Consider the following 57,671-nt stretch of genomic DNA (forward strand, 5'->3'; position numbering starts at 1 on the left):
GAAGGCTTGGAACGCGAAATACATTTTTGTCAATCTCAATACCCGTTACGTTGTATCGCCCTAAGTCTTGGTTTTGATGAGGGGTCTGTTCTATATTGCCAAATTTTTGAAATAAGTTACCGCCAACATTCGTACCTTGATGACATACAATACAGCCCAAGGACTGAAACTTTTGCCAGCCTTTTTCTGCTATCGGTTCGATGGCAATCTTATTGCCTTTTAAATAATGGTCAAACGGGGCATCCGGAGTGCTTAGAGCGCTCATAAAGGTAACGAGAGATGTTTTAATATTGGCTAGGTTTATTTCCCCATTCCAAACAATGTCAAACTGATTACGGTAATGTGGTGTGGATTCGACGTAATCGATGATGTTATCCCAGTTCGTATCCATCTCTAGTGGATTATGAACGGGTCCATCCATTTGATGCTCCAGACTTGACGCTCTGCCATCCCAAAAAAATCGCGTGTTGTTTGTGATGTTAAACACTGTCGGAGAATTCCTAACTCCTGCTCCTTTTACACCCGTTGAGACTTTAGTGTTTTCTGCTCCATTATCGAAGATATGGTGACAAGATTCGCAACTGATTTGACCGTCAGATGACAAATTGGGATCGATAAATAATTGAAGGCCGATCTTAGCAATTTTTTTCTCTCTAATGTTTAGTTGAGTGACTTCAATAGGAGAAATGAGTGGGGTGGGTTGTGTATCCAGTGTATCAGCAAGCGAATGATGTTCATGCCCCTCAAGTTGATGAAGAGTTAAAGGCGAGTTAAAACGGTGCAACATCCATGCTGTAAAAATAATCAGAAAGGTTACAGCGACTATCCACTTAACTAAATAGCTATTCATACAGTGTGTACGATTATTGATTGTACTTATTAGTATGGGACACATATTTTCCGGTTCAATGTAATGTAAAAAAAAACCAAGAATAATGAACTTACGTTAAGAAATAGGTCTTATAGGGGCTATGGGTTGCAATCGGTACTTTTACTCAATTACTGATATTTCAGGTTGAGTTTTTGTGTCCACAATGTTGCTTTTTGCTTGGCTTGATGTAACTTGTACCATTAAGTAGTTATTGATTTTGTTAGCCTATAATAGTCTTAACTTTTATAAATTTTTATGTTGGGTGGTTGTTATGAAAACTCATTTACGTGTTCTTACTCTGACGGCGCTAATTGGCGTTGCATTGACTGGGTGTAGCCCAGAGGCAGAGAAGACAGTTGAAGCTCCAGTTGTACGTCCAGTAAAAACGATAGTTATTGGGTTAGAGAATCAAAGCATGGTTCGTGAATTCCCTGCACGAGTCTTAGCGTCTGATCGTGCAGAGATGGCTTTTAGAGTGTCGGGTAAGATCGATAGTCTTCCAGCAAAGGAAGGCGATGATGTGAAGAAAGGCACCGTCCTTGCCACGTTAGATGATACTCGTTTTAAATTAGCGGTGAGAGACGCCAAAGCGACATTGCAGCGCTTGCAAGCTGACTTTAAGCGAGCGAAAGAGCTAATTAAAGATAACTTTATTTCGAAAAAAGATTACGAACAAATTCGAGCAGACTTAACGAAAGCCCAAGCTGGCTACGATAACGCCAAAACGCAGCTTAGCTATACCAAGCTTGTCGCCCCTTTTGATGGCTTTGTTGCACAACGTAGTATTCAAAACTTTGAAAACGTCGAAGCGAAGCAAGTGGTTTTCTCATTCCAAAATCTTAATACACTTGAGCTAAAATTTGCGGTACCAGAAAAATTGGTGAGAGAAATTCGTGATGAGCAAACAGATGACCCTGTTGAAATTCCGGTTTTTGCCTATTTTGACCTAGCTCGTGAAAAACCGTACCCAGTCGAGATCACAGAGGTGTCCTCTAAAGCAGATTCCGATACCCAGACATTTGAAGTGACGGTAACGCTTGAAGCACCAAGTGATCAAAATATTCTTCCTGGTATGACGGGGTATGTGACCGCAGACTTCTCCAATCTTAATGACACCAAAGGGGCTATTCAGGTTCCAAGTACGGCTGTCGTCAGTGATAACGCTCATAACCCAACGGTCTGGGTAGTAGGCGAGGACAACACGGTTTCCCCTAAGCAAATTGAAGTGTCGACAATGGCAGGTGATCGCATCACGGTCTTATCGGGCTTAGAAATGGGTGAGCGCATTGTAACGGTAGGCGTTCCATTCTTGAATGAAGGAATGGAAGTAAGCCTGATGCCGGAAATCGATCAAGCTCAATAACTGTCGACTCAGCGAGAAGAGATGTTTTATGAATTTAGGTGAGTATTCAGTAAAGAATAAAGTCAATAGCTGGCTATTAGTGCTGCTAATGACGGTTGGTGGTGTTCTGGCATATTTTGAAATGGGGAAGCTGGAAGATCCAGCGTTTACCATTAAAGAAGCCAAGATTATCACGACTTATCCGGGCGCATCGCCACAAGAAGTCTATGACGAGGTCACGTATCATATTGAAGATGCGGTGCGTTTGTTAGGGCAGGTGAAGCGTATCAAACGTTCCGTTACCCGAGAAGGACTGTCTGATATAACGATTGAGTTCAAAGATGAGTACACGTCTGCAGAAATGCCGGGTATTTATGATGAACTTAGACGAAAGATCGCCGACAACAAGCACAAGCTTCCTCCCGGAGCTATATGAGCCACAGATCATTGATGATTTTGCCGATGTATATGGCGGGTTTTTAGCGCTGAACGGTGAAGGCTACAGTTTTCGTGAGCTAAAAGATGTTGCGGACAATCTTAAGAAGCAATTAGTACTCGTTCCAGGGGTGCGTAAAGTATCGATTGATGGCGATCAGCAAGAAGTGGTCTATGTCCAAATGTCTCGCACCAAAATGGCGAAGCTTGGCATTGACATGGCGACCATTGAAAATCTGTTGAGCTCTCAAAACTTAGTGTCAGACTCAGGGCGTTTTCGAGTTGGTCCCGAGTTTATTCGAATTGAACCAACGGGTAGCTTCAAACACGTGAGTGAGATTGAAGATCTGCTGATTGCAAGTGACGACAAGAAGCTTATTCGCTTGGGCGACATCGCTGAAGTAACTCGAGAATATAAAGAAGAGCCGTCGAAGCTCATTTACTTTAATGGTAAGCCTTCACTTACCGTCGGCATCTCAATGCTAAGCGGTAAAAACGTGGTTGAAGTTGGTGGCTTAATTAATGATAAAATTAAGAGCTTAGAGAACCAAATTCCTCTGGGTATGAACCTTGATATTATCTATAACCAGCCGCAAGAAGTGGATGCTTCTGTGGCGGGCTTTGTGACCAACACGGTTGAAGCCCTTATCATCGTGGTCGTGGTGTTACTGGCCTTTATGGGACTGAGAGTTGGCCTGATCATTGGTGCCGTTCTTGTGATCACAGTGGCGGGTACGCTGGCTATTATGCACCTCTATGGAATCGAGCTTCAGAGGATCTCTCTCGGGGCCTTGATCATAGCCCTCGGGATGCTGGTGGATAACGCCATCGTGGTTGCCGAAGGGATGATGATCCGTATTAAACGTGGTGTACCTGCGATGAAAGCGGCGGGAGAAGTCGTTGGAGCCAATGGTTGGGCGCTATTAGGTGGTACCGCTGTAGGTATTCTAGCGTTTGCTGCTATCGGTATGTCTCAAAGTAATACCTAGCGAATTTACTCGCTCACTGTTCTACGTTATTTTGATTTCCCTATCACTGAGTTGGGTGACGGCAGTATCAACAACACCACTACTGTGTGCGTTGCTTCTTAAGAAGGAAGATCGTAAAGAGGGTGAAGAAGAAAAAGACCCATACGCGGGTGCTGGTTTCGTTATTTATAAAAGTGTACTGCAGTTTGCTCTTAAACAGCGTGCGCTGACCATTAGTATTATCCTCGCGATGTTTGTTGCGTCGGTCTGGGGCTTTGGGTTTGTAAAAAGCGCCTTTTTCCCGAATGCGAATACACCGATGTTCTTTGTCGATGTTTGGGAAGTGGAAGGCAGCGATATACGTCAAACGCGTGATGACACCTTAAAAGTCGCGGAGTTTATCCGTGAACAAGAAGGTGTTGAATGGACGGCGACCTTTATTGGTGGCGGGGCATCGCGTTTCTCATTAGTTTATACGCCGCAAGATACAACAAAAGCGTATGGTCAAGTTATCGTTCGTACTGAAAACCGTGAAATGATCGCTGCGTTGCAAGCGGACATTGATAAGTTTATGACGGACAATATCGATAGCATCGAACCAAAAATTAAGAGTTTGCGGATAGGTCCGGGACGAGACTCTAAAATTGAAGCTCGATTTGCGGGACCAGATCCGGCTGTGCTACGTGACCTATCCTCGCAAGCTGAAGCGATTATGCTTGCCGATCCTGAAGCGAAAGAAGTGCGTAATGACTGGAGACAGCCAGTTAAGCTAATTAAGCCTATCTTTAATGAACAGGTGGCTCGTCAACTGGGTATTACGCGCACTGAACTGACCGCCTCTTTACGTGCCGCGAGTGAAGGCTCTCAAGTTGGTATTTATCGTGATGGTGTAAGATTACTGCCGATTTACTTCCGTACGGATGCCAGTGAGCGCCAAAACGTGGCTCAATTGATGGATGCGCAGGTTTATAGTCCAGTACTAGAAAAAACGGTGCCTATTGCGCAGGTGGTTGTGGCATTTGAGACCGTTTGGGAAGATGCGATGATTCGTGGTCGTGATCGACTAACGACGATTATAGCGTCAGCTAACCCAACGGGTGAACTTGCTGCACCGTTATTTGATCGCCTGAAGCCTCAGATTGAAGCGATAGAATTACCACCAGGTTATACGATGGACTGGGGTGGTGAGTACGAAGATTCAGCTGAAGCGCAAGGCGCGTTGTTTAGTGCGATACCAGTGTCTTTTATCATGATGATTATTGTCGTGGTATTACTGTTTGGTAAAGTTAAACAGCCATTGATCATTTGGATCACGGTACCGTTGGCGATTATTGGTATTACCGCAGGCCTACTGCTACTTGATGGCGCGTTTGATTTTATGGCGTTATTGGGCGCACTTAGCTTGATAGGCTTGTTGATCAAGAATGCGATAGTTTTGCTGGAAGAAATTGATATGCAGGCGGAGGAAAAGCCAGTATATGATGCGATTATTGACTCTTCGATCTCTCGGATGAGACCGGTAATGCTAGCAGCGTGTACGACTATTCTAGGTATGATTCCGTTACTTGGAGACGTATTCTTTGTCAATATGTCAATCACTGTGATGTTCGGTTTGGGTTTTGCAACCGTTCTAACACTGGTATTTATCCCGGTAATGTATGCCATTTTATTTAAGGCAAAAAATCCAGCCTAAGTAAAACCTAGGTCTTAAAATAGCCCCTTAAATAAAAGGTCAGACTCCTAATAGCCTGACCTTTTTTCTTTGTTATTTACCCGTTTTCGCGACTAGAAACTCTGAAAACGCCATCCAAGATTTTTTATCTGCGTCTTCTCGATAATTTTTTGAACCAAAGACGGTGAAAGCATGAGGAGCGCCACTGTATGTGATCATTTCGTGTGAGATGTTGTTCTGTTCTAATTCGACCGCTAAATCCGCAAATTGGGACATAGGGATTGCGGCATCTGCCGTACCATGAAGAACCATGATTGGCGCTTTAGTTTGCGCGTAGTTTTGTCCTTTCGGTGTTTGCAGGCCACCATGGAACGTGACAAAGCCTTTTGCTGTCATCCCTGCTCTGGCAGATTCTAAGACCGCAGCACCTCCAAAGCAGTACCCCATGACGACGGTATTATCAAGGTTCCCGCCCAGCTTTCCCGCTTCAGCAAGTCCGGCATTCATCAGAGCCTGAAGCTTTGCTCGGTCTTTATAAAGCTCACCCGTGTGCTGTTTTTTGTCTTCGACTTTTGTCGGTCTAACATCTTGCCCGAAAAGATCAACAGCAAAGACGTTGTAGCCCATGGTGTTGAGCATCTCTGCACGTTCTTCTTCGTATTCAGTAAGCCCATCCCAATCATGTACTAACAGGACGAGAGGTGCAGTATTGTCGGTTTTAGACCAATAACCTTCGTAGGCTTGCCCATCCAGTTCGTAAATGATGTGCTCTCCCGCTAGGGATAGCGATGACATGAATGTGGTTGCAAGTGCCAATCCAATGCGCTTATTTTTCATTGTATTCTTCCTTGTCATAGTAATGTTGCGCCAGTTTATTGAAGCTTAGTACGAATATTTGACTCTGTGGTTCAATGGTTTTTGTAATAGTAAAAACTTACGTCAAAGCCGTTTGTTGAAAAGAGTGGAGATAGCCTCAATACATGCAGAAGTAAGTAGGGTGGAAAGGACTACTTTTTTAATGAGTTATTATGTATAACAACGACAGGATTCAATACATGGATGTAGCCAATGGGCAATAAATTACGCAGTACCTCAATGTCAGTATTGCTGCTGGGCTTGTCATCGTCTGCTTGGGCAGCTGAATATAAAGATCATGTGGATGATAAAAAAGATAAGGTTGAGAGTTCTCGAAAAGCGAGTGGTGAAAAGGAAGGGTTTATTGCTCTTCCTATCCCGATGTCGAACCCGACTTTAGGCACAGGAGTGCAGTTGCTTGGTCTATATATGCATTCGAAGGAGCCCGATGCAAAAGCGCACAATGACACATCAGGCGTTATGGGAATGTACACCTCGACAGAAAGTTGGCTTGTGGGTGCGTTTCATGATGGTGCGTTGAAAGATGATTCCATTCGGTATACGGGCGGGCTGTTCCACGGTAACTTAAACTTAAAGTACTATGGTGACGGAAACGACCCGATTTTTGCTGATGACCCGCTAGAGTATGGGATGGTGATGAGCGCTGTTATGTTGCGCGCATTATTCAAACTTGGACAGTCGAATTGGTACTTTGGGCCACAGTATAATTATATGCAGACTGAAATTAGTTTTGACAAGTTCAATGGCTTTTGGCCGAAACCTGAAGAAGTAAAGTCTGGTGGGTTGGGAGCGGTTTTGCATTTTGACACTAGGGATGACAACTATTATCCGACCACGGGTTGGTTTTCTCAGTTTAGCTATATGGACTATGGGAAACAGTGGGGAGGAGATGGTGATTATGCGATGAGTAAATTGGCAGGCAGTAATTACACCAGTGTGTTAGAAAATGTGGTTATAGCATCGAAAGTGACCATGGAGTTGAGTGGAGGCGACGTGCCATTCTATGAAAAGCCAACGTTAAAAATGAGAGGCTTCAACCATGGGCGCTATCGAAATGACAACATTTTACAAGGTCAGTTTGAAGGTCGCTGGATGTTTAAGCCTAGATTTGGCCTAGTGGCTTTTGTTGGGTTAGGCAAAACGGCGGAATCACAGCAAGATATTTTGCGCCAAAGTACTATTGTGACTAAGGGGTTAGGTTTCAGGTGGCAACCCGTCGAGCAAAAGAAAATGAATATTCGAGTAGATTATGCAAAAGGGCCCGAAGAAAACACGCTTTATCTTTCGGTTGGTGAGGCATTTTAGACGTTGACTCATGTTACAAGTGAAGTCACTACTTAAAAAGGGAAGCGATAGCTTCCCTTTTTTCATTGGTTACGTTGTGCTCGGTATCGTTATGCCGACATAGGCACCAGAATCATTGTACCGATAATCACGGTGATTAATCCCGCAATGACAGGTACAGAAGTACGTTTAACGACCTCAAATGGTGAGATATTACCCATTCCAGATGTTGCCACAATAACGCCAGAAACTGGCGAAATAGTGCGACCAAGGTTAGAGGCTTGTAACATAGGAATGATTAAGAAAGCCGGGTTAAGCCCCATTTTCGCTGCCAGAGAGGGAGCAAGCTCAACGAAGGCGTAAAATGGCGCATTACCAGAGCCTGTTGCGATAGCCGCCGCCACAGTGAGGCCTGTGAGGATAAGCATCAGTGCCACACCGCCAGCGCCAGGCTGAGTCCGCAAGATGCAGCAGGTTATCAATTGCGCCGATAGACATTAAGCCTTGCGCAAAAACACCAGCAGCCACCAACAGCATCACCACGCCTTTAAATGCATCGGCCATCCCTTGATAGCATGACTCTAAGTCTTCTAGCGTCTTTTTACCATTGAACCTTTGCGTGATGAAGTTGATCACGGCACCAATGAAGATTGAGCCGACCACAATAGTATAAATATCGAGTGATAAGCCCGGAATAGTGCGACCATTAAAAAGAAAAACCCCAATAATTGGCAAGAATGGAAGTAAGCAATAAAACGCTGGTGCGTCTACTTTCATCTCAGAAACGTCAACACGCTCCATGGGTGTGTTTTCTTTTTGGTCTAAGTATTTATTCCAAAAGAATGCCGCGGCAGCCATGACAATGATGGCGCAAATAGACATCAAGCAGCACGGTTTGTACGGCAAATACGTCAAGCGCCAGCCCAGACTTTTCGGCAGCAATAACAACATCACCTGATGTCGGGGAAAGAATAATGGCCGCCGGAGAGGCACACACTGCGACTGCTGCGGGACGAGAGATTCCCATTGCTGTCATCATTGGGAATAACGTGGCCATAAGTAATACGCCAAGGCCTGTCGCAGAGCTGACCGCGAGGGACATCAAGCAGGCAACAATATACGCTGCGACCAATAAAACATAGGGAGATTTGATGAATGACAATGGTTTAGAAAATTGTTTAACCACCACGTTATTGGCGCCGATATGAGTCATGTAAGACGCAAAACCACACAGCAACATGATTTGCATACCAAGACCTCCCCCACGATACTGGAGCATATATTTCACGTATTCTAGAGAATCTGTGACCATATTGCCCGTTGAAGCGATTTTGGAAGGTAAGATAGTGTGCCCTAACATGCCAGTAAGTAAGAGCAGTGCAATACCAGCTGTCAATAAAACGCCTGCGGGTTTGTAGCCCTTAACAATGAAATAGCCTACGGCTACTGTCACTATTAAGCCAATAAGTAGTTCTAACATAATTGTCCTTTTATTCAGTTAAAATACGCAACAATTTATTTCTAAATGTGTCAGAAAATGTACAGGAAATTGATTTGTGGCACGACAAATACCTAACGAAGCGATGATCTAAAACAATAAATTAATTTGGATGAAAACTGCAGGTTTTTGGGCTGTACTAATAGTGTTGAGTAGGTGTTAATTTCGTATTAATGTCATCATGCAAAACTATTGCCGCGGTCACGTTAGGTTGGTTTTTGACCAATGTCGTTGGTGAATCCATAACTGGTGATGTTTCGGTTGCAAATCTGTCGAATAACGACAGAATCAAACCATATTTTTTTAGGAATCGTCGATATGTTGCACCCTTCTGTTAACTTACTTGATGTCCGCGCTTTTGTGTTAGTCGCAAACTTGGGTAATTTCACTAAAGCGGCTGAAGCGCTAAAAGTATCGAGATCTCACGTATCAAGGCAAATCCAATCTCTTGAGAAAGAGATGGGGGTAAGCTTGTTGATACGTACCACACGCACAATGAAGCTGACTCAAGCAGGAAAAGCCTTACTGGCAAGCTGTGACAGTGCATTACATAGCATCGATCAGGCGGTTCATGCCGCGATAGATGATATTGATACAGTGAAAGGGCGCATCAATATTAATTGTGTGGGCGGGTATATCGGTGAAGAGCTAGTCGCGAAGTACTTGTCTGAGTTTTCTCTACAGTATCCCGATGTTTCAATAGAGTTGGAGTTTTCTAGCCACCGCGTTGACTTACTGGAAGAAGAATTTGATATTGCCATTCGTATGGGTGAGCTACCTGATGCGAACTATGTCGCTCGACACTTGGTCGATATTGAGATGCTCACATTGGCAAGCCCGAGTTATTTGGCAAAAGCAGACCCTATAGAGCACCCTAAAGACCTTAAGCAGCATAATTGTTTAACGGGCTCGGTAACAAAGTGGCAGTTCATTCATGATAGCGGCAATGAAAAAGCAGAAACTACCATCTACGGGCGCTTAAGTTGCAAGAATGGACGAGTATTGGTGAACAGTGCAAAAGCGGGGCTCGGAATCATTCGCGTGCCAGCCATGTACTGCCAACCAGAGTTAGATTCGAAGCAACTAGTTCCGGTATTTGAAAATTGGGGAATTAAAGCTGTACCATTATCACTTATCTATCATCGAGATCGATACCAACCTAAACGCATTAAAGAATGCGTAGCATTTTTGAAAAAAGGTTTTTCACAAGAGCTTTAGACATCATCTGATTGTATTTTCACAGTGTGCAAGTTATCTTAGTTCAATTAGCCGCATATCACTTTGTTGGTTAACTCGTTCTAGTCTTTTTAATCAAGAGCCACTTTAGCCACGTGTATTCAGTAGATAAAATTAACCAAATTTTAAAGCGAAATCTCAAGGAAGCCGAGGAATTCAGCTTAGACGGACTCAGTAAAAAGTTATATGAGGTCACCGATGTCCTTGATTTTGAGCACTTTTTGTTTGCGGTTTCTGTCCCTGTGACGTTGATGCGCGCTGAAAACGTGGTGTTAACGAATCAGCCAATCAATTGGCGTGACTTTTATGAAAATAATGAGGTGATGTATTTTGATGAAGTTGTCCTTCATTGCCGCAATAGCACCGCCCCCATTTTATGGAATGACATAGTCAAAAATGGACAGCATGAGAGTAAAAATGTCGTTAAATTAGCGTCTGATTTTGGGCTTGGTGATGGTATTACCGTGCCACTTAGAGCCAATTTTGGTTGTTTGGGACTACTTAGTTTTTCAAATCGTAAGAGCTCGGCCATATTGAGCAATGAGTCAACATTATTAGCGACTTACGTCGGTAGCTTAATTGCAGACTACATCAATGACGTCAGGTATGAGGTGTGTAAACAGCAGCCCGGTTTTGTTGAATCAGACTTAACCTTACGAGAGCAAATATGCTTAGCGTGGGTTGCAGAGGGAAAAAGCTCATGGGAGGTCTCACAGATCATTGGTTGCTCGGAAAGAACGGTTAACTTTCATATCCAGAATGCGAGTGAAAAACTTAATGCTTTCTCTCGCACTCAGGCGGTGTCTAAGGCACTGTTAACCTAGCTCTATCGAACCTATGTTGGTGTATCGTAGTGTTGGCAAACCAATGACGTAATGCATTATCGACAGGGACACGCAGTGCAACGCTGCGTGTGGTGTCGAGTAGATGCACCTTACCGTCGCCAATTCGACAACTCGGAATGCCAATTTTTCTCATGATGCGCTCAATCCCCGTCGAAGTTAACGTGACATACTCAGTGTAGCCTTGCTCGATGGCATACTGCACAACGAGATAAAACAGCATAGCGGTAAAGTTAATATGACTTGCGCGTTTAGCTATTTCTCTATCAACGGCAAATCGAGTAAGCTCTACAATCGACTTATCATTGAAAACCTCACCTTGTAATAATTCTGGAAAAGTATTGTTTAGCATGTAAGCGCTGTTGGTATGAAGTAAGCGCCAGCAAGCGGCGACCTTGTTTTCATACTCAATAATAATGTATTTGGAGTCAGGGCGATCATACTCATCGATATCTAGTTGGTCTTGTGTGTTAATAGACCATTGTAATCGCTCTACAAACACTTGGTAGCGTAGCTGATGCATCTCGATCTTTTGTTTATCGGTTAGTTCATTATAAGTACAAATAGTAATGATCGGTTCCATGGGATGTCCTCTTGGTTGTTTAACAATAAGAGGTTATCGCGAGTGAAACATAAGCATAACTGATAGAACGCTCAGCTTGTTTTATTAAAAACAACAGAATGTCAACCTGTCATTTTCTGCAGTTTATTAATCTATTAATAAGTGCAAAAATGTAATCAAGCTCTGTAGACCTTTTAAAACAACGTCAGAACGCAGATTCAATGATTAAAAAAACAGTCACACACGGCTAGGTGACTCTCGGTTTACAGAGCTTTTCCTTTCTTTACCCTTAAGCACCTCTTTTTCGACATTATTCGCGATGTTTGAGTTGTTTGACTTCACTGAAATCGAGATAATACTTAGTTAAGTGCTTTTGACCATTGTCGGTCATTCGCTAGAATTTGAGTTAATTATCGGATGACTATGCGCAAACTGACAAAGAACCACACGACCATTGTCTTGAAGGCGATTTTGCTGTCTCTTGGCATTTATCTGATCGTGTTGTACAAAGCTGCGGATAAACTTGTCGACAATGAAGTCGCGAAATTTCACCTAGTAACGAAATCAATATCGGACTATCAGTCGACGCTCTATTTGCTTGGTGCACTATTTGAAGCAGAGATCGCAGCCAAGCAAAATGACGAATTAATAGGTCCCTATCTGACAAAAGGTAAAGTCTACGCCGCTGCCCAACATAGCGAACTAACAAGAAACGAACGTATTGTGAGCATCACAGCAAAAAATTTGTTTGTTCGTATGCCTGAGATCGTGAGTGCAGAGCAAGTCCTTTATTATTACCGCTCATACGAGGGTAAGAAGATCATGTCAACGCACTCGTTTGAACAAAACTCGTTGGCTTACGAATCTGTGTTTTCTCGAAAAAAGTGTATTGCCTCTTTAACTTGTTCGAAGTATGCCAGTGAACGTGATTTAGAGGACAGGCTCATCGTGTCCAACATTTATCTTGATCGCGTAACCGAGCAGCCGATAATAACAATATCAAGTCCGGTCTATTTTCAAGGTGTGATGGTCGGCGATCTCAATGTTGATGTTTACCTAGATAAATTTCCATTTTTGGTTGATAAAGAATACATATCCCAATTCAGTGCGGTAGGACGGCAAGTCATCGTGGAAGATTTACGTTATCCATTTTCGACTTATGCATACTCTGCCGATTACCGGGCTGATGATGATTTATTGGTTACGTATCGAATACCATACAGTAAGATTATCATCGATTATGGTTGGCTTCTTGTTGGGCTGCTCATCATACTTATCTATGTATTGAATAAACTAGAAGAGCTCCAGATTAAACGAACGAAGTTATCGCTAGCGGAAGTAGCCATTCGCAAGGATGAGCTCACCAGCCTATATAATCGATCCATATTAAAAGATAGCGCCATAAAGTACGCGATGGAAAAGAAGGGCATTGCAGTCATAGCCGTGGATGGCGATAAAATTAAAGCCATTAACGATAATTATGGTCATCATGTTGGTGACGAAGCGATTATTCACATCGCCGAAAGTATGCGGCGGTGTTTTAGAGAGAGTGATTACCTTATTCGAAGTGGCGGTGATGAATTTATTGTCATTTTACCTGGTTGCTCTTTAACAGCAGCAGAAAAGTTAGCAGAGCAGCTCTCATCTGAAGCGTCATCTAAACCATTTGGAGCGGACGGACTTACGCTCAATATAAGCGTTGGGGTTAGTAAGCTTAGAGAAGGCGAGTCGTTACAAAATGTATTGAAACGAGCAGATGCACGACTTTATTTAGCGAAAGAGAACAAATACACATAACACGTGAGTTGCGCTGGGACGAGAAATTCGTCTAAATAGCCGATTCGTTTAAATAACAGGCTCATCAAAAAACAGCAATCAGAGGATACGTTAATTGCACAAAGAACATGATTTTAACCTATTGAAAGTGTTGGTTATGATCTACCAATATCGAAGCTTAACAATAGTAGCTGCTCATTTGGGTAAAACCGAAAGTGCCGTCAGTAAACATTTGTCTAAGTTAAGAGAGCAATTAAAAGATCCCCTTTTTGTACGTACAACAGAAGGCTTTGAGCCGACTCATTACTTGGAGAGAATCATTCCAGGCATCGAGCAGGGGTTAAAGTCGGTAGAGCAAGCTCTATTGCATGGTGAAGAGTTTGATGCAGAAAACTACGATCAACCGATAAGGCTGGCGCTCTATAATGTGTCACTAGAGCATCTTGGTGAACCCTTGTATCGAGAAATTCGACAGGCTTTTCCAAAAGCGATGATTGAGCTGAGTACGTGGAGAGATAGCACCTATCAAGACTTAAGTAGCGGCAAAGTCCATTTAGGGGTGCAGATATTTAACGAAGATTGCCCTAAGTCCATTTATCAAACAAATTTATTCCATATTGAAATGGGTGCCTTGGTTGGACGACAAAGCAGTATTCAAACTTGGTTGGATGTGTTTGAGCATCCGAGTATCTTTTTTGAGGTTAGAGGTTGGAATGATATTCACCAACGGTTGATTAAGCTCATGACACAGAATAATTTCAATCTAGACTATCAGCTAAAACTGGATAACCTGACAGCGACTTATCAAATACTAAGGTCACACAACTATTCGGCGTTATTGGCGAAACATCTGGTGTCTGGCTCAGAATTCCGATTTATTCCCTTCCCAGAAAACATGCAGCCTCATACGCCTTTAGTTGCTTGCATGAAACAAAGCAATAGACAAAGCCCGCTGCATATGATGCTGCATCAGATTATCAAGAAGGTACTAGTTACATCGAGCTAGTGGAGCCGCGATGCTAGAAAGACAAATGCATTGGTAAGTAAATGCATAGAGAACTATACGCATAGAGAAGCAAACGTATAGAGAAGCTATGTATAAAGAATCATAGGTACAGTAGAAGTGAACGCATAGCTACTATAGTGCATCCTTGCACTATAGGGGGCGTGTTGCATCGCTATCGGTTGTTCATTTACATGTTGCAACGGTACGAGTGAAGCTAAGGTTAACTAGCTAAGCGTATTTCGCTTTCGACCACATCGTGAGAGTTGACTAATTCGACGATCGAATTCGCTTCATATTTATCTAAGATACGGGACTTATAAGTGCTAATGGTCTTAGCACTCAAAGATAAAAACTCTGATATTTGTTTGTTGGTGTAGCCTTTTTTCAGATAGTTGAATACCACGGTTTCACGTTGTGATAGGACAATCTTTCTGTTACGGACCTTATAATCCGTTTTGAAGAGGTTATAGCCGCGCATCACGCCGCTAATTGCATCACGGATAAGCGCAGGATCTTCAGATTTACTGATGTATCCATTGACACCCAGCTTATAGGCGGTCTCAGAGTAAATAGGGTAGCCGTAACTCGAAATAAAGATCGCTTTACCTCGATACCCTGCAGCAAATGCGCGGCGCATAAACTCAAATCCATCCGCTTCTGCTAAATTGACGTCAAGTACGATCAAATCAATACTTCCTGCTTTAACCAGATCTAAAGCGACCTGAATGTCAGAAATTTGATGGACTAAGTTGATATCCTCGATGCTAGAGACGATGCGTGAAATAGCCTCTCTTACCAATGGAAAATTATCAATAACGAGGCAGTCTTTTGGTTGTGAGCGGAGCATTAGCATTACCTTGTTGAAAGTGAGAGCTTAAAAAGAGAATCAAATTGGGTCCTTCACTTATGGCGCTGCGTGATAGTTGCAGGGTTATTCTGATATCCATGACAGAAATTCGACGTGAGAAAGTATAGGTAACAATGATGTGAAAGTGTGGAATGGTCGAAATGCCAAAATGGAATGGAGTAAAAAATAACCTTAGTCGTTATATTTCAATAGTTTATCGGATGTGTTTTTGTGATTCTAATCGTTTTAACAAGAATGTTTGATTGACGTGATTACTAGGTTTGGCATATGCCGCCGGGGAGGTGCACTCAAATTTACGCAACGAGGTGTAAGGAAATCAATCAAACGAAAATGGGTATCATGCAAGATAAAAAATACGATTACATTAAAAGTGTGATCTATGTCTTGTGTTTTGTGTGATTATGTATAGAATTCGCGGCGAATTGAAAACTACTGATAAATTAGCGAGAGAAAATCATGGGTTATGAATTAGGTGCCGCATACGTAAGCCAACTTGCCGCCAAAAAAATGATTGATGACATGCTTTATGGCAAACCTCAGCCAAAGAAAAAGTCGTTTCTTAAGCGAATGATGAAAAAGCTACGCAAATAAGAAAAGTGACAAAAGAGAAAGCTCGCAGAATGCGAGCTTTTTAATATCCGGTTTCCGGTATTGTGTACGCGCCTTGTCATCGAATTACGCCTAGCGTAACACAGGCTAAGATGCTGATTTTTCGTTAAATTTAAGAATGTTATTCGTACTAGAAGTGATGGGCTGCTTTGCTAACCATTGTTCTAATTGCTCAGCGCCACCGATGTACTCACCGTCCATCCAAATCTGCGGGACGGTAACGGGGGTTTTCTCTCCGATATGAGCTTTGACTTCAGGAATCATTCGATACAGCGCCGCACTGTCTTTAACCACATCATGGTATTGGAATTCAATTCCAGCCTCATTGAGAAGTTGTTTGGCTCTGACACAGAAAGGGCAGGTTTCTTTACCGAAGACAATAGAGCCTGTTAGGTCATCTTGCTTGGTCCATTCTTGTATAATGGACTGCACCAGTACGCCACGGTTTAACGCTTCTCCTTGGCTAATAACTTTACCTTCAACCATGATAATCGGTGCGTGCCAAGCGCCGACTTTGAGTGGTTCCCACCAGTTAGACAGCCAATCTTTTACTTCCAGCTCTACAGGCACACCATTTAACTCGTGAGAAAATGTATCTTTAAGAATATCTTTGGTTAGCGTGCACTCACCACAGGGAATGGTGACTTTGAACGGTCCCCAGCTCCCAGCCCAGCGATACAGTGTGACTTTGATTGGCTTTGCCATGGTTATCTGCCTCTTAACGGTATTTATATAAGAACAACACTTGTCCATATAAGAATAAGAACGCTCTCATCACCGATTTATTTCACCTGGGGGTGATTATTTTTTGGACTGACTTTTAGATTTTGTTTCCCAGTGAGTAATAAACGCGATGGATGCAATAATAATAGCAGCGCCAATCCATAAGCGCCCAGGCGGAACCCAACTAAATACTAGCCAACCTAGCAAGCACGTTCATCGGTAGTTTTGCGTGGTCAAAAGGTTGAACGAATGAGGCGTCGGCGACGGAGTATGCTTTTACAATCGCCCATTGAGCGAATGCGGTTAACGCGCCAGCCCCAATAAGATAGACCCAAATGAGCCCCGTGGATGGCAGAGACCACGTAGGCAGCGCTAACATGAAATTAAATGGGGTAATGAGCAGCAGTAAATAGATCACCATCGTAGACGGAGAATCATGTGCAGATAGCTTTTTGACCATCAAAGAATAACAAGCCCAGAAAAAAGCGGCCCCAACAGGAAGCAACGTCGCCCAACTAAAAGAATCTGACCAAGGCTCTAGTATTACCAGTGCGCCAATAAAGCCGCATATTGTGGCAAACCAGCGGGCGTATCCTACTTGCTCTTTGAGGATTAGCCCTGAGCCTAATGTCGCAAAGAGCGGGGAGGTCATTAGCAACGCAATCCCTTGCCAAATAGGCACAGGGTAAGCGAGCGCCCACATCCATAATTGGATACCTATGACAGAAAGTAGGATACGGAAAAGGTGTGCGCCAAAATGTTGGGTGCGGAGCGAGCGAAATAGTCCACTTGTGCGGAGAGTAGGGAGAATAACAATAAGTGCAATCGCATATTGAATGAGGGCAATCATGGTCGACGACATGCCGTGATTAATGCTAACAATTTGGGCAATATTATTGACTAGCGCAAAAGCAGCGCCAGCGGATAGCATCCAAACTGCGCCTTGAAGCGGGTGATGTGATTGACTCATAGTATGGGTTCTTAGTGTTGGTTGGCTGATATTACTATGAAATTCGAAACTAACCAATAATTGTCGGCGGAGTCTGGATGATTAGCATGCTAAGCGCGTTGGCACGGCGATAGAATGAGTAAACGAAGGGCTGACTGTATTCGTTAATCAGAAATTATCTGATCAAACGGAAAGAAGCCGAGGAAGTAACCTCGGCTTATGCTATTTACATACTTTGTTTTAATATCAGAATTCGATTAGAAATCGTAGCGAAGACCTAAACGAACCGTGTTCTCAATGTCATAAGTAATCTTAGACGCATCAATGGATGCGTAATCGTCTTTATTACGGTTATCAATCTTGTAAGAGAGGTAGGTACGTAGAGACTTGTTGAAGTGATATTGACCCGTTAGCTCAATAAAATCATCTTTGCTGAACTTGTTTTCGCCAGCACCTTTCCCTTCGATTTCAGCTTTGGCATAAGCGGCCATAAGACGAAATCCATTGTCAAACTTATAAGTACCAGATAGTTCTACCCCACGGTAATCGTAATCAGCAGAAGTATCAAAGTCGTAGGTACCTTGGGTATAAGTACCACCAACGGTCAGACCTGAAATGGCATAACTTAGACCACCAATAACTTGATTTGCCGAACCGTTAGCCGTTGCATTTGAACCACGCAGTTCATCTTTATTGACGTCATTCATGGCATAACCAAGACCGATATCTAAACCAATCGGTGTTGCGTAGATACCCGATAGTCCGTAGCCATTAGTGTTTTTTTCTGAACCTAAAATGGCACTTGCCTTCACATTAACTGCGTCGGCAAAGGTGTTGGCATACGCAATAGTATTGTTGATTTGCTCGTTACCAGCGTTGATGAACGCTTTTTGTCCGCCAGTCCAGATTTGGCCTGCATCTGACATTTGTGAAATTTGTACGCCAGCCGTATCTTGCTTACCAAAAGAGATGTCACCAAATTGAGTGCCGATACCTGCGTACATATAACGTTGTTTTAAATCGGTCTCCGCCGTTTTATCACCAGTTGATGCGACTCCTTGTTCAGCTTCATAGAAACCAAAGCCAGTTAGGTTATCAGTGATCTGCGTTTCCCCACCTACATTGATACGAAAACGAGATTTGTTTGCCATCGTGCCTTCGATTTCTTTGCCGCTGTTGCCAATGAAATCGCCACGAAATTCAGCACGGCCACCGATTTTCAGCGACGTACCTTCAGAATTGTACACTTCTGCTGCGAGGGTTGAACCAGAGGCCATCACTGCCAGTACTGCACTTGCCAAAACTGCTTTTTTCATTTTACTTACCCTATTAAGTCTCTGTAGACACATGTCTTTTTGGAATGCAGGTAGGTTAGGGTTTGGTTGTTACAGTGAAATGTAGGGAATATTGCAGTTTGGTTTCATTGAGTGTGAGAGGGAATGAGTACGGGTGATTGAATCATTGGATGAAAAAAGGGCGAAAAATCGCCCTTTGGATGAGTGGTTTATATCTGGTTAGAAGTCGTAACGTAAACCTAAACGCAGAGAGTTGTCCGCATCTTGCGGGTCACCATTTGTATTACTTGTTTGACCATCTTCCGCCTTTAAGTTGTTTATTTTATAAGTTACATAAGTGCGTATCGATTTGTTGAAGTAGTAAATACTCGGTTAATTCGTAGTAATCACTGACGTTGAACTTTGCACTACCTTCAGGGTCAATTTGTCCTTTTTGGTAGCCAAGAACTGCTTCGAAATTGTTTTCAAATCGATACTGAGCAACAAATTCAACACTATCAAAATCGTTATTGCCCACAACTTTTTTAGAGCCTTCACCTTGAGTGTAAGTTGCGGCTACGTATAGGCCTTCCCAACGATAGTTAAGACCACCAAGGAATTGGTTGGAATCTTGTTTAACACCTGGGTTTTCATTAGCCGCATAGCCTAGACCTAAACCTAAGCCAAACGGTAGGGTGTATATACCAGATAACGCCCAACCGTCTTCGTTTGATTTGTTAGAAGCAAGTAAACTGGCTTTCACAGACAGAGCGTCCATGAAGTAACCCGAGTAATTAATCGCATTGTTTATTTGCTCATCACCTGCCTGTATAAAGGTTTTTTGAATGCCACTATGTGTTGTTACTGTATCCGACATTTGGGAAATTTGAACGGTCGCAGCATCTTGCTTACCAAATGTTACGTCGTTGCCATTTGCGGAAAGACCAGCATACATATAGCGTTGTGTAAATTCGCTGTTTTGAGCATTTTGGCCGTTAGTTGTTCCGCCATCGCCGTTTGCGACAGTCTGTTCGGCTTCGTAAAAAGCTATACCACTTAAACTATCCGTTATTTGTGATTCACCACCTACGTTAATACGAACACGAGATTTGTTATCCATCGTCCCATCGAGTTCGCTACCAGAAGCTTGACCTTGGAAATCGCCACGGAACTCTGCACGTCCACCAATACTAAGTGACGTCCCATCCGAATTATAAACCTCTGCCGCTAATGCTGAACCAGAGACGAGTGTTGTTGTAATCGCTGCTGCGATGGCTGCCATTTTCATAATTATATTCCTTTAATTTGTATCACCACTGCAATGTCGCCATTGCTATTTACCAATGCCTGCATACACATCAGTAACTAAAGGAAGAATAGAACGGCATTGGGAACTTTCCTTATCTGCAAGGGGTAAGTTCACTTTTTGTGCTAATTTTGTGATCTATGGCGCATATATAACGTGCTTCATTGGCATTTTTATAACCAATTTCATGTTTGGGGAGAATACAGAGCCACATACGCCAGTCGATCATTGAACGGGTATGGGGAATTTTACACCTATATAACGAGGTTTGAGTGGTGCTTTCGCACTAGGTTAAAGGACAGGGAAGAGCGTTAAATAATTGAAACTACGCACAAGAAAACAGCAATAAAAAGGTGGGAGAGTGTCAAGTAATGCGCTATAAAAGCTCAATTAGAATAAAAGAGAGTGAAATTCAGGCTTATTTAGGTTGTTTTATGTTTTTTATATTTACCATAAGCCATTGTTTTTTAGTGATTAATAAAAATAGAAAACACTGTTTTTAATCTTTTACGTCTTTTTATGAAAGCTTTGGGAACTTTAGGGTTAGAGTGATTTCCGTCATGTTAATCCAGCGTTACATTAAGTGGGTTACATGCATAGGTGTTATGTCTGTGTACGTAACAGCTTCATGTACGTTATGTCATTCATTATGTAGATGTTTGGCGCACAAAACTTGAAATATGGAAATCCCAATGAACAAAAAATTTATCGCACTAGCAGTGGCAGCTGCAGCATTCGGTACATCTGCACAAGCAGTTGAGCTTTATAACAAAGACGGTTCTACTTTCGCAGTAGGCGGTCACGTTTCTGTAGGCGTTATGGACGCTGAATCAGAAGCAGCTGGCGTAAACTCTGTTTCTCCGCGTATCAACTTTGAAGCAACTCAAGACCTAGGCAACGGCTTTACTGCTGATGCTAAAGGTGAGTGGGCGCTTAACATGCTTAACGGCGGCGACAACTCTTTCACTACTCGTCTTGGTTACATCGGCGTAAGCCATGAAGAGATGGGTCGTGTTGCAGTAGGTACTCAATGGGCACCTTACTACAATGCTGGTGGCGTTGCGGATCTTCCAATCGCTTTCGCGAATGACTTCCTATACGACAACCACGGCGCGCTAGGTACTGGCCGTGCTGAATCTATGGTTGCTTACTCTAACGCATTCGATTTCGCTAATGCTGGCGCATTGAACTTTGGTCTAGGCTGGCAAGGTGCGACTGACGTTCAAAATACATACAACAATGCAGACACTGCTAAGTATAACTTCGGTCAACGTGCACAAGTCGCTCTTGGCTATGATGTTGCTGGCTTTGGTGTTAACTACGCGTACACTGGTGGTGATATCACATCAGCAGCAGCATCTGTTGATGATAAAGCAACGTCTCACCTAGTTTCTGCTAAGTATGGTACTTACGGTAAAGGCATTTATGTAGCTGGTGTTTACGCAATGAACCAATACATGAATAGCTACGAAGGCTACCAATTAGATGACACTAAAGCATACGAAGCGATTCTTGCTTACGGTCTATCTAACAGCTTAAACCTATCGATCAACTACGAATCTGTTAAATATGACGGTGATACAGGTGGTCAAGGTTATAATGGCGAAACTATCTACTCAACTACAGCAATTCAAGCTGAGTACGACGTAACATCTCGCATGCGTGCATACGCAGGCTACGAATTTGACCTAGAAGGTACAGGCAAATTCAAAGAAGAAAACGCACGTGACAACGTATGGATGGCAGGTGTTCGTTTCTTCCTATAAGGAAAAAATGACCATTTAGCTCCAACAGTTTGATGAAAGCCGCTCCCTGTGAGCGGCTTTTTTATGTCTTGCGTTTGTGTGGTAAATGGTAGCGCTGGCGAGTGATTCACAGGACTGATGGGAAAAATAAAAGAAAACCTACGAATAAGTATAAGGTTCTCACTGTTTATAAATCTTTATGTGTAACCTATTGTTTTTAAATGGGTAAATTCCTTGGTTTCGGATCTCTAAAATTTCAGTTTGTTTCACGACACATTCGGGAACTCTCAATTTAAAGTAATTCCATATTTCAAGTTCACGTTTTTAGCGTCTTTAACACCGAGCGGCCTGCCAGCTTCTCTCGTTAAAGAAACACTTTAAACACCTATCGGGCGATATAGCTCGATAACAAGCCGTCAATATGGAAATCGTAATGAACAAAACACTATTAGCACTTGCAGTAACTGCTGCTGCAATCGGTACTCAAGCAAACGCACTAGAAGTTTACAACAAAGAAGGCACGCAGATGAACATCGGCGGTCACGTAACTGTTGGTTTAACTGGCGCGCACAAGGGTCAAGACGCACGTGTAGAAGAGAAATCTCCACGTCTAAACATTGAAGTAATCCAAGACCTTGGTAACGGCTTCAAGGCTGACTTCAAAGCAGAATGGCAAATGAACATGCTTGAAGGTGCTGAAAACACGTTCAAGACTCGTCTAGGCTACATCGGTCTTGGTCACGAGACTTACGGCCGCCTAGCTGCTGGTACACAGTGGTCGCCTTACTACATGGCGGCAGGTGTTGTTGATACGCCAATCGGTTGGTCAAATGACTTCTTATACGACAACCACGGTTTCTTCGGTACAGCTCGTGCTGAGAAGATGGTTGCTTACTCAAACACTATCGATTTTGATACCGCTGGTGCATTGACGCTTGGCGCGGGTTGGCAGGGTGCTAACCAAGTAACGGAAACTGTATCGACTGTTTCAGGAAATGTTGTTTCTACATCAAAAAATGTAGTGCTGCACTCACAAAACCGTGCACAAATCGCTGCTGGTTACTCAATTGAAGGCTTTAACGCAAACTACGCATTCAACTCTGGTAACCTAACAGAGCGTGGCATTGCTCGCACTGCTGAATCTCACCTGGTTTCTGGTAAATACGGTAACTTCGGTGCAGGTCTTTACGTAGCTGCGACTTACGCGTCTAACGAGTACATGAACTCATATAACAACGCTCTACTTAAAGATACTAAAGCGTTCGATTCAATTCTTGCATACGGTCTAGACATGGGTCTAAACCTGATTCTTAAGCATGAAGTGATGAAAGATGACGAGCTAGGTCTAAACGTTAAATCTGGCACATCTGTTCAAGCTGAATACACTATCTCACCTCGTCTACGTGCCTACACGGGTTACAACTACGACAACCAAGGTGAAGGCAAGTACAAGAAACAGCAAGATCACCAATTCATCATCGGTACTCGTTTTTACCTATAAGCGACCATCGATGTTAACAATGCGTTAATCATTGCTTAAAGCGCCCATCTAAGGGCGCTTTTTTTATGGGTAGTACTCCAGTATTTCAAGTCTTACGGGATTATTCATCCACTAAATCCGATTGAATAGTCTTATAGCGGCGGTAATTCACGGCCTTCTTTGGTTAACCTTGCACTTTCAATTAATCCGATCACATGGCTTGAATCCCAAGAACTCGATTCATTGCGCTCTAATTCGCTAGTGAGTGATAAGCGACTCATCTCAGTAAGCTGCACTTGAATTTGTGCCACGGTTGATGCCGACAAACCTTGGTTCGACTTAATCCACATATGGAAGACAGACTGCGCCTCAATGGTTTGGTTATCTTTGATCGCTTGTATTAAACGTTGCTTGATAGGCAAATGACTGTCGCCCGTTTGCAGCGTTTCAACGTTTGAACGTGGTGCGTGTTTGCTTGCCCTGTACCACATGAATGTCGAAAATAGCCAAAGCAGCGCCAAAATGCCACTGAGGTATGGCCAAAGCCCAGCGTCTTTGACCACTTCTGCAGGGGGCGCTACATCTGGTGGCGCAAATGAAATCGGGGCTTCATCGCTTTGTTGCACGCTAACGGTTAATCCGGGCGATGTGGATTGGTCAGCGAGGTTCGTGGTGGTATTCCACCAATTCACTATGATCTTGGGTAACTCATAATTCCCGGCTTGTTTGGCAATTAATACTTGTTTGGTGGTCATGGTGACTGAACCATCACTATTTTCGGTAAAGGTCGGCTTTTCTGGATAGACGCGAAACGCGTCTGGATTTTTTATCGAAAGGTTAGGGAGCTGGTTTGCCGTCAATCCCATCGCAGTTAATGTGATGGTTCGAGTGAGCGCATCGCCTGTCGCCATTTCAGTGTCATTAGACGACACAAGGCTGCCATCAGCACGTTGCCAAGATTGTGTCATTGAAAGTTTGGAAGTGGGGAGCCAAATACCTTGATAGTTCTCAGGAATAGGATGCACTGTTATGGCAAGTGTCGGTGCTTTTGGGTTTAGAGTGAGTATTTTAGTCGACCCACTCCGATTATTTCCATAGAGCACTCCGCCACTGAGTGTTGGGGCCTGAAGAGTAAACTCACCAGCGTCTTTCGCTGTCACTCGATATTGTTGATCAATGATCAATACATCGACACCGTCTAATACGGCTTGGTATTGCTTTGGCTCTCCAATCGCGTCTAACGATACGCCATTGGCGATAGGTTGCACTAGTTCAGGGTTTTGTAACAGGCGAGGGTCTACTTTAACGATAATCCGCACGTCTAATAAGGTACTTTCTTTAGGAAACAGCTGCTGTGTGCCGATTTGTGTTCTGACCTCGATCATGTCGTCGGTGGTAGGCGTTTGTTCATCAATCGTCACAGACAGGGTGATTGGCGCCGTTTTTACCCCATTAACATCAAAGCTTGGAATGACAATTTTACCTATCCGTTGTGGTGCAATGGCAATAGTCCACACACTACTGTCCGTTCGCGAGCCGTTTAAAATGTTAACGGAAGAACTAAAATTGGCGCGACCAGTATAGAAGTCACCGCTCAGCGCATCAAAAGAGACCTTATTCCCATCGAGTTTTTCGTCGGCGACCACTCGCAGTTGAATGACTTCATCTTTACTGACTTTGGTTTTATTAACGCTAGCGGTCACGTTTAAAGCCCAAGAGGGAAAGCTGATAAGCCCACACAAGGTGAGTAATAAGCCTAGGAGCAAAGGATGCAAATTCATGTTTTTCATTACCAGTTTTTCCCTTGAGCAGTAGGTGGTTCTCTATCTCGAGCTTGCAATAACATTTGGGCTTGAATAAGGCGGCTCGGATCTCGCGCTGATTCTACCTGTTCGAGTTGACGTAATTCTGGCTCCAACGCCTCTAATTGATCGTGCTGCGATATGGCATTATTACTTTGTGTGTCGCTGCTGGTGTCCGCTTCTTGGGCATTCTTCCCTGCCTGGACGTCGACTGTTGAGTCTTGCTTATCCGTTAGGTTTTGTTCATCGCTGGGTTGTTGTCCTTGCGTATTGTTAGGCACGTTGTCTTCGCTTGCTTCTTGTGCTGACGACGGCTTTTGTTGACGATCGGCCATGCTATTTTCTTTTGAAGGTTCGGCTTGTGAAGAGTTAGCCGAAGAAGAATCCGCTTGCGACGTGGAACCTTGATTGTTTTGTGATTGTGAAGCGTCGGCGTGGCTTTCTTCATTGTTGGCGCTGTTACTGTTCTGTTCCGGTTGCCCTTGCTGGTCTGGCGAATCAGAATCTTGTTGCTGTTGCTGTTGCTGTTGCTGTTGCTGTTGCTGTTGCTGTTGCGCCTGTTTAACAGTGGCTAAGTCTCGCTGTGCGGCGAGGTTGTTCGGTTCCCGTTCTAGTACGGTTTCATAGCTTGAAATGGCGTGTTCAAAATCCCCATTTTGGGCGTACGCATGAGCCAAGTTGTTAATGTCTTCAGTCGTATTGAGTGATTGCCATGCTTGAATTGCCCCGGCGTAGTCACCCGCTTCATATTTGGCTGCGCCTTGCCATTGCGCATCGGTGAATTCGTTCGCCGCTTGCTCGAAGCGTTTGTCTTGAAAGGCATCATACGCATTCTGGTCACTATTTTTAAACCAACCAGCGATGGGGGAAGCCGCCACTGGGGAGGGGGTGGAAACGAGTACGATAAAGTATAGAGGCAGAGTGAAGATCAATCCTTTTCTAAATAAAGGCAGCATGAGTAACAAGATGAAAGGCAGTAACCAAATCCCGTTGTTAACATGAGTGGTGACCGATTGTTCAGTGGCATCCAGCTGGATTTCGTTATCAAACGAGGGATTTATTGATGTGCGGACTAGCCGCTCAATATCACCATTGTTGCTTTGGTAGGCGCTAAACTGACCAGCGTTTATGTTGGCGACTTGTTTTAGAGCTTGGAAGTTGGTCTTCGCAACCACGGTTGTTCCCGCTTTATTTTTTAATAATGAACCATCTGGAAGCGGAATCGGTGCACCCGCTTTAGACCCGAAAGCTAACACTGATAGGGTCCAAGGACCATCACTTAACAACGCTTCAATATTGGATTGCTCTTGATCGCTTAGGTCATCAGAAAATAGGATGACCTCACCTTGATTGACCCCTCCTTGCTTCATCATGGTGATGGCTTGCGCTACCGCGAGATCAGCGCGAGCTCCTTGAACAGGCATAATGTCAGGCGAAAGATGCTGAATCAGGTTTTTTAATGTCGCGGAGTCGGTCGTGAGAGGGCTCAGGGTGTAGGCGTCACCTGCATAAGCAATAAGCCCCGTTTGTCCTTGTTTTAGTAGCGGTAACAGGTCTTGAGCTTTATATTTAATTTGAGCAAGTCGACTGGGTTTTATGTCATTAGCATAAACAGATTGAGACATATCCAGCACCAACACTCTCGCGTCGTTAGTTTGCGAGGCGGGTACGGCATGTTTTTGAAAACTCGGCCCGGCGATGGCAATGATGACAATAACGATCAGTACCGAAATCGCAGGTAAACGTAAATAGTGCCCTGAGTTCGCTTGAGTAAAATAAGCGGCTAAATGAGGTGCCATCAACGCGTTCGCTTGCCCACTGCGTTTTAACCAACTTAACAAGGCTAAACCTATGATTGCAGGGAGCAGTAACCATAAAGCCTGAGGATAAAGGAACATAAAGTCAGACATCGTCTCTCCTAATGAAAAGTAACGCGCTCAGCAACATCAGTGCGAGTAAAGTCGGTAACCAAAACCATTCGGTTTGAGGTCGCCAACTTTGAGACGCTTGAGTGATCGGTTGCAGTGCGTTAATCGTGTCGTAAATTTTGCTAAGATCTTGTGCGTTTCTGGCTCGAAAATACTCGCCGCCAGTCATGGTTGCGATTTGAGTTAGCGTTTCTTCATCTAAATCTTCGGCGGTATTTACCGTTCGAGTCATGAAAAAGTCTTTCACCTGCATTTCACCTAAGCACCAACACCGATGGTGTAGATCGTTGTCTGGTATTTTTTTGCAATTTCCGCTGCTTTAATGGGGTCGATAACGCCAGCGTTGTTACTGCCGTCGCTGAGTAAGATCATCACACGTTGCGGAGCATTACCGTCGATAAAGGTTTTTGTCGCCAGCCCAATCCCCTCGCCAATTGCGGTTTGTGTACCGATTAACTTCAATACAGTCTGATCCAGTTGACGCTTAATGGTTTCTTTATCAAACGTTAGCGGTGTTTGCAGGTAGGCATGGTCAGCAAAATAAACCAACCCAATACGATCCCCTTTGCGCTTATCGACAAAGTCAGAGACGACGTGTTTTACCGTCGTAAGTCGGTCTATGTATTCACCTTGATAAGCCATGTCTTCTTTACTCATTGAGTAAGAAAGATCGATAACCAACATCATGTCTCGATGTTTGGGCTGGATCTCAATGGGTTCTCCAAACCAAACAGGCCGAGCGCTGGCGATTACGAGCAGTAACCATGCGCTAATTGCCAAAACTTTACTGACAGTTTCCATCCGATTAGCCTGCTCTGGAAGTGCAGTCAAATGCGGAAGGATGACGCGGGTGGAAGCGATATTCGGCGTCAATATTCGATGAGCAACATAGGGCAACGGAGCAAGAAAAAACATCCACCACCATTCAAATGACAGTGACATGACTACCCCCTATTCCAATTGCGATATTTCCGCTTTGGCGGTAGTGCTTGTTGAATCCAACGCTCACAGTCTGCGATTAAAGTATGACCTTCCAAGCTTGGATGCGAGACCGTCGGCAGGGCGTTGTTTTCCTCTTGAACTTGCTCTTTGACATCAGTATTTGCTCCGCCATTGAGCGTTTGAGCGCGAGGGGAGCTATAAGCATGTTGCGAGCAGTAAAGCGCCTGATTCCACAGTGCTTGGTTGGGAGAAAAGATGTCCTCCGCCAATTGTGAATCTAAGAATTGATACCAGCTCTGTCCACTCAACTTCGCAATATCTTGCCTTGGGTAGTAACTCAGCGCCGCTTGTCGGACGACCTCTATGGCGGAAGAAGGGGTTAAATTGTGGCGCTCTATCTTAAATAAATTAAGTGCTGCACGTTTAGCTCGCGTTTTCTGTTTGTTGCGTCGGTACCAAAATAGCGAACAGACGATAATGAAAATGAGGATTAATCCTGATATCCACCATCCCGGCCCAAGTGGCCACCATGATGGCGCCGTCGGTAGGGTAAGGGAGCTTAATTCTAATGGGTGCGATATAGTTTCTTGGGTCATGATTGGCGTTCTAAAATTTGTTGAAGGAGTGGCGCACCACTGGAAATTTGCGATAAATGTATCCCAAACGATGCGAGCTCATATTGCAGGCGGCTGTGATGGTTGAGATACGCTTGTTTGATAGCAGAACGAGTGCGATCGCTACTCATGTTTAGTGTCATTTCATCGGCTTTACCTTGAACGCGTTGTAGCCCTTTGCCGTTGCATTCGGCCATTTCGAGTGGATCATATATTTGAATCGCTCGCACTCGATTGTGCTGAGAAAGGCGTTTAACGGTGTCAAAATCCTGGGTTGTCGCGGTAGAGAAATCACTGATAAGCACAACCTCACTACCTTTTCTGCAAAGATTGCTTAGCGCATCAAACGCCTGCGTTTTTACTTCGCTTGGCTTTTGCTGCGCGAAGGTGAGGTGCTGCTCAGCAGACGTGCTCGTATTAGGCTCTAGCTGGTGGTTGTGCGCAGAAACGATAGCGTTAAGAAGTTGGAAAACCGCGCCTTTTGATGCAGAAGGTCGTAATTCAATAAGCCGATCCTGAGTACGAATTACTGCCCCGACACGGTCTTTATTCGCAACGGCGACCCAACACAAAAGGCTAGCTAAATGGCACAGCTGAACAGATTTAAGGAGCAGTTTGGTGCCACTGAATAGACTCGGTGTGAGATCAAGAAACAAGACAACGGGTCGCTCTCGTTCTTCGGAAAACAGTTTGGTGTGAACCTTGCCTGTGCGCGCTGTAACCCGCCAGTCTATTTGCCTCACATCATCGCCTGCTTGATATTGACGGACTTCAGAAAAAGTCATACCACGCCCTTTGCGGGGGCTTAAATGTGCGCCGTTAAGCTGTGACCATAAACTTTTTGCTTGATGGTTGCCATCGCTTGCCATGAGTTTGGTAAAAGGCAAGTTCGTCTACGGTTAGGCTAACACCGTTACAGGTAGGTAAGTGCCCTTGCTCAATCGCTTGCTGTAAAGGATTTACTTGGTTAGATTGACGTCGAAAAAACATAACTGCATACCGCCTAAATGTTCGTTACGCAGAAGCAACAGTGCTAAGAAGCTCGTCCACCACATCATTGCTTAGTGATCCCTTCTGCTTGTGCGTGATAGCTGAGCAGTAAGCGATGGCGCAGCACAGGGTAAATAACGGCATGCACATCTTCTGGGCTAACGAAGTCTCGCCCGGCTAACCAAGCATGGGCACGGCTTGCTCTATCTAATGCGATTGTGGCTCGTGGGCTCACGCCCATTTCTAGCCATTTTGCTAATTTGTCGCTGTATTGAGCGGGCTGACGAGTCGCGATAATCAGTCGAACGATATAGCGTTCAATAGTGTCTGCCATATGAATAGAGAGAACTTGCTGGCGAGCCTTGAAAATATCCGATTGTGAAATGGCTTGTTGTGGTTGCACGGTATGTCCAAGTGCCTCGCCACGATTGAGCTTGAGGATGGCTAACTCGCTCTCTGCATCTGGGTAATCGACATCAAGATGCATTAGAAAACGGTCTAACTGTGCCTCTGGCAGAGGATAAGTGCCTTCTTGTTCAATTGGGTTTTGTGTCGCCATGACTAAAAAGAGTTCTGGTAATGGGTAAGTGGTTTGCCCGACACTGATCTGTTTCTCGGCCATTGCTTCAAGCATGGCAGCTTGTACTTTTGCAGGTGCTCGGTTGACTTCATCCGCAAGCAGTAAAGAATGGAAAATAGGGCCCGCTTTAAATTCGAACTCGCCACTTTCTGGGCGATAGATGTCAGTACCAGTTAGATCGGATGGCAGTAAGTCTGGTGTAAATTGGATACGATGAAAGCTGCCTTCAATACAATCAGCTAGCGCTTTTGCTGCCCTTGTTTTTGCGAGTCCTGGTGGTCCTTCAACAAGAATATGCCCGTCGGCGAGTAGGGCGATGAGCAATTGTTTTACCAACGCTTCTTGGCCGATGACTTGGGACTCAAGGTAACTTTGGAGTTGTTGAAAGGCTTGCATAGGCATGTATTATTTCCTTCTTATCGATAGCTAGCCACGACAAATGACATAACGGGCTTATATATAAATCATCTAGACGTATTAAGTAGAGGCGCTACGGGTCACAAAGTTCCATCTGTTATGTCATTGTTTTGTCAAGCTAGTTATGACGTTTGTCGAATTTGCGATACCCGATAATGTAGGGCGTTAGAGAGGATTGTTCAATCCCCTTTGAATGAATCTATAGCAGAGAATATGCATCAGTCATAATAGGTTGACGTTTGGGTGAAGTATGTACGAATTGCTGGCGTAAGTAGTGCGTTTTATGCGCGAGTGTTGTGCGAAGCGTTCATGACAGCAGTCGCCATTTTCGGACACTTCTCGTACTTACTGGTTAGCGTAAAGGGGCGACGTAGACTTGTCGCTAGCCTCGTTATTACAAAACCAGTAAACTAGTCAAAATGTTAAACATCGTATTGATGAAACTTTATATTGGTATAATTAGGAAAGGTAATCGGTTATGAGTGATTTTGAGAAAGAGTTAGAGGCGATGTCTACTCAGACAGAAGGTGAGCCAGAAGTCTCTCTACCTTCAATTGAAGAGCAACGTGAAATTGCACAAAAGCTAAAACAATTAGAAGCGGAAGGTAAATTGACGCCTGAAATATTAGAGCAGTACTTCGGTAAGTTTAGCGAAAAGAATGCAGCGCCACTACACTAAGTCATCTGATTAATATTATCGTCTATCCACGCGGTGTTATCTACGACACCGCGGCTCAATTCCTTTCAATATGAACCGATGCCATTAAACGTTGTACTTATACCTTTGTCACAAAAAATGGACAGATTACTTAATAAGCTTCTATCGTCTCACTCCTGAGACGTAACATCTAACCTTATGATAATAATATTGTTATCACTGGCGGTGGTCATAATGTCTCAAAGGCGACACTTGACGGATGTAAATAAGAGGTTAACTTTAGGGTTAATTTTAGGAACCTACACAGGCAGGGAGTATGCTATGTCGACCGTAGAAGTTGAGACCCGACAAGCGATCTTGTTGGCGGAAAATAATCTACAGTCAAGCTTACTTAAAGACTCGATTGAGCAGAAGGTTGATCTTCACATCAAGCTCGTCTCTCCAGAGCGATTAAGTAGTTGTAAGCTTAGCTTAAAACAATACAATTTTGATGTCGTGATTGTTGATCATCAGGCAATCACGGATAAACACATAGAGAGGTATCAGGATCTCCGTGAAACCCTTGGTGCTGACGTACAAGAAGTGCTGATTAATACATCACCAGACCTTTCTCATGCCGATATGCTGAAATGGCAGCATTTAGTGGGGATATTTTATTCAACCGATAATCTCGATAAATTAGTGACGGGTTTCGAGTGTATCTTACGTGGTGAAATGTGGATGAGTCGCAAACTGGTGTTTGAGTACATCAAGTTTTATCGTGGCCGCCAATGCGCAAAAACCAGTCCTTATTATTCGAAGTTAACTAAACGCGAACAACAAATTATTAAGTTGCTGGGTGATGGGGCGTCTAATACGCAGATCGCAGATTCGTTGTTCGTTAGTGAAAACACAGTGAAAGCACATCTGCACAACACCTTTAAGAAAATAAAAGTAAAGAATCGCCTTCAGGCGTTGCTATGGGCAAAAAATAATATCGCATCTAACGAGTTTGTTTAAATGGCGATGATTTTGGCGTAAAGCGAACACCATGTGAATGATGTAAATTGAAGAGAGGTAACTCTCTTCTATCGTTTTTTAAGTTTCCCCTTCTTATCTCTACATATTTTAGAATTTATCAGTAATTAATGTTTCGTTATGGTAGCGCTCAGGTTTTTAGCTAGAGATTACCAATGAAATCCCTGTTTACTTTGATGGTATTTACCCTCGTTCAATTTTCTGCTGTAGCATCGCCGTATAAAGCGGGACAGCACTACCTTACTTTAACGCATGCCCCAAGCATTGAGCCTCAGGTTATGCTATTCCACTCCCCATTTTGCGGACCTTGTGCCATGGTTCACGGCCCTATTATGCAAATTGTAAAACAACACAATGCGACTTTTAGGGAAATTATTGTAGGTGTCGGCCCGGTTGGGCGCGATGTGCAAGAGGCATTTATTGTTGCCAAAGAGCAGGGGCTAGAGCAATCATTTATTGAGGAATTGATTCACAGAATTCATTTTCGCGCTAATCACGCCCCTCAGTACAGAGAAGATTTTGTTGAGGTTCTTGACACGTGTGGTGTACAGCAAGACAAATTTGAAAGTCGTTGTCAGTCAGTAAACGATCAAGTAGAGGATTTTAATCGGCTAGTGAAAGCTTATCGTATTAATGCCACACCTACGATTGTCGTTAATGGCAATAAGCAAGTAGTGTTGCATCGGCTTAATAGTTTTGAGGAACTCGATGCATTAATCGCGGAGTTACTCGCATCATGATGGAACAGGATGTTGCGGTAGCGATGATTTGTTTCAGCGTACTTTGCGCACCAGCCGTGTTGGGCGGTTTCCAATCAAAACGGTCGTTAACTTGGTGCTTCAATGCCTTGAGTGCGGTCTGTGTCTGTATCGCGTATCATTACTCTTATCATCCTATGGTTTATCTGCCAATGCTGATGTTAGCCGTGACAAGCTGGCTCTTTGCCGTAGGATTCGCTGTTAATCAGTCTTAGTGCGTCATTGATATTCTGGAAAAGTCGCCATGAGCGAGGGTAAAAAAATAGGGCTACGGGTAATATCCATTTTCCGCATAGCCCTATTTGTTAATAAACACTATTTGTTAATAAAAACTATCTGTTAATAAACACTATCTGTTTTGAGATCACAGTATTTCAGTTGTGGCATTTGAATATTTAGCAATAATTGGATTCGTGTCTGCCTCTGGGTCATTTGAAGACCACATACCACGTTCCATTCCTTTAATGATGAGATGAATCACGGCCGCATCAATTGCTGACATAATGGCAATGTTAACGGGTTCGTTATTACTGTATCCCATCTCAACTTCTAACAGCTCTTTGTAATCAATGAAGCGGAAAGCGCCCAATCCAATTTCGTGAGAGGAAATCGTCTTAGACGTCGTGATACTCAGTAATACTTGACCGCTTCTCACATCAACGGCACGAAGATTTACGGTTACTTGGTCGGTTCTATATTGTCCTGATGCACCAATGCCTAAATATTTCGCTCCAACACCACCCGTACGGATATTTGAATCGTAGGCAACAATTCCCCCTTCAATGACAACGTTAGCGGAATTCAAAGAAGACAAATCTGCACCGTGATTAGAAATGACTTTATCTTTTTTCTGAGCGGCACGAATGATTTTACGTTCGGTTAGTAGGTTTTGTAAGCCTTCACGCTCTAAAGGAATGAACCATTGAGAATCAAGCAATGATGTCGTCAGTAAGGAAGTCCCTCCTTGAGGAACCGCAGTAGAGAAATTACTGTTTGGCTGGGGTTTATATTGCCCGGTTTGATCTCTGAAATCGTAAACTGAGACAAGAATTTTTCCTGCAGGTTTTGGCAGTGAAATTAAATCCGTATAAGTTGCACCGCGGGGCATGAGTATCGGCTCTGCCGAGGTGTCGGGTATATCGAGTGATGTCGCGCAGCCAGAGACGACTAGGGCAGCGAATAATGATAATAAGTGTCTCATAACACAATCCTTGTCTTATGTTTTATTGTATTGCTAGCGATGTTCCTAGCTGAATCGTCGATGTTTCACCTGTGATCTTGTCTTCTATTCTTACGATCAAGCCATTGCCGCCGCTGTCTTGCGCTACGTTCAAAATATAGTCGGTTGTTTCCAGCGTTCCTGATGACGTGGTTCCGTCAGAAATATCCGCTAGAAACTGGCTGATTAGACGAGATTCTAAGCTCGCAGCAAGTCTGTCTACGGCAGATTCTTCATCAAAGTCGAAGTTTCCTGAACTTGGCCCTTCATAATCGTTTATCGCGCTTGCATGTGCGAACAGATGGGAGCTATTGAGTGGGTTGCCACCAAAGCTTGGGTTTACTGGGGTGTAAACAAGCTCGCTTCCGAGTAATGCTGAAGAATAGAGCAGCACAGCTGCCAGCGAAAAATTGTGCGTTAGGTTTGTCATCCTTGCCATCCTAAAATTCATCGTGATCGAGATCGTAAGTGTCCATAAAAAGACGCTCTGCTTGCCAGCGTATGATGTAATTACCGACGACACGTAGGGCATCATCTGCGCGCTCTTTTGCTTGTTGTCTACCGGGGGACAATGCCGTTCTGAATATCGCTTTCCTCGAGTGATAAACTTCTATGATACTGCCGGACAATGCTGTCGGAATCTCTTTCACAGTTAAGTTTTCTTCAAGGTTTGGATATTTGTCATTGACCTTTTGGGAAAAGAAAAAATAAAAGTCTTCTCCCAAACGAGTCATCGTTCTGTCAACGATGACACCGCTAACTTCATTGAAATTAGTGAACGGCGTGCGTAGTTTGTCTGCCTCGCTTCCAGAATTTCGGGTAGTCTCGACATTATCGACTTCAGAGCTCGCATCGACGTTGAAGATTGAAATGCTCAACAGCATTAGCCCGGCAACGACAATTCTGTGTAACTTTCTACTAGATAACATTGTTAAAACACTCCCAGTCAAAATCCATTTCAAAAGTGAGTCATTCTCTGCTGAGAACTTAGTTGAATAATAGCGTTCATATCAGTAATAAAAAATAAACTCTAGTATTAGTTTTATCATATTTTCACTCATACTTATGTGGTTAATTACCAACAAAAAGTTACGCAAACTTGATGGGCTAAAATTGGTATAAATGGCTATAAGTTTATGGTCTGGAATTATCTCTGTGATTATTATTTCTAAAGCTAGGAAAGTTCTTTCAAATGATTTTATTTATTAGTCAGTTCACAACGTGCTAATGAACGCCACCGAGATTTGTTGTGTTTCATTGACTGATGCGAACGATTTGGAAGGTGTTTTTATACTCACCGAAGTGGTGGAAGTATGCTCAAAGGGATGAGATTGAACACATTTAGGGTGTTGCCGATGAACGTAGCGCTTTCGGCGGCGCTCATCGCGATATCTCCATTATGCCTATCTGAGACGATGATTGCGCCCAATGGAACGGTCGAATTACGAAGCGGGTTTTTGCATGAATTAAGCCAAGATATTGTGAGTGATTACACCGACCTAAGAAATGCTTATGACATTGATAATTATGCAGAAGTAAACATAACCGACGCCGATTTTGCTCGTGTGGAGATAGCCCAGGAGGGAGTAGGTAACTTTAGCGGTAACAAAGTGAAGCTGTCTGTTAGTAATAGTAATAACACCGTTCTTATTGGTCAAAAAGGAGTCCTCAACACGGCTTTTGTTCAACAAGATGGTCAGGGTAATACTGCTCTGATTGGGCAGCTAGGAATGAACAATGAAGCTCTGATTGTTCAAGAGGGAGATAATAATGTTGCCATGATAGGACAATTGAATGCATTTAATACTGCAAATAAAGCGAGTATTGAGCAGAGCAATGATAATAATCTGGCGATCGTTTCAGGGACGGGAGGTATTAATTTGGGAGTTTCCCAAGATGGAGGGGATTTATTCCTCCTTGAAACATCAAGCGCTTTACATATTTACGTAGACCAATCTAATTGACGCGCGGTTTTTAGTTTGGGTAGTAAAAAACGCTTCATATGAAGCACAGTCGACATGGAAACTTAAAGGAAAGAAGGTTGATATTATGAAAAGATTAGCGTTAGTGATTAGTGTAGCTCTAGCTTCTTCTGCTGTCGTGGCAGGACCCGGCCCATTACCTACAGTGCCAGGTGTCACTGGGGTCAATATTACTTCGGCAGTAGACAGTTATAGCCTCGTTCAAGGTGCCAACGATAACGCCGCTTTAGTATTGATGAACGGTGGTGATTACGGGGATGTATCTATTGTTCAAGGTGTCGTCCCTTCTGGTGACAAAAACCGAGCGGTTGTCGATATGACAGGAAGCGGAAATGATAATAACGTGGAAATCAAACAAGATCGTTATGATAACCGGGCATTAGTGCAAGCGTTTGGTGGTAGTCATGACAATGACGTAGAAATCATTCAAAACGATGACAGTAGAGCGTGGGTATTGGCCGCTCAAGGAAGCGATGGTAACGACGTTGAAATTCTTCAGAAAGGTTCGAGTAACCAAGCGCGTGTAGCGATGAGAAATCGTAGTGACGATAATGACGTCGATATTGATCAAAGAGGGTCCAACTTTGTCGCTAATGTCGGAATGAAAGGCAATAGTGACGACAATGAAGTTTATATCTTGCAGAAAGCAGGGCACAGTAATTCTTTAGCTGAGGTGTCATTTATCAACGCTAACGACAATGATAATGGTAACAAGTTTAATAACACATCTGGTGTTTATATTTCCCAAACAACGGGTGATTATGCGGGCGTCTTTATTGCTAATGGTGACCACAACGCAGTGTATATAAAACAAAACTAAGGTATGAAATTATCGATAGTAATAAAAACGGCGCTTAGCGTCGTTTTTTTCATCAGTATACCAATGAGTGGAAGCGGTGCTGTGAAATTGCCTATTCGCTGTCAGGTACTTAATGAGTACATTCAGGTCGTGATTGAGCGTAAACAAAGCGCTGGTGAATTGGTGATGACGACGCAGTCTGGTTCTACTATAGCCGTCAATATTAACGGAGGGTTTGCGAGCTATGGCCTAGATAAGAAGCTGTTCCCGCTAGAGTTAGTCGATCTGGATACTAATAAGGCGTGGGTAATTACCGAGACTTGCCTGGTGTACGTTACTGCAAACTAAAAGCCCGTCACTTCTAGGAAGGACGGGCTAACCAGCAAATGTGCCATATAGGGTACTTATGATCGGCTTATACACCCGCTTCTTTATACAAACGGCGACACGCACGACCATCACTATGGAAGAGGTGACAGCGATGCGCAGGAATACCGATAGCGAATCTATCGCCTGTTTCAACAGATAGCGTATCAGGTTGACGGAAGATGACGTCCGCGTCTGCGCTTTCAAGATTAAGATAGACTTGAGTTTCGTTGCCAAGTTTTTCAACGATCATCACTTCCCCTTCAACTTTGGCGTCAGCTTCATCCGCGAGAAGAAGATGCTCAGGGCGAATACCAAGTGACATGCGATCACCACGGTTAACCGTTGTACCATCAACGGGAATCCAGAAGGAATCACCGTCAGATAGCTGAACTTTTACTCGCTCTGGTTCAACATCGTCAATGAATACGCTCATGAAATTCATTTTTGGCGAGCCAATGAAGCCAGCGACAAAACGGTTTTCAGGGTAGTGATACAATTCTAAAGGCTTACCAACTTGAGATACCCAACCAGCGTCCAACACCACAATCTTATCCGCCATGGTCATCGCTTCTACTTGATCGTGTGTCACATAAATCATGGTGCAACCAAGTTGGCGTTGTAGCTTAGTGATTTGCGCACGCATATTGACTCGAAGTGCCGCATCTAGGTTGGATAGCGGTTCGTCGAGTAAGAATAGGTTCGGTTGAGACACCAAAGTTCGGCCGATGGCGACACGTTGACGTTGCCCACCAGACAGTGCCTTAGGCTGGCGCTCTAAAAGGTGACCAAGTTGAAGGATTTCAGCTGCGTGCTCGACACGACGATCAATCTCAGCTTTGTCAGCTTTGGCCAATTTAAGACCGAAAGACATGTTGTCATAAAGATTTAAGTGAGGATAAAGCGCATAAGATTGGAACACCATACCAACGCCACGCTTGGACGGTTCAACGTCATTCATGCGCTCGTCACCAATATACAAATCACCGGACGTGATGTCTTCCAAGCCTGCAATGCAACGTAGTAGCGTTGATTTACCACAGCCAGACGGTCCAACAAAAACAACAAATTCACCTTCGTTGATTTTTAGGTCGATGTTTTTGGAGATCAGTACGTCGCCGTACGCTTTACTAACATTTTTTAACGTGACACTCGCCATGTAGCTCGTCCTCGATTCGTTTTATTTCTTTTTGCTTAGGTCATTATAGAGATAATTGAACCGCTAATAATAGGAAATTGGTCAGTGAGTGTGGGAAATTTTGTGTTGCCACAGAATAATGCAATGCTTCGTTTTATTGCTCAAAGTCCCTGATGGAAAGAAAAAGGGGTGGCGTCGTACGATAACGCCACCCTCAACGCTAATAAGTCGTCAGTATCCCCCGACTCAGACTGAATGCCTCCCCCGTAAACTAAATTACTTATTGCATTTCAACCTGGGTCTACTTAACGATGCCAGCGATGTAAAACCAGCGCTCTAACCTATATGGCTTTAACCTATATGAGGCTGCTGGAAAGGGTTCTTACCATCCACTCTTGGATGACTGCAGTTTCCTTGAATCTCGTAATCTAGACATCCTCCCGTAAGAAATAATTATAGGGGGAGTAGTAGGGGAGTAGGGGGCTGGGGAGGAGATTCTCTTGATGAGATCTAGTTCAAAAAAATCGTCGTTGCAATAGTGAAATGAGTCGCAAAAGGAGAATGTTTTGTGATGTTGATCTATAGTCGGAGCCGATAGAGATCACGGAAACCATTGCAACTTGATAGGGCGTAGTGATTAGGATGATGAGACCTTGCTGTATTTTTCGGATGATACTCGTCGAAATTAAGGAAATCCTCTGGACGACCCTCTGGATAACCCTGCTATCAAAACTATAAAAAGGATATACACATGAAAAAAGCCCTTAGTACTGTAGCACTAGGCACACTGGTTGCTCTTGGTTCTTTTGGTGCAAATGCTGCTATCGAAGAAGGACAACTCACTATTTGGATTAATGGTGATAAAGGCTATAACGGACTTGCTGAAGTAGGTAAGAAGTTCGAAGAAGATACAGGTATTAAAGTGACTGTCGCTCATCCAGATGGTCTAGAGAGTCGTTTCCCACAAGTTGCCGCGACTGGTGATGGTCCAGACATCATTTTTTGGGCTCACGACCGTTTTGGTGAATACGCGGATGCTGGTCTTCTAGCAGAAGTTAAACCATCTAAAGAAACCAAAGCTGGCATCGTAGATTTCGCTTGGGATGCGGTTCAATATGATGGCAAAACGATTGGTTACCCAATTGCAGTTGAATCACTATCGCTTATTTACAACAAAGATTTAGTGCCTAACCCTCCAAAAACTTGGGAAGAAGTGGAAGCGCTAAATACTAAGCTGGCTAAAGAAGGCAAGTCAGCGATCATGTGGAACCTAAAAGAACCGTATTTCACATGGCCATTAATGGCTGCCGATGGCGGCTATGCCTTTAAGTACACGGGTACTGGCTATGACGTTAAAGACGCTGGTATTGCACAAGACGGCGTGAAAGATGCACTGACTTTCGTTAAATCATTGGTTGAAAAAGGCGTGATTTCAGCAGATATGGATTATTCAGTATCAGAGTCAGCATTTAACCAAGGTCAGACAGCAATGACCATCAATGGTCCTTGGTCTTGGGCAAACGTTGAAAAATCAGGTATTAACTATGGCGTAGCAACGCTGCCTAAATTTAACGGTCAAGCATCAAAACCTTTCGTTGGCGTATTGACGGCTGGTATCAGCACGGCGTCACCTAACCGCGACCTAGCAGTAGAGTTCCTAGAAAACTACCTACTTACTAACGACGGCCTGCGTGAAGTGAACAACGACAAACCATTAGGTGCAGTTGCGCTGACTTCTTTCCAAAAAGAACTCGACTCAGATGCGCGCATTGCAGCAACAATGGATAACGCAATGAACGGCGAAATCATGCCAAACGTGCCACAGATGAGTGCATTCTGGGCATCGGCTAAAAACGCGATCGTTAATGTTGTCGATGGTCGTCAGACTGTCAATGAAGCGGTTGTAGACGCTGAAAAACAAATGACTAAGTAACTGAATTCACGGTTATATGGTTAATTAGTACTACCCTTTTAAGGAGGGGGCAACCTCTCCTTCATTTCTATTTTTTGATTTATCGCTAGCAGGTCCTTTTATGCAGTCAGTTCAAGGTACAGATGCCATGTCAGCGCCAGCCAATGATACGCCGAGCAGCAAGAAAGTATTCCTTAAATGGGGAGCTCTGGGCTCGATCGGTATCCTTAATGGCTACGCTACTATTCTTATGTATTCGCGCGGAGAGCTTGCTTTTGCATTGCTTACTGTGATTCTCACCGCTCTGGCACTTTACATCTTTGGCAGTAAGAAAACATACGCACACCGTTATATCTACCCAGGTATTGCGGGCATGATTTTGTTCATTATTTTCCCTTTAGCGTATACCGTCGGACTCGCTTTTACGAACTACAGTGCTAAAAACCAACTTTCATTAGAACGCACGCAAAGCGTATTAACGCAGCGCACCTTCCAAAGTGGTGATAGCTATTCTTTTGACCTGCATAAGACAAAGAATGGGCATATCATTTATGTCAAAGATGGCGAGCAGCTACTAGCCACACCTGAATTTGATATGGCTAACCCGGCCGCAGAGTATGACCTAAAACTATCCGAAGGAAAAACAGGGGATAAAGAAGCAATCAAAGCGATTATTCAGAGCCGTGCAATACTTAACACGCTCGATCTGAATATGCCAAGTGGTGAAGACATTCGCATGAGTGGTCTGCGCAAATTTGCTTCCGTTCAGCCATTGTATTCTCATATTGAAGGTTCAACGGATCTTCTTAACAACAAAACGGGTGAAATATTTAGAGCCAATATGGAAGTCGGCTTCTATCAACCTATTGATGCGAATGGCGAGTTTACGGGTAGCACGGTATCGCCTGGTTTTGTGGTTGATATCGGTACTCACAACTTTGAGCGAGTCTGGAAAGACGATGGTATCAAAGAGCCATTTATTAGTATCTTTATTTGGACGGTCGTGTTCTCGGTACTGACGGTGGTCTTGACACTGATCATTGGTCTTATCCTTGCCAGTGTTGTGCAGTGGGAAGCGCTAAAAGGCCGTGCGATTTATCGAGTCTTATTGATTTTGCCTTACGCAGTCCCTGCCTTTATCTCTATTCTGATCTTTAAGGGCTTGTTTAACCAAAGCTTTGGTGAAATAAACATGGTGCTTGAGTCTATATTCGGTATTAGCCCGAATTGGTTCTCAGACCCAATTTTAGCGAAATCCATGGTGCTGATAGTGAACACCTGGCTAGGCTTCCCTTACATGATGATCCTGTGTATGGGTCTGCTTAAAGCGATTCCAGACGATCTATATGAAGCGTCAGCCATTGATGGCGCAGGTTTCTTACATAACTTTACTCGTATTACCGTACCGTTGATGATCAAGCCGCTTACGCCGCTATTGATTGCAAGCTTTGCTTTCAACTTCAATAACTTTGTAATGATTCAATTGTTAACGCAAGGTGGTCCAAATATGATCGGCACCTCTGAGCCAGCAGGTTATACCGACCTATTGGTGAGCTATACCTACCGTATTGCGTTTGAAGGTTCAGGTGGTCAAGACTTTGGTCTGGCAAGTGCGATTGCAACACTGATTTTCCTATTGGTTGGCGGATTAGCGCTACTCAACCTACGTTTCACTAAATTGTCTCAAGACTAAGGAATAGAACAATGGCAATGGTACAAGGTAAGTCTTTAAAATACCGTGTATGGGCAACGCATATTGCGCTTTGGGTATTCCTGTCCATGATTATCTTCCCTTTGTTGATGGTCATAGCAATTTCGTTCCGTGAAGGTAACTTTGCATCAGGTAGTTTGATTCCAGATAACCCGTCGCTTGAGCACTGGAAACTGGCGTTGGGTATTGCGGTTGAAAATGCCGATGGTTCGGTAACACCGCCGCCATTCCCTGTGCTGTTGTGGCTTTGGAACTCAATCAAAGTAGCGGGTATCACCTCTATTTTGATTGTTGCTCTGTCGACAACATCGGCTTACGCATTTGCTCGTATGCGTTTTTCGGGTAAGAACACCATCTTGAAAGCGATGATGATCTTCCAAATGTTCCCTGCCGTGTTAGCACTGGTGGCGCTTTATGCACTATTTGACAAGTTAGGTCAGTATATTCCGTTCCTTGGCTTGAATACGCATGGTGGTTTAATCTTCTCTTACTTGGGCGGTATTGCTCTGCATGTATGGACGATTAAAGGTTACTTCGAGACCATAGACAACTCACTCGAAGAAGCGGCAGCACTGGATGGTGCGACACCTTGGCAGGCGTTCAAGCTGGTACTATTGCCATTGTCTGTGCCAATTCTCGCGGTGGTGTTCATCTTGTCATTTATCGGGGTTGTCGGTGAAGTACCAGTAGCGTCGTTACTGCTTTCTGATGTAAACTCGTACACATTAGCGGTAGGTATGCAGCAGTACTTGTATCCTCAGAACTATCTGTGGGGCGATTTTGCAGCAGCAGCGGTATTGTCAGCATTACCTATCACAATCGTATTCTTGCTTGCACAGCGCTGGTTAGTAGGGGGACTTACTTCCGGTGGTGTTAAAGGATAATAACGATAAAGGGTGGTCGTAAGACTGCCCATTTCGCTTTGCTTAACGTCACATTGGTTTGGCCGCCGACTAGTTAAGCAGGCACACTGGTGTTACGCGTAGCTGGCTGTTACCAGGATTCCTTACTATCACGATTAACAGTTTTTGTAACCAATGCCTGAGCTTGCTCAGGCATTTTTCTAGATAGCGATATAACGACATAGCGATATAGCGATATACGCTGCCTACCTATATGCTTGCCTGTTTTCCCGATTGTCTGATTGTCTTTATCTTGCACGCATTCCCTCTTAACACGGTTGTTGTCTATCGGTAGCAACGACTGACGATGTCGTGACCTATTGTTATTATTAATAATTGTTGTAGAGAAAAGCAGCAAACAGCTTAGGCTGTCATAGGAAGTTGTAAATTCGTGTGTTATAAGTTTGGATAGTACTTATTCTTTGTTAATCCTATATAATCTAACAATATAAAGGATAAACAACGTTTATCTGTGAAAGGGAATACCAGATGATTAAAATTGATGAATCCAAAGCGTTGATTGGCTCGGCAGTAGGTGCGGGCATATTGGCGTTATGGGGCGGTGTGATGGCATTAGTCTCGGAGTCGAGCGCCATTCTTTTAGACGCTTCTTTCAACTTGCTGTCGGCGGTCGTTTCCTTTGCCTCGTTGCGTATTGCTCAACTTGCTCAATCCGGCACTTCCCGACACTATCCTATTGGCTACTATGCTTTTGAACCGTTAATTGTGGTGATAAAAGGCATCACGATTTTGATTTTGATCGCCTTCGCGGTAGGCAGCAATATACCAGTATTACTCGCTGGAGGACGAGAACCAGCAATCGCATTGATGGCCATTTATGTTTTCCCAGCAGTGGCGATTTGCGCCTTTATGTATTGGGTTTGCCACGTTGGATATAATCAGTCTCGGTCAGACATACTAAAAGCGGAAAAGAACGCCTGGTTCATTAATGGGGTAATATCCGGGGCAATTGGGGTAGCATTGATACTGGTGTTGCTACTGCAAGGCACGGCGCTGGGGTTTGTTGACCGTTATATCGATCAAATCTTGGTTGTACTGTTTAGCTTGGCCTTTATTGGTGACCCAATTAAGCTCATTAAAAATGGCATGCGCGAGCTAACCCTTGCCACACCACCGATAGAGCATACCAAGCCTATTTATCGTGGTTTACGTGGTCTTGCGCAAGAGTATGAAATTGAACTGGTCGACATTTTTATCGCTAAGCTTGGTCGAAAAACGTGGGTGAGTATTTATGTTGACCCGAAAAGAGAATCGATGACATTTAAGAGCTATGAGCGCTTTGTCGAAGATGTGAAGCAAAAAATTGATAAGCCTTATGCGACGACGGAAGTGGATGTGATCCTTAAACGCTCTCCATCATCGCTTACGGTGGCTAGAGATTCAGCTCTCGACTAGAAGGTGCACACCCCACGTATTGGAGCAAGACATATAGGCTTTCTTGCTCTAATGCGACTTTTTGGAATAAATCAGCAAATACCCCATCACCACCAAAACAGGTTTGAATGTAGTGATTGATCTCATCACGACGGTAACCTTCCACATACATTGTTCTTACCCATTGATATTCAACGGCCTTTAAGTCACTGAGCGTGCTTTCAGTCAGGGTAATTTCATTTAGGGTCAAGACAATCTCCATTGAATTAGCGCATTAAAACTATGGCGATTACATCAAACTTTAATGAAAGAAAAATGACAGATTGGTGACCTAACCAAGTTCTGACAATTTAGCGCAGCCTTTGAGCGTGTTGTTTTAAACTGGAACAAAAGCGCTCAATGCTGGTTTTGGGTTCGCCCATCTTCGTATAAATACCAATATTGCCCACCTTACTGCGATCGGTACTAATTTGTACCAAGCCTTGAGATGCCAGCCATTCATGAGCATGGTGACTATACGGCATGACTGCTGGGGTTATTTTTAACATATCAATACTCGCGGTAACAGAATCAACGTCATAGACAATGCGTTCTTCTAGAGCACTGTCATGAGGTAAGCCGTGCGCCAGTATTGATTGATGTCGAGGATGACTCGGCGTCACGCGAAGTAGGGGTACTGGTAAGTGTTATCGATACCTGATTCAGTATGTACGACACCAGTTTGTACGAGAGGGTGCTGAGCGCCCACATATATTGATTCATAATCTTGGAATAAGGGTTCGAATGATACGCGGCAATGCTCGGATAGTTCCAGTACCTCATGACCTACAAATAAATCTATATCACCTTGAACAAGATGATTTAGCAAAGTCAGGTTATTACCAAATTCTAAATGAAAAGAACTGGCGGGATTTTGTTGTTGATAGTCTACAACCGCAGGCTTGACGACATTTTCCCACCATACCTCACCTGTCCCTATTTTGATTTTGCCAAATTGGCGCTGTTGCATATCATTGAACTGATGCTTGAGCGCAAAGTACTGCTCTTGTTGCTCTTGAGCATAGGCTCGAAACTTAATGCCATAAGCGGTTAGCTCAACACCTTTGGATAGCCGATTGAAAAGCGGTGCCCCTAATTCTGCTTCTAATTTCTTTATTGCGGAGGTGAGAGAGGGCTGGCTCAGATAGAGTTCATCGGAAGCTCGCTTGATGTTGCCATGCTTTGCTACAGCTAAAAAGTATTTAATGGATTTGTTGAGCGCCATTGCGTCACCTATAAGGATGAAATTGGTTGTGATATATGTAAAATCTATATGATTATACGTAGATTCTATTTTCTTTCCCAGTGCTGTCTGATTACAGTAAAGGAAAATTTAGACAATGATTAAGGGCTAGTGATGGAACAAAAGTGGTGGCATAACTCGGTGGTGTATCAAATTTATCCAAGAAGCTTTTGTGATTCCAATGGAGATGGAATTGGCGACTTGAATGGTATCCGCTCAAAGTTGGACTATTTGGCAGAGTTAGGTATTGATGTTATTTGGCTTTCACCTGTTTATCAGTCTCCTATGGACGACAATGGTTACGACATTTCAGATTATCAAGCGATCGCGCCAGAGTTTGGCGGCATGGAAGATATGGAAGCGCTTTTGAGCGAGGCAAAATCGCTTGGCATTAGAATCGTCATGGATCTTGTTGTTAATCATACATCGGATGAACACGAGTGGTTTAAACAAGCCTGTCAGTCCAAAGATTCTCCTTATCGTGATTACTACGTGTGGCGAGATGCAAGAGAGGATGGTAGCGCACCTAGTGACATGGGGTCGATTTTTGGTGGCAGTGCTTGGCAATGGCATGAGGAAACACAGCAGTATTACTTGCACATGTTCTCTAAAAAACAGCCTGATCTAAACTGGGAAAACCCGCAAGTTCATCAAGAAGTTCATACCATGATGAACTGGTGGATTGAGAAAGGGATTGGCGGATTTCGCCTAGATGTTATTGATTTGATTGGTAAGGAAATTGATGAAGGAATCACAGGTAATGGCCCACGCTTGCACCCGCTGTTACGCGAAATGAATCAAGCGACATTTGGCAGTCATGATTTGCTCACCGTGGGAGAAACTTGGGATGCCACACCGGAAATAGCCAAGCTTTATAGTGACCAAGACCGTGAAGAATTATCGATGGTGTTCCAATTTGAACATATCACTTTGACTTGGGATCAAGGCGATAAATGGTCTCCGTTACCTCTCGACCTTCCTGCATTTAAGCAAGTGCTCACTAAGTGGCAATTAGAGCTGGGGGATACGGGGTGGAACTCTCTTTTTTGGAACAACCATGATTTGCCACGAGCCGTCTCGAAATACGGTCATGATGGCGAGTATCGAGTGAAATCGGCACAAATGCTTGCCACAGTTCTTCATTGCCTTAAAGGGACGCCTTATGTGTATCAGGGCGAAGAGATTGGCATGACGAATGTTAAGTTTGATCGCCTTGAGCAATATAAAGATATTGAGTCTTTGAACTTCTATAAAGTGAAAACTGATGCCGGAGTCTCTCATCAAGATATGATGACGGCGTTGGGCGAGAATAGCCGTGATAATGCGCGAACACCAATGCAGTGGAGCGCTGAACCGCAGGCAGGGTTTACAGCGGGAACGCCATGGATTGAGGTTAACTCGAACTATCGTGATATTAATGTCGAGTCTGATCAACGCAGTGAAACATCGATTTTCCAACATTACCAAGCGTTGATTAAGATGCGTCGCGAGCACGAGGTGTTCGTGTATGGCGATTTCATTCCTTTGTTTGCCGACAATAAGCGTGTATTTGCTTATTTACGTCAGAATAATGACCAGAAAGTGCTGGTGGTAGCGAATTTTTCTGCCGAATTAGTGACGTTAGACCTGTCTTCGGAGTTACCACTCAAAGGGTTATCGCTCGGAGCGTTACTGAGTCACAACCACGTGGCTTCTTTAAGCGCGATGGACACGAAGAGCACGATGACATTAAACGCTTACGACTGTTTCGCTATCACATTAGCATAACCCACAATATTGATTAAATACTCTTAGCCACAAACGATAAAAAGGAGTCATGCTAGTCATGACTCCTTTTTATCGTGTTGCGCCAGTTATGCTTTGGGGGAGCGCTTGTTGAACTCAGGTTATAAATTTGCACACTAATATGGAGAATCTTTATCGGTCTCGACTTCGGCTTCCGACTCGAAGTCATGAAGGTTAGGGGCGTATGAGCAATCACCGATTTGATGTCTTGGGCAGATAGCCTCCGCATCTCGCGTGATCATTGGTGTGCTACACATTGGGCAAGTACGATCCATCTTTGACCTCTCATATTCCATTCAATTAATCCATCCATGTAGGGCGTATTGCTCGTTTATTCCGGATACTGGTTAACACATTCCATTTTCACCAAATGGGCAATGTTTGAACAACGACTAAATTTATAGGTAAGATCGACTCAAAGATCAAACAAGAGAATGTAAGCAAGTACGACGATGTGATCAGTTGCGTATAAATACAACCTCCTAGTGCTTCAACATCGCATTATGACGAGGACGGTTGATAAGTGACATCTTTTTGTCATATTGGTCGGAATATCATTATTAAAACGCATTGAACTGGGGGGCTTTCTTGGTGTGATGCGATGTAATCTACTGCTTTATCTAGTTTTCTTTGGTTTGCTTTTGTGTTTTTAACGCTGCAGCTGTAATGCTGACAGCTAGCTCTTTATTACGCTGAAATGAAGTAGGGATTAGCGGAGTATTTGCTTCTCTGCAGACGCTAGCGCTTCCTGAACGGTTTGTTTCTCGTTGAGTGCATTTTCAATGGCTGCACCTTCAGAAATCCAGTACGTCATCATTTGCGGAATGGCTGGCATGATCTCTCCATTCTCGGCGTTGATCATAGTGGATTTAATCCGAGCATCGGCCTCAAGTTCATTTTGGTACGATTTCAACGTGACTGCACCCAGTGGTTTATCACGATTAACGGTTTGCAGCGCTTCGTCAGTAAAAAGGTAGTTTTCAATAAACTCAACCGCAAGATCTTCATTTGGGCTTGCTGAGCTAATCCCTGCACTCAAAATACCAACAAATGGGTTGGATTGCTGTTTATCCAATGTTGGGAAAGGCGCAACACCATAATTAATTCCTGTTTTGTCTAAGTTACCCCAAGACCAAGGACCATTAATTGTCATGGCAACATCGCCTTTGGCGAACGCTGTTTCAGCATTGGCGTAGTCCATTCCAGGGTCAACAATCCCTTGCTTTTTCATGTCCAATAAAAAGGCTAAATTGTGTTGGGCTTGTTTATTATTGATGCCGAGATTGGAAGCATCATGACCCGTTGGTGTTTTCTTGAATGAATAACTGCCAGCGGAAACCAAAGGCCAAGTGAAGTAAGCATTTTTGACATCCCACATAATGGTTTGCTTACCCAACTTTTGCATATCGGCGTGGATTTTTGGAAGTTGCTCCCAAGAGGTCGGCGGCTCTGGCAGTAAGTCTTTGTTATAAATGAGTGATACAGATTCAATAGCCATCGGGTAACCAATGAGTTTGCCTTCGTAGGCAACAGCGTCCCAACTGAAGGACACTAATTTATCTTTAAACTCTTGGCTTGGTTTAATTTCTTTCAGTAGCCCAGCTTCGGCATAGCCGCCAAAACGATCGTGCGCCCAGAAAATAATATCAGGTCCGTCGCTTAGTGGCGGCAACTTGTTGAAATCGCGATTCCAAGGACTCAGGAAACTGCACGCTGACTTTAACGCCTGTATCCTCTTCAAATTGTCGTCCTACTTCAGCGAGTCCATTGTAGCCTTTATCGCTTCCAATCCAAATGAGCAGCTCTCCTTCAGAAATAGCGTAAGCTGGAGAGGCCAGTAGCGTTGCCAGTGATAATGCGGTTAAGGATGTCTTTGGTGTTCTCATTATTTTTACCCTAGTGTTGACGGTTAAACGGATTGTAGAGAAGAATACGACAGGATGAAAATAGAGAAAAACGATTATGTTATAGATTAAAGCTATTTCATGTTTGAGAGCGTGATGCGAGTTCGGGATGGAGTGACGTGTCTAGGTCAGAGAATTAGGAAGCGATAGAACCAAGCTAATCTATCGCTTTGAGGTTGCCCTATATTCGTTATATTTTCAGGAGGTAGGAAGAGAGTGGTTTCAGCGTGAGATTGATGGTGGCGCCTTGCTCGGACACAACGAGTTCAACGTTAGGTGTGTCATTAAGTAAATCATTCAACGGGTAGTGACCCGCTTTTAGCGCCAGCTTACTAAAAGCCAGCTTGCTCAACTGGATGTATTGCGTGGTTTCATTGTCATGACTGAAATTCATTAGGCAAATAACGGTTTCAGAGTGATATTGACGTAAGTAACCATAGAGTTGACCTGCCAGTCCTCCATGTCGTGCGTCGCGTTCAATTTCCAACGAGGTCGTGCTTCCTTGAAACGCTTTATGTTGTAGTACTACCTGCATAAGACGCTGATAATAAGTGCGAAGTTGTTGTTCGCGCTCTGTTGATGCACCACCATCAAATGCGCCATCATTCATCCAGCGTTGATGGGCTTAGGCACGCCGATATAATCAAAGATGGAAGTACGGGAAGGCTGACCAAAACCAGCCTGCTCAGCGCCAGCTTCTCCTACTTCTTGACCGAAGTACAGCATGGTTGGCGCACTGCTTATTGTCGCGGACAGGGTCATCGCAGGGATGGCGATATGCGCGTCGCCAACAAATTCAGGGGAGGCAATGCGTTGCTCATCGTGATTATCAAGAAAGTGCAGCATGTGTGGTTGAATATCTTTCAGCGCGATCTGAGTCCTCGTAATTTCTTTTGTGTGTTCTTTCCCTTGCATGATGTTCTTGAGTGTATCGTAGAGATCAACTTTGTCATAAAGGGCATCCATCTTACCTAGTTGAATATAGTCACGATACAGGTGTGGTTGGTAAACCTCGGCAATCAAAAAAGCATCGGGATTTTTGGCTTTGATCGATGAGTTCATATAGCTCCAAAACTCGATCGGCACCATTTCTGCCATATCATAGCGAAAGCCATCGACCCCTTGATTTAGCCAATATAGTGCGATATCGCGAAACTTTACCCATGAGTCTGGAATGATTTTATCGCTCCAGAAAGCAAGGTGGTCGTTAGCGCTTTGATTTCGGTAGGAGTCGGGCAGTGTAGCAAAGTCTTTGGTTCCGTCCGGTCGCACGCCGTAATTGATTTTGACCGTTTCGTACCAGTCATCGGCATTGGGTTTAGCGAGGCGCGATCCATTGCCTGTCCACTTGGCCGGGTACTCGGTAAATGGTCTAGATAAAGTAGGATGATCTTCACCGCCTAGCGGGCGCATAATCTCAGGGAGATCAGGCAGTTCGAAGGCTTGGTTCGGTAGATAGTAGAAGTTATTGTCACGTTGATATTCAAGGCTATCATTATCGTCGCAGCCAAAGTCACTAACACCTTGCGGATTGTTCATCCCTTGATAGTGTCGAGCAACATGATTAGGGACGATATCAATGATGACTTTGAGCCCTGCTTGATGTGTGCGGTGGATTAGCGCTTGGAACTCTTGGTTTCGTTGCGCGGGATCATCGGCGAGGTCGGGGTTTACGGAATAGTAATCTTTTACGGCATAAGGCGAGCCTGCACGACCTTTCACCACTGATGGATGATCGGGACTAATCCCGTAGTTACTATAATCATTGATGACAGCATGGTGGGGGATACCGGTATACCAGACATGAGTCATCCCGAGATCTCGGATGGAGGCAAGGGCAACGTCAGTGATATCGCTGAATTTACCGACTCCGTTCTCTTCAATGCGGCCCCACGGTTGATTTGTGGTGTTCTTGTTACCAAATAATCGCGTGAATATTTGGTAAAGGTGGATCTTATTATGGTGATGCATAGGGTATAGTTCTCTTTAACCGTTGTCTAAATACGACGTTATTGGTGCTTCTTAAACTAGGGATTGTTAATACTGCTGTTATGAATGCTGATATAGTTAAAAGCTATAAGTTAAAGGAAAGTGTAGCTGAATATTCGGTAGGGAAAATCATCCTTTCTCGGATAAGTAAGGGCGTAGACGGTCCCAATCTCACTGTGTGCGAGAGGTCGTGTTGCAGCTTCAATTTAGAGGAGAGTTGAAGCTGCATAAAGAGGACGAAACGCCGCTAATGCGGTAGGCTATTTTAAGTATTTAACGTGCGCTTCCATTTCGTCACCAATTTGTTTACGCATGTTCATCAGTTTAATCGCGGAATCTCTTAGCTCAATGTCTTCTTGTGTTTCTGGGATCCACTCTCGAACCGCGGTCGGTTTACCCAACTCGTCTACTGCAACCATGATAACGATACAATGCGTTGTTAGACGGTTATTGAGCTCTTTTGGATCGCTGGCTTGTACATCGATAGCAATATGCATGGATGATGTACCAGTATAGATAACCCGCGCCGTGACTTCGACAAGGTTACCCACGTGAATTGGCGCGACAAAGCGAATTCCGCCAGCATACGCGGTAATACAATATTTACCACTCCACGCTGCCGAGCAGGCATAAGCAGCCAAATCAATCCATTTCATTACGGCGCCACCGTGTACTTTTCCGCCAAAATTGACGTCTCCGGGCTCAGCAAGAAAGCGCAGAGTAATCTCTCGTTTGCCACTACTCATTATAAAATCCTTGTTATCATTGGGCAAAAATTGAGTATGACAAAAATGTTAACAACAAGCTATCGAGATATGACTCGAATATTTAATGAGTGCGCATTGCCTCTTTTTTGAGTTGGACTCGTAAATTGGTGAAAGTTAAATCCGTGGCGGGATTTTAGCGATAGAAAGGTAGAGGCATAAAAACCAACACCGAGATGTTGGTTTTTTTGGTGAGTGACAAAACGCTAGGTGCTAGGTGCTAGGTGCTAGGTGCTAGAGCGAACATTACTGCTTATCGATGGTGAGCTCACTATCCACAATGGTGGCAACGGCTTTACGACGTTTTATCTGCGATAAAATCACACCAGAAATTACCATTAAGCCACCAATTAGGTGGAACTCTGTAATCGTCTCACCGAGTAAAGAAGCGGCGAGGGCGACAGCAATTACCGGTAATAAGTTCATAAACATAGCACTGTTTTCGGCGCCAATTAAGTCAATGGCTTTCACCCAGCATAACGGTGCAATTAACGAGGCAAATAACCCCGCATAAGCGATGAGAGGCAACGACGCCTGAGTTGGCATAATATGTTCACTGCTGAGTAACAGCGGCAACAAAAGGATGACCGCGAAAACGGCTTGCGTGTATATCAACATCAAACTGGATAGATTCATTTTCCATCGTTTAAGCAGCACGCAGTAAGTCGCGTAAATGACGGCAGCCATCGCCATCAAACCATCGCCTTGTGTGATACCCTGATTGATGAAGAACGCCAGATCGCCTTGACCAAGCATAAAGGCTAAGCCCGCGAGAGAAATAACGCCACCGACAACACTCAGCATTGAGATTCGTTTGTGCAGTAACGGCACAGAGATAAACACACTAATGAGTGGGACTAATGAGGTAATCAGCGCCATATTTGACGCCGTTGTTGTCAATGCAGCGTAATAACCAAGCGATTGGTTAAGCACCATGCCTAGTAGGGCTAAGAAGGCAAGCTTACCGCTATTTTTGCGGATCTCAGGCCAGTAACGTTTTACCTTAGGCAAGCAAAATGGCGTCATGATGAGGGCAGCAAGAAACCAGCGGTAAAAGCTCATTGCACTTGGTTCAATCGTTTCTGCAGCCAGTTTATTTATAATGGCATTCCCGCCCCAAATGAGTACGGTAATAAAAGGAAGTAAATAAACCACTGTGAACCTCGTCGCATTATGTGTGTTGAGGTATAGTGTGACAGGTCGTTATAAATATAAATATCTCCATTAGGACATTAATCGCGATAGGAAGACAACTTGAAAAAAATACTAGAAATCTACATCCTTCATTGTCTATCGAGAAGATGCCATCGGACGTATTCATGAATTTTGACGCGTTTTTATCGAACACAGAAACGCGCGTCCATTGTCATCCTTGGGGACAAGTTCAGCTTATTAGCGGTGGAATTTTAGAAATGGAAGCGCAAGGTACACGTTTTCTCGCGCCACCTCATTTGGCTATTTGGGTGCCCGCAGGCGTGATGCACTGCAGTTATAACCGCAGACCATTAGAATACTGCTCTTTGAACATCGCCCATGAACTCACTGCCACCTTCCCACAAAAAACCAGCTTGATTAAGGTGACACCCATCGTATCGGCGATCATTGAAGACTTTCGCCATCGGGAAGTGAATATTGGTGATTCAGAAAAAGATAGGCGCTTAGTTCAGGTGTTACTGGATCAACTGAGTGAGCAAGAAGAGCAGCATCACTTTTTACCAAGTAGTCATCATAAGTACTTAGCGCCAATTTTAAGCGCCATTGAGGAAGATCCGACGAACGATATCTCTCTTAATGATTGGGCAGGGCGCGTGCACACCACCGAACGAACGCTCGCTCGCTATTGCCAAAGCGAATTAGGGATGAGCTTTACGGAGTGGCGATTACGAGTTCGCTACTTGTACTCAATGGATTTGTTACGAAGTGGTCAATCTGTAAAAGAAGTCGCATTTACCTTGGGATATAACCAAGCAAGCCCATTCATTAGTATGTTTAAAAAGTATGCCGGGCAAACACCCGAGCAGTATAAGAGTAAACTATTGTGAGCAATAGTTTGCTTGTTTGATTCAGAGGTGCAGGCCGCTATGCCGATAATAACGCTCATCGTTATAGCCATGTATTGGTATTAACTATGTATTGGCATTAGCTATGTATCGGTATTAACTATTGATTCAGACCCAGGTCGCGTTGCTTTTTCTTGGTGAGTCCTAATGAAACGATCCGATAGGACTCTTTGAGATAATAAGCCGTCTCTTCATCCAACTCGCCGCCACTTTCTACGCATTGAATCCACTTCATCCCTCTAGAAGCGAAGTAGGGCGCAGGGATATAACCGGGTTGATCGCTTAAAAAATCAAAATTGAGATCAGACGCTTTAAAGGTAATAGACAGTGACGTTGCATGACTGCGCTCATGCTTGCTCCCCAGTCCACCAATCGCAAACACTTTGCCCCCTACCTTCCATACGTGAGAGTTGTTCCATTGAACCACATATGTGGTGGCGGGTAGGCTTTTACAAAATTGATTGAATTCTTCGTTGGTCATAGTAGGTTCCCAAAATAGGTGGAATAGCTGTGGTCAAGTCTATCGGGATCTCGCACGTAATCACCACCGCTCTTTCTATGCGTATCATGCCATCTTAGCAGTCTTAATAAATAATTGAAAAAAGCACTTTACCTCAAGTTAACTTGAGGTATTAGAGTGTGTTCTAAGCCAACCAAGAGACAGCAATAAGCTTGTGAAAGGCGTTGGGTAGACACTATTAACAAACAAAAGGATGACGTTATGAACAGTTACGTAGAGCACGCTAATATAGCCGTAATAGACCCAAAGAAGACCGTTCGCTTTCTAATGGCGGCACTTCCAGAATGGCAAATACGTGGTCAGGGAGAGTATCAAGATGCACTAGGTCATAAAGTGGAATGGTTTCATGTTGGTACCGATGATTCTTATCTTGCTTTAGCTTCCAACGGCAAAGGGCAAGCGCCCGACTGGCAAACAAATTACACGGGTGTAAAGCATGTCGGCATATCGGTGCCGGATCTTGATTCACTTGAAAAGCGATTGGAAAATGTCGGTTACGCATTGGATCATCGCGGTGCCGATCATCCCCATCGTAAAAACGCCTACTATATGGAAGACCATAACCTTCAATTTGAGTTTATCGAGTATTTATCTCAGCGACCTTCCGAGAAAAATGACTACCGCTTATGAAGCGGAGCAATAGTTAGCGGATATCGGTAGGTTTATCAACAATACTACGGCATATCAAGGAGACCGTGGTGTATCAACGAGACAGTCGCTTATCGCGATATTCGGATTGTTTTTGGCACGGGTGTTGGTACCGATTTTTAGGTTTAGGCTTACCGTTAGACCTAAAAATCAAACGTATAATCCATGCCGTAAATATATTTATATATAATGGTATGGTTATCTCTTTGTATAGAAAACTCTTCGCTATCACTATATATGTCGTTTTAGCAAAGAAAAATGGAGAAAAAATGAGTTGGTTGGTTATGTAAAATGGAGTGAGTTGTTGAAAGTTGATGGTTACTATCACTTGCATTTCTGCTAGTAATGTATTTATTGCGCTGAATTAAAGAATGCTCATGAAATATTGGTATAAAAGAAGTCAATGACAAATTGATGCAAATATTTATGCCGATTAAAAAGACACTCTTCAATGTTTTTCTGATTATGATTTACACTTGGCTGCTTGGTTCTATTTATCATTTTATGACATTTCGAGATAACTTGAGTGACGATGTAGAGCGCATTGTGGCAAAGATTGATGCCCACCTGTCGACGGTTGAACAAGAGTTACGACAATTGCCGATATTAGAGCAATGTGATTCGACATATATGACGCTACTTCGCGACCGAGTGTTTAATAGCGTGACATTACGTGGCCTAATCGTTGGCGATCCTCTAGGCAAGTTCCCTAATTTATGCAGCAATTTTGGTCTATATGGTCGACATGTCGATGAGAAGGATTGGGATTATTCATCACGGGGCGATCTGTTGTTTGGTAAAGTGAAATTTTCAAAGTATCGTCGTGACAGCTCTTTTGCACTAGCGATCAGAAGAGAAGATGGATTGCTAATTGGCTTAGTCAACCCAAAGGCGATCTTGGGCTGGTGGATTGGTCCAGACAATAAAAAATCGAACATCACGCTTTCGTTTACCGATGAAGAAAACATTCGATTAGAGCTATTCGGTTTTTCACAAAGTGATTCGATATCGACCTATTCGTTTAGTTTATCGTCACAGGTATTCCCCTATCAAATTTCGGTGCATAGGTCATCAAAAGAATTTTTTTATCAGTTAATGACATTTTCATACCGTTTAATAGGGGTATTCACTGCGATATACGGCGTGTTATTAGGGGGCTTATTCGTTCTGAGACATCGTAACCGGAGAGATAATCTTGAAACATCCAGTTAGTAAATTGGCATTGATACCATTAATGATATTTGTCGTTGCGATAATAAGTTTTTTACATGCAAGTATGATTGTAAAAAAAGAGATGCAACACAGTGCAGAATACAGTGTAAAAAAATAGAGACTCATATTAAGAGTATTTACGATGCCATTATTGCGCTTCCTTATAATTCTAGTTGTCCTTTGTCTGTGCAGAAAGAATATGTAAACCTGACTTATGAAAATGAGGAAGTTAGAGCGTTAGGGGTAATGGAAGCACAATCTGATTCATGGTCAGTTTGTAGTATTTTTGGCGCGACTAACAATGATGAACACTATTGGCAAGGCGACAAGTTAGCTGACCTTTTCTTAGGATGGTCGATGCACACTGACTATTTTCCGGAAACATCGTTTGTCATCGCGACTCAAGAGGAAGGGCGTCAGTCGTTTGCTTATGTTAATCCTCGAAGGATTGTAGGCTCTTGGATAGCACCGCGATTGGATTTTGCTGAATATGAAATGAGGCTATCACATCACGGCGAACATCGTGCTTTTATGGCACGTAAAAACGACAAGCTGACTTGGTTTGGCGGATTATTACGTCGGCAGGCGGCATCCCAAGTTTATGGTTTTGAAATGACGCTCACCACTTCTTATAGCACCGTTATCCTGAGAGCCTGTGTTTACTTCTTGCGAGGTCTTTTGTTAGCCACGTTCATCTGGTTCACGATTTGGATGTTGAGTACGCCCTATGCGCTATTGAAAGCAAAGAGCATACGTGATCAATTGTAGCGATTGGGGGCGGCCCTTTCGAACTGTCGACGTTGAGTCGTTCCTTAAGTTAATACTCGCTTGAGTGCTAACCAACGATCAGCATCACGACTTAAGTACACGGGGTGATTTAAGGTTTTTGCCAAATACATTGATCATCGCGCCCATAACAATCAAGGTGCCACCGACATAGGTCCAGAAAGACGGCGTTTCATTAAAGAAAATAACACCAAGAACGATGGAAAAGACAATTTGCACATATGCATAGGCGGAAGCTTTACCTGCCGCTTGCGTCTGCATGGCTTTAG

At 43.7% G+C, this 57,671-nt stretch carries 51 protein-coding genes and 7 pseudogenes (2 of these 58 only partly in view); 28 read left to right on the forward strand and 30 right to left on the reverse strand.

Annotation, left to right across the window (positions count from 1 at the left end):
• Positions 1-850, reverse strand: the 5' portion of a protein-coding gene (locus AC0L66_RS21490) for a cytochrome-c peroxidase (RefSeq protein ID WP_473570845.1). Its footprint begins 200 nt before the window's first position; only the first 850 of its 1,050 coding nucleotides appear in the window; it begins with the start codon at positions 848-850; the stop codon falls past the left edge of the window.
• Between the two features lie 292 nt (positions 851-1,142).
• Between AC0L66_RS21490 and AC0L66_RS21495 the strand changes: the two genes are divergently transcribed.
• The 4 genes from AC0L66_RS21495 to AC0L66_RS21510 are packed head-to-tail and all read left to right on the forward strand — an operon-like array spanning position 1,143 to position 5,309.
• The gene (locus AC0L66_RS21495) at positions 1,143-2,234 is read left to right on the forward strand and encodes an efflux RND transporter periplasmic adaptor subunit (RefSeq protein ID WP_265674144.1); all 1,092 of its coding nucleotides are present in this window, start codon (positions 1,143-1,145) and stop codon (positions 2,232-2,234) included.
• Between the two features lie 28 nt (positions 2,235-2,262).
• Positions 2,263-2,649, forward strand: a complete 387-nt coding sequence (locus AC0L66_RS21500) for an efflux RND transporter permease subunit (RefSeq protein WP_473570846.1) — start codon at positions 2,263-2,265, stop codon at positions 2,647-2,649.
• A complete protein-coding gene (locus tag AC0L66_RS21505) occupies positions 2,588-3,637 on the forward strand; it encodes an efflux RND transporter permease subunit (protein ID WP_473570848.1) in 1,050 nt (349 codons plus the stop codon). The genes AC0L66_RS21500 and AC0L66_RS21505 overlap by 62 nt, the downstream gene beginning before the upstream one ends.
• On the forward strand, positions 3,603-5,309 hold the full coding sequence (locus tag AC0L66_RS21510; protein WP_473570850.1) for an efflux RND transporter permease subunit: 1,707 nt from the start codon (positions 3,603-3,605) through the stop codon (positions 5,307-5,309). The genes AC0L66_RS21505 and AC0L66_RS21510 overlap by 35 nt, the downstream gene beginning before the upstream one ends.
• Positions 5,310-5,381: 72 nt before the next feature.
• Here the strand turns inward: AC0L66_RS21510 and AC0L66_RS21515 are convergent, their stop codons facing one another.
• Complete coding sequence (locus tag AC0L66_RS21515) at positions 5,382-6,125, reverse strand: dienelactone hydrolase family protein (RefSeq protein ID WP_265674142.1); 744 nt, start codon at positions 6,123-6,125, stop codon at positions 5,382-5,384.
• A gap of 231 nt (positions 6,126-6,356) precedes the next feature.
• Here AC0L66_RS21515 and AC0L66_RS21520 point away from each other — a divergent pair, with 231 nt between their 5' ends.
• Positions 6,357-7,469: a BamA/TamA family outer membrane protein gene (locus AC0L66_RS21520; RefSeq protein ID WP_473570852.1), complete on the forward strand. Its 1,113-nt coding sequence runs from the start codon at positions 6,357-6,359 to the stop codon at positions 7,467-7,469.
• Positions 7,470-7,558: 89 nt separating this feature from the next.
• On the opposite strand, the pseudogene dcuC reads toward AC0L66_RS21520, so the two are convergent.
• Positions 7,559-8,928, reverse strand: a pseudogene (gene dcuC / locus AC0L66_RS21525) (anaerobic C4-dicarboxylate transporter DcuC).
• A gap of 336 nt (positions 8,929-9,264) precedes the next feature.
• Between dcuC and AC0L66_RS21530 the strand changes: the two are divergent.
• Positions 9,265-10,164: a LysR family transcriptional regulator gene (locus AC0L66_RS21530; RefSeq protein ID WP_265674139.1), complete on the forward strand. Its 900-nt coding sequence runs from the start codon at positions 9,265-9,267 to the stop codon at positions 10,162-10,164.
• Between the two features lie 113 nt (positions 10,165-10,277).
• Positions 10,278-11,006: a helix-turn-helix transcriptional regulator gene (locus AC0L66_RS21535; protein WP_473570854.1), complete on the forward strand. Its 729-nt coding sequence runs from the start codon at positions 10,278-10,280 to the stop codon at positions 11,004-11,006.
• Here AC0L66_RS21535 and AC0L66_RS21540 read toward each other — a convergent pair.
• Positions 10,987-11,607 (reverse strand): acyl-homoserine-lactone synthase, encoded by a 621-nt coding sequence (locus AC0L66_RS21540; RefSeq protein WP_473570856.1) that lies wholly within the window; start codon positions 11,605-11,607, stop codon positions 10,987-10,989. The two genes, AC0L66_RS21535 and AC0L66_RS21540, sit on opposite strands and share 20 nt — an antisense overlap.
• A 402-nt stretch (positions 11,608-12,009) precedes the next feature.
• Here AC0L66_RS21540 and AC0L66_RS21545 point away from each other — a divergent pair, with 402 nt between their 5' ends.
• Positions 12,010-13,383 (forward strand): diguanylate cyclase, encoded by a 1,374-nt coding sequence (locus AC0L66_RS21545; protein ID WP_473570858.1) that lies wholly within the window; start codon positions 12,010-12,012, stop codon positions 13,381-13,383.
• 94 nt (positions 13,384-13,477) lie between these two features.
• Positions 13,478-14,368 (forward strand): LysR family transcriptional regulator, encoded by an 891-nt coding sequence (locus tag AC0L66_RS21550; protein ID WP_473570860.1) that lies wholly within the window; start codon positions 13,478-13,480, stop codon positions 14,366-14,368.
• A 220-nt stretch (positions 14,369-14,588) separates the two neighbouring features.
• Here AC0L66_RS21550 and AC0L66_RS21555 read toward each other — a convergent pair whose 3' ends face one another.
• Positions 14,589-15,215, reverse strand: a complete 627-nt coding sequence (locus AC0L66_RS21555) for a response regulator transcription factor (RefSeq protein WP_265674134.1) — start codon at positions 15,213-15,215, stop codon at positions 14,589-14,591.
• Positions 15,216-15,692: 477 nt separating this feature from the next.
• On the opposite strand from AC0L66_RS21555, the gene AC0L66_RS21560 reads away from it, so the two are divergent.
• Complete coding sequence (locus AC0L66_RS21560; protein WP_265674133.1) at positions 15,693-15,827, forward strand: hypothetical protein; 135 nt, start codon at positions 15,693-15,695, stop codon at positions 15,825-15,827.
• Positions 15,828-15,932: 105 nt separating this feature from the next.
• Here AC0L66_RS21560 and AC0L66_RS21565 read toward each other — a convergent pair whose 3' ends face one another.
• From AC0L66_RS21565 to AC0L66_RS21580, 4 genes and pseudogenes are all read right to left on the reverse strand, one after another.
• On the reverse strand, positions 15,933-16,550 hold the full coding sequence (locus tag AC0L66_RS21565; RefSeq protein WP_265674132.1) for a glutaredoxin family protein: 618 nt from the start codon (positions 16,548-16,550) through the stop codon (positions 15,933-15,935).
• A gap of 96 nt (positions 16,551-16,646) precedes the next feature.
• Positions 16,647-17,538, reverse strand: a pseudogene (locus AC0L66_RS21570) (DMT family transporter).
• Positions 17,539-17,774: 236 nt separating this feature from the next.
• Positions 17,775-18,833, reverse strand: a complete 1,059-nt coding sequence (locus AC0L66_RS21575) for a porin (protein ID WP_473570862.1) — start codon at positions 18,831-18,833, stop codon at positions 17,775-17,777.
• A gap of 198 nt (positions 18,834-19,031) precedes the next feature.
• Positions 19,032-20,079, reverse strand: a pseudogene (locus tag AC0L66_RS21580) (porin).
• 710 nt (positions 20,080-20,789) lie between these two features.
• Between AC0L66_RS21580 and AC0L66_RS21585 the strand changes: the two are divergent.
• On the forward strand, positions 20,790-21,863 hold the full coding sequence (locus AC0L66_RS21585) for a porin (protein ID WP_473570863.1): 1,074 nt from the start codon (positions 20,790-20,792) through the stop codon (positions 21,861-21,863).
• A gap of 412 nt (positions 21,864-22,275) precedes the next feature.
• Positions 22,276-23,343, forward strand: coding sequence for a porin (locus tag AC0L66_RS21590; RefSeq protein ID WP_473569311.1), 1,068 nt, complete (start codon positions 22,276-22,278; stop codon positions 23,341-23,343).
• A 131-nt stretch (positions 23,344-23,474) separates the two neighbouring features.
• On the opposite strand, the gene AC0L66_RS21595 is transcribed toward AC0L66_RS21590, so the two are convergent.
• The 7 genes and pseudogenes from AC0L66_RS21595 to AC0L66_RS21625 all read right to left on the reverse strand — a co-directional run bounded on the left by AC0L66_RS21595 (position 23,475) and on the right by AC0L66_RS21625 (position 30,580).
• Positions 23,475-25,112, reverse strand: a complete 1,638-nt coding sequence (locus AC0L66_RS21595; RefSeq protein WP_473569313.1) for a BatD family protein — start codon at positions 25,110-25,112, stop codon at positions 23,475-23,477.
• Positions 25,112-27,034, reverse strand: a complete 1,923-nt coding sequence (locus AC0L66_RS21600; protein WP_473569315.1) for a VWA domain-containing protein — start codon at positions 27,032-27,034, stop codon at positions 25,112-25,114. Before AC0L66_RS21600 ends, AC0L66_RS21595 begins: the two co-directional genes overlap by 1 nt.
• Positions 27,027-27,994: pseudogene (locus AC0L66_RS21605) on the reverse strand (vWA domain-containing protein). Before AC0L66_RS21605 ends, AC0L66_RS21600 begins: the two are co-directional and overlap by 8 nt.
• A gap of 2 nt (positions 27,995-27,996) precedes the next feature.
• On the reverse strand, positions 27,997-28,590 hold the full coding sequence (locus AC0L66_RS21610; RefSeq protein WP_473569317.1) for a DUF4381 domain-containing protein: 594 nt from the start codon (positions 28,588-28,590) through the stop codon (positions 27,997-27,999).
• Positions 28,587-29,393 (reverse strand): DUF58 domain-containing protein, encoded by an 807-nt coding sequence (locus tag AC0L66_RS21615; protein WP_473569319.1) that lies wholly within the window; start codon positions 29,391-29,393, stop codon positions 28,587-28,589. Before AC0L66_RS21615 ends, AC0L66_RS21610 begins: the two co-directional genes overlap by 4 nt.
• A 34-nt stretch (positions 29,394-29,427) precedes the next feature.
• A complete protein-coding gene (locus AC0L66_RS21620; protein WP_473569321.1) occupies positions 29,428-29,598 on the reverse strand; it encodes a hypothetical protein in 171 nt (56 codons plus the stop codon).
• 24 nt (positions 29,599-29,622) lie between these two features.
• A pseudogene (locus AC0L66_RS21625) lies at positions 29,623-30,580 on the reverse strand (AAA family ATPase).
• A gap of 493 nt (positions 30,581-31,073) precedes the next feature.
• On the opposite strand from AC0L66_RS21625, the gene AC0L66_RS21630 reads away from it, so the two are divergent.
• The 4 genes from AC0L66_RS21630 to AC0L66_RS21645 all read left to right on the forward strand — a co-directional run bounded on the left by AC0L66_RS21630 (position 31,074) and on the right by AC0L66_RS21645 (position 33,243).
• The gene (locus tag AC0L66_RS21630) at positions 31,074-31,274 is read left to right on the forward strand and encodes a restriction endonuclease subunit S (protein ID WP_265674120.1); all 201 of its coding nucleotides are present in this window, start codon (positions 31,074-31,076) and stop codon (positions 31,272-31,274) included.
• A 300-nt stretch (positions 31,275-31,574) separates the two neighbouring features.
• On the forward strand, positions 31,575-32,252 hold the full coding sequence (locus tag AC0L66_RS21635; protein ID WP_265674119.1) for a LuxR C-terminal-related transcriptional regulator: 678 nt from the start codon (positions 31,575-31,577) through the stop codon (positions 32,250-32,252).
• A 173-nt stretch (positions 32,253-32,425) separates the two neighbouring features.
• Positions 32,426-33,010 (forward strand): thioredoxin domain-containing protein, encoded by a 585-nt coding sequence (locus tag AC0L66_RS21640; protein WP_265674118.1) that lies wholly within the window; start codon positions 32,426-32,428, stop codon positions 33,008-33,010.
• Positions 33,007-33,243 carry a hypothetical protein gene (locus AC0L66_RS21645; RefSeq protein WP_473569323.1) on the forward strand — a complete coding sequence of 79 codons (237 nt, stop codon included), beginning with the start codon at positions 33,007-33,009 and terminating at the stop codon, positions 33,241-33,243. Before AC0L66_RS21640 ends, AC0L66_RS21645 begins: the two co-directional genes overlap by 4 nt.
• Positions 33,244-33,392: 149 nt before the next feature.
• On the opposite strand, the gene AC0L66_RS21650 is transcribed toward AC0L66_RS21645, so the two are convergent.
• The 3 genes from AC0L66_RS21650 to AC0L66_RS21660 are packed head-to-tail and all read right to left on the reverse strand — an operon-like array spanning position 33,393 to position 35,176.
• Positions 33,393-34,229 carry a CsgG/HfaB family protein gene (locus tag AC0L66_RS21650; protein ID WP_473569325.1) on the reverse strand — a complete coding sequence of 279 codons (837 nt, stop codon included), beginning with the start codon at positions 34,227-34,229 and terminating at the stop codon, positions 33,393-33,395.
• Between the two features lie 22 nt (positions 34,230-34,251).
• Positions 34,252-34,677, reverse strand: a complete 426-nt coding sequence (locus AC0L66_RS21655) for a curli assembly protein CsgF (protein WP_473569327.1) — start codon at positions 34,675-34,677, stop codon at positions 34,252-34,254.
• Between the two features lie 10 nt (positions 34,678-34,687).
• Positions 34,688-35,176: a curli production assembly/transport protein CsgE gene (locus AC0L66_RS21660; protein ID WP_473569329.1), complete on the reverse strand. Its 489-nt coding sequence runs from the start codon at positions 35,174-35,176 to the stop codon at positions 34,688-34,690.
• Positions 35,177-35,602: 426 nt separating this feature from the next.
• Between AC0L66_RS21660 and AC0L66_RS21665 the strand changes: the two genes are divergently transcribed.
• The 3 genes from AC0L66_RS21665 (at position 35,603) to AC0L66_RS21675 (ending at position 37,376) form a co-directional block, all read left to right on the forward strand.
• On the forward strand, positions 35,603-36,211 hold the full coding sequence (locus AC0L66_RS21665) for a curlin subunit CsgB (RefSeq protein WP_473569330.1): 609 nt from the start codon (positions 35,603-35,605) through the stop codon (positions 36,209-36,211).
• A gap of 85 nt (positions 36,212-36,296) precedes the next feature.
• Positions 36,297-37,049, forward strand: a complete 753-nt coding sequence (locus AC0L66_RS21670) for a hypothetical protein (RefSeq protein WP_473569332.1) — start codon at positions 36,297-36,299, stop codon at positions 37,047-37,049.
• Positions 37,050-37,130: 81 nt separating this feature from the next.
• Positions 37,131-37,376: a hypothetical protein gene (locus AC0L66_RS21675; RefSeq protein ID WP_473569334.1), complete on the forward strand. Its 246-nt coding sequence runs from the start codon at positions 37,131-37,133 to the stop codon at positions 37,374-37,376.
• Between the two features lie 67 nt (positions 37,377-37,443).
• Here AC0L66_RS21675 and malK read toward each other — a convergent pair whose 3' ends face one another.
• The gene (gene malK, locus AC0L66_RS21680; protein ID WP_473569336.1) at positions 37,444-38,553 is read right to left on the reverse strand and encodes a maltose/maltodextrin ABC transporter ATP-binding protein MalK; all 1,110 of its coding nucleotides are present in this window, start codon (positions 38,551-38,553) and stop codon (positions 37,444-37,446) included.
• Between the two features lie 730 nt (positions 38,554-39,283).
• On the opposite strand from malK, the gene malE (AC0L66_RS21685) reads away from it, so the two are divergent.
• The 4 genes from malE (AC0L66_RS21685) to AC0L66_RS21700 all read left to right on the forward strand — a co-directional run bounded on the left by malE (AC0L66_RS21685) (position 39,284) and on the right by AC0L66_RS21700 (position 44,473).
• The gene (gene malE, locus AC0L66_RS21685) at positions 39,284-40,465 is read left to right on the forward strand and encodes a maltose/maltodextrin ABC transporter substrate-binding protein MalE (RefSeq protein ID WP_265674109.1); all 1,182 of its coding nucleotides are present in this window, start codon (positions 39,284-39,286) and stop codon (positions 40,463-40,465) included.
• Positions 40,466-40,565: 100 nt separating this feature from the next.
• A complete protein-coding gene (gene malF, locus AC0L66_RS21690) occupies positions 40,566-42,137 on the forward strand; it encodes a maltose ABC transporter permease MalF (protein ID WP_265674108.1) in 1,572 nt (523 codons plus the stop codon).
• Positions 42,138-42,148: 11 nt separating this feature from the next.
• Positions 42,149-43,039: a maltose ABC transporter permease MalG gene (gene malG, locus AC0L66_RS21695; RefSeq protein WP_265674107.1), complete on the forward strand. Its 891-nt coding sequence runs from the start codon at positions 42,149-42,151 to the stop codon at positions 43,037-43,039.
• Positions 43,040-43,546: 507 nt separating this feature from the next.
• The gene (locus tag AC0L66_RS21700; protein ID WP_473569338.1) at positions 43,547-44,473 is read left to right on the forward strand and encodes a cation efflux transmembrane domain-containing protein; all 927 of its coding nucleotides are present in this window, start codon (positions 43,547-43,549) and stop codon (positions 44,471-44,473) included.
• Here the strand turns inward: AC0L66_RS21700 and AC0L66_RS21705 are convergent.
• The 3 genes from AC0L66_RS21705 to AC0L66_RS21715 form a co-directional block, all read right to left on the reverse strand.
• Positions 44,451-44,702: a hypothetical protein gene (locus AC0L66_RS21705; protein ID WP_265674105.1), complete on the reverse strand. Its 252-nt coding sequence runs from the start codon at positions 44,700-44,702 to the stop codon at positions 44,451-44,453. The genes AC0L66_RS21700 and AC0L66_RS21705 overlap by 23 nt on opposite strands.
• A 100-nt stretch (positions 44,703-44,802) precedes the next feature.
• A complete protein-coding gene (locus AC0L66_RS21710; protein ID WP_473569340.1) occupies positions 44,803-45,114 on the reverse strand; it encodes a hypothetical protein in 312 nt (103 codons plus the stop codon).
• The gene (locus AC0L66_RS21715; RefSeq protein WP_473569342.1) at positions 45,111-45,716 is read right to left on the reverse strand and encodes a LysR family transcriptional regulator; all 606 of its coding nucleotides are present in this window, start codon (positions 45,714-45,716) and stop codon (positions 45,111-45,113) included. The genes AC0L66_RS21710 and AC0L66_RS21715 overlap by 4 nt, the downstream gene beginning before the upstream one ends.
• Positions 45,717-45,848: 132 nt before the next feature.
• On the opposite strand from AC0L66_RS21715, the gene AC0L66_RS21720 reads away from it, so the two are divergent.
• A complete protein-coding gene (locus AC0L66_RS21720) occupies positions 45,849-47,501 on the forward strand; it encodes a glycoside hydrolase family 13 protein (protein ID WP_473569344.1) in 1,653 nt (550 codons plus the stop codon).
• Positions 47,502-47,635: 134 nt separating this feature from the next.
• On the opposite strand, the gene AC0L66_RS21725 is transcribed toward AC0L66_RS21720, so the two are convergent.
• The 5 genes and pseudogenes from AC0L66_RS21725 to AC0L66_RS21745 form a co-directional block, all read right to left on the reverse strand.
• A complete protein-coding gene (locus AC0L66_RS21725; RefSeq protein WP_265674102.1) occupies positions 47,636-47,794 on the reverse strand; it encodes a hypothetical protein in 159 nt (52 codons plus the stop codon).
• Positions 47,795-48,228: 434 nt separating this feature from the next.
• A pseudogene (gene malE / locus AC0L66_RS21730) lies at positions 48,229-49,405 on the reverse strand (maltose/maltodextrin ABC transporter substrate-binding protein MalE).
• 208 nt (positions 49,406-49,613) lie between these two features.
• Positions 49,614-51,394 (reverse strand): annotated as a pseudogene (locus AC0L66_RS21735) (alpha-amylase family protein).
• Positions 51,395-51,672: 278 nt separating this feature from the next.
• Complete coding sequence (locus AC0L66_RS21740) at positions 51,673-52,158, reverse strand: acyl-CoA thioesterase (RefSeq protein WP_265674099.1); 486 nt, start codon at positions 52,156-52,158, stop codon at positions 51,673-51,675.
• Between the two features lie 264 nt (positions 52,159-52,422).
• A complete protein-coding gene (locus tag AC0L66_RS21745) occupies positions 52,423-53,331 on the reverse strand; it encodes a DMT family transporter (RefSeq protein WP_473569346.1) in 909 nt (302 codons plus the stop codon).
• 146 nt (positions 53,332-53,477) lie between these two features.
• Here AC0L66_RS21745 and AC0L66_RS21750 point away from each other — a divergent pair, with 146 nt between their 5' ends.
• Positions 53,478-54,218 carry an AraC family transcriptional regulator gene (locus tag AC0L66_RS21750; protein ID WP_473569348.1) on the forward strand — a complete coding sequence of 247 codons (741 nt, stop codon included), beginning with the start codon at positions 53,478-53,480 and terminating at the stop codon, positions 54,216-54,218.
• Positions 54,219-54,336: 118 nt separating this feature from the next.
• Here AC0L66_RS21750 and AC0L66_RS21755 read toward each other — a convergent pair whose 3' ends face one another.
• Positions 54,337-54,717, reverse strand: a complete 381-nt coding sequence (locus AC0L66_RS21755; RefSeq protein ID WP_265674088.1) for an MmcQ/YjbR family DNA-binding protein — start codon at positions 54,715-54,717, stop codon at positions 54,337-54,339.
• Positions 54,718-54,957: 240 nt separating this feature from the next.
• Between AC0L66_RS21755 and AC0L66_RS21760 the strand changes: the two genes are divergently transcribed.
• The 3 genes from AC0L66_RS21760 (at position 54,958) to AC0L66_RS21770 (ending at position 57,384) form a co-directional block, all read left to right on the forward strand.
• Positions 54,958-55,386: a VOC family protein gene (locus tag AC0L66_RS21760; RefSeq protein WP_473569350.1), complete on the forward strand. Its 429-nt coding sequence runs from the start codon at positions 54,958-54,960 to the stop codon at positions 55,384-55,386.
• Between the two features lie 444 nt (positions 55,387-55,830).
• On the forward strand, positions 55,831-56,616 hold the full coding sequence (locus tag AC0L66_RS21765) for a hypothetical protein (protein WP_473569352.1): 786 nt from the start codon (positions 55,831-55,833) through the stop codon (positions 56,614-56,616).
• A 186-nt stretch (positions 56,617-56,802) separates the two neighbouring features.
• Positions 56,803-57,384, forward strand: a complete 582-nt coding sequence (locus AC0L66_RS21770; RefSeq protein ID WP_473569353.1) for a hypothetical protein — start codon at positions 56,803-56,805, stop codon at positions 57,382-57,384.
• A gap of 84 nt (positions 57,385-57,468) precedes the next feature.
• Here the strand turns inward: AC0L66_RS21770 and AC0L66_RS21775 are convergent, their stop codons facing one another.
• On the reverse strand, positions 57,469-57,671 hold the end of the coding sequence (locus AC0L66_RS21775) for a DMT family transporter (RefSeq protein WP_265674084.1). It continues 700 nt past the right edge of the window; the window shows 203 of its 903 coding nt (coding positions 701-903); its start codon lies off the right edge, out of view — the gene reads right to left on this strand; it ends in the stop codon at positions 57,469-57,471.

It is taken from the genome of Vibrio sp. GJ43-1, assembly GCF_055808835.1.

Excerpts from the sequence above, each read along its gene's own strand:
- AC0L66_RS21495 (WP_265674144.1), top strand. The coding sequence starts at position 1,143 with ATGAAAACTCATTTACGTGTTCTTACTCTGACGGCGCTAATTGGCGTT.
- AC0L66_RS21500 (WP_473570846.1), top strand. The coding sequence starts at position 2,263 with ATGAATTTAGGTGAGTATTCAGTAAAGAATAAAGTCAATAGCTGGCTA.
- AC0L66_RS21505 (WP_473570848.1), top strand. The coding sequence starts at position 2,588 with ATGATGAACTTAGACGAAAGATCGCCGACAACAAGCACAAGCTTCCTC.
- AC0L66_RS21515 (WP_265674142.1), bottom strand. The coding sequence starts at position 6,125 with ATGAAAAATAAGCGCATTGGATTGGCACTTGCAACCACATTCATGTCA.
- AC0L66_RS21520 (WP_473570852.1), top strand. The coding sequence starts at position 6,357 with ATGGGCAATAAATTACGCAGTACCTCAATGTCAGTATTGCTGCTGGGC.
- AC0L66_RS21530 (WP_265674139.1), top strand. The coding sequence starts at position 9,265 with ATGTTGCACCCTTCTGTTAACTTACTTGATGTCCGCGCTTTTGTGTTA.
- AC0L66_RS21540 (WP_473570856.1), bottom strand. The coding sequence starts at position 11,607 with ATGGAACCGATCATTACTATTTGTACTTATAATGAACTAACCGATAAA.
- AC0L66_RS21545 (WP_473570858.1), top strand. The coding sequence starts at position 12,010 with ATGCGCAAACTGACAAAGAACCACACGACCATTGTCTTGAAGGCGATT.
- AC0L66_RS21555 (WP_265674134.1), bottom strand. The coding sequence starts at position 15,215 with ATGCTCCGCTCACAACCAAAAGACTGCCTCGTTATTGATAATTTTCCA.
- AC0L66_RS21560 (WP_265674133.1), top strand. The coding sequence starts at position 15,693 with ATGGGTTATGAATTAGGTGCCGCATACGTAAGCCAACTTGCCGCCAAA.
- AC0L66_RS21565 (WP_265674132.1), bottom strand. The coding sequence starts at position 16,550 with ATGGCAAAGCCAATCAAAGTCACACTGTATCGCTGGGCTGGGAGCTGG.
- AC0L66_RS21575 (WP_473570862.1), bottom strand. The coding sequence starts at position 18,833 with ATGAAAAAAGCAGTTTTGGCAAGTGCAGTACTGGCAGTGATGGCCTCT.
- AC0L66_RS21585 (WP_473570863.1), top strand. The coding sequence starts at position 20,790 with ATGAACAAAAAATTTATCGCACTAGCAGTGGCAGCTGCAGCATTCGGT.
- AC0L66_RS21590 (WP_473569311.1), top strand. The coding sequence starts at position 22,276 with ATGAACAAAACACTATTAGCACTTGCAGTAACTGCTGCTGCAATCGGT.
- AC0L66_RS21595 (WP_473569313.1), bottom strand. The coding sequence starts at position 25,112 with ATGAAAAACATGAATTTGCATCCTTTGCTCCTAGGCTTATTACTCACC.
- AC0L66_RS21600 (WP_473569315.1), bottom strand. The coding sequence starts at position 27,034 with ATGTCTGACTTTATGTTCCTTTATCCTCAGGCTTTATGGTTACTGCTC.
- AC0L66_RS21610 (WP_473569317.1), bottom strand. The coding sequence starts at position 28,590 with ATGACCCAAGAAACTATATCGCACCCATTAGAATTAAGCTCCCTTACC.
- AC0L66_RS21615 (WP_473569319.1), bottom strand. The coding sequence starts at position 29,393 with ATGACTTTTTCTGAAGTCCGTCAATATCAAGCAGGCGATGATGTGAGG.
- AC0L66_RS21620 (WP_473569321.1), bottom strand. The coding sequence starts at position 29,598 with ATGTTTTTTCGACGTCAATCTAACCAAGTAAATCCTTTACAGCAAGCG.
- AC0L66_RS21630 (WP_265674120.1), top strand. The coding sequence starts at position 31,074 with ATGAGTGATTTTGAGAAAGAGTTAGAGGCGATGTCTACTCAGACAGAA.
- AC0L66_RS21635 (WP_265674119.1), top strand. The coding sequence starts at position 31,575 with ATGTCGACCGTAGAAGTTGAGACCCGACAAGCGATCTTGTTGGCGGAA.
- AC0L66_RS21640 (WP_265674118.1), top strand. The coding sequence starts at position 32,426 with ATGAAATCCCTGTTTACTTTGATGGTATTTACCCTCGTTCAATTTTCT.
- AC0L66_RS21645 (WP_473569323.1), top strand. The coding sequence starts at position 33,007 with ATGATGGAACAGGATGTTGCGGTAGCGATGATTTGTTTCAGCGTACTT.
- AC0L66_RS21650 (WP_473569325.1), bottom strand. The coding sequence starts at position 34,229 with ATGAGACACTTATTATCATTATTCGCTGCCCTAGTCGTCTCTGGCTGC.
- AC0L66_RS21655 (WP_473569327.1), bottom strand. The coding sequence starts at position 34,677 with ATGACAAACCTAACGCACAATTTTTCGCTGGCAGCTGTGCTGCTCTAT.
- AC0L66_RS21660 (WP_473569329.1), bottom strand. The coding sequence starts at position 35,176 with ATGTTATCTAGTAGAAAGTTACACAGAATTGTCGTTGCCGGGCTAATG.
- AC0L66_RS21665 (WP_473569330.1), top strand. The coding sequence starts at position 35,603 with ATGAACGTAGCGCTTTCGGCGGCGCTCATCGCGATATCTCCATTATGC.
- AC0L66_RS21670 (WP_473569332.1), top strand. The coding sequence starts at position 36,297 with ATGAAAAGATTAGCGTTAGTGATTAGTGTAGCTCTAGCTTCTTCTGCT.
- malK (WP_473569336.1), bottom strand. The coding sequence starts at position 38,553 with ATGGCGAGTGTCACGTTAAAAAATGTTAGTAAAGCGTACGGCGACGTA.
- malE (WP_265674109.1), top strand. The coding sequence starts at position 39,284 with ATGAAAAAAGCCCTTAGTACTGTAGCACTAGGCACACTGGTTGCTCTT.
- malF (WP_265674108.1), top strand. The coding sequence starts at position 40,566 with ATGCAGTCAGTTCAAGGTACAGATGCCATGTCAGCGCCAGCCAATGAT.
- malG (WP_265674107.1), top strand. The coding sequence starts at position 42,149 with ATGGCAATGGTACAAGGTAAGTCTTTAAAATACCGTGTATGGGCAACG.
- AC0L66_RS21700 (WP_473569338.1), top strand. The coding sequence starts at position 43,547 with ATGATTAAAATTGATGAATCCAAAGCGTTGATTGGCTCGGCAGTAGGT.
- AC0L66_RS21715 (WP_473569342.1), bottom strand. The coding sequence starts at position 45,716 with ATGGCGCTCAACAAATCCATTAAATACTTTTTAGCTGTAGCAAAGCAT.
- AC0L66_RS21720 (WP_473569344.1), top strand. The coding sequence starts at position 45,849 with ATGGAACAAAAGTGGTGGCATAACTCGGTGGTGTATCAAATTTATCCA.
- AC0L66_RS21725 (WP_265674102.1), bottom strand. The coding sequence starts at position 47,794 with ATGGATCGTACTTGCCCAATGTGTAGCACACCAATGATCACGCGAGAT.
- AC0L66_RS21740 (WP_265674099.1), bottom strand. The coding sequence starts at position 52,158 with ATGAGTAGTGGCAAACGAGAGATTACTCTGCGCTTTCTTGCTGAGCCC.
- AC0L66_RS21750 (WP_473569348.1), top strand. The coding sequence starts at position 53,478 with ATGCCATCGGACGTATTCATGAATTTTGACGCGTTTTTATCGAACACA.
- AC0L66_RS21755 (WP_265674088.1), bottom strand. The coding sequence starts at position 54,717 with ATGACCAACGAAGAATTCAATCAATTTTGTAAAAGCCTACCCGCCACC.
- AC0L66_RS21760 (WP_473569350.1), top strand. The coding sequence starts at position 54,958 with ATGAACAGTTACGTAGAGCACGCTAATATAGCCGTAATAGACCCAAAG.
- AC0L66_RS21765 (WP_473569352.1), top strand. The coding sequence starts at position 55,831 with ATGCCGATTAAAAAGACACTCTTCAATGTTTTTCTGATTATGATTTAC.